The following is a 56,112-nucleotide window of genomic DNA, read 5'->3' on the forward strand; positions in this document are numbered from 1 at the left end:
TCAGGGAAGCGAATTTTCTTCACGCCCATCTCTTCGCGCAGGAATTTAATCACTTTTTCTGCGTCAGCAGAGTCCGCTTTCCATTCGATACCCGCGTAGATGTCTTCTGAGTTTTCGCGGAAGATAACCATATCGGTCAGTTCCGGGTGCTTAACCGGGCTAGGGGTGCCCTGATAGTAACGAACCGGACGCAGACACACGTACAGGTCCAGCTCCTGACGCAGTGCCACGTTCAGGGAACGGATACCGCCGCCAACTGGCGTCGTCAGTGGGCCTTTAATAGCAACGCGGTAGTCGCGGATCAGGTCCAGCGTTTCTGCTGGCAGCCAGACGTCCTGGCCATAAACTTGAGTAGATTTCTCACCGGTGTAAATTTCCATCCAGGAAATTTTACGCTCGCCTTTGTAGGCTTTCTCAACAGCGGCATCAACCACTTTCAGCATCGCCGGGGTAACGTCTACACCGATACCGTCACCTTCGATGAACGGGATAATCGGATTGTGAGGAACGTTAATCTTGCCGTTTTGCAGGGTGATCTTTTTACCTTCCGCCGGAACAACTACTTTGCTTTCCATTAACCTCTCCTTCGAGCGCTTCTGGTTGTTACTGATCTTATGTTAATAAATTGTAATGAGCCCTTCGATAGTACCTGATTGTCCTGCGCCATGAAAGGTCTTCGTTATTAGGCTATAATGCGGCAATTGATAACGCCTGAAAATACCATGAAGAAAACTTCTTTTACAAAACACCGGGTTGAGCGATTCAGCTCGCGACAAGCCGCCAGAAGACCGCAGGAAACCCAGCCGAAGCGGGTCATTTTGTTCAATAAACCCTACGATGTTTTGCCGCAGTTTACCGATGAAGCCGGGCGCAGCACGCTGAAGGACTACATCCCCGTTCAGGGCGTCTACGCAGCCGGGCGTCTGGACCGCGACAGCGAAGGCCTTCTGGTCTTAACCAACGACGGCGCTTTACAGGCGAAGCTCACGCAGCCCGGAAAACGCACCGGTAAAATTTACTTCGTACAGGTGGAAGGCGAGCCGGATGACGCGACGCTGGCAGCGCTACGCAGCGGCGTGACGTTGAACGACGGCCCAACCCTGCCAGCAGGTATTGAACGCGTGAATGAACCGGAGTGGCTGTGGCCGCGCAATCCGCCGATTCGCGAACGCAAATCCATTCCGACAAGCTGGCTCAAAATTACCCTTTATGAAGGCCGCAACCGCCAGGTTCGCCGCATGACCGCGCACGTCGGCTTCCCTACCCTGCGTCTGATTCGCTACGCCATGGGCAGCTACACCCTGGAAACGCTGGCAAACGGCGAATGGCGCGACGTTACCCCTTAAGGAGTCCCTATGTTTAAACCTCATGTCACGGTTGCCTGCGTGGTCCACGCCCGGGGTAAATTCCTTGTAGTCGAAGAGAGCATTAACGGCAAAGCGCTGTGGAACCAGCCTGCCGGACACCTTGAAGCCAATGAGACCCTGCTGCAGGCAGCGAAACGCGAGCTGTGGGAAGAGACTGGCATCCACGCTGAACCCCAGCACTTCATCCGTATGCACCAGTGGATCGCGCCGGATCACACCCCGTTTCTGCGCTTTTTATTTGCCGTTGAGCTTAGCGAAACGTGCGCCACAGAGCCGCAGGATGACGATATCGACCGCTGTCTGTGGGTCACTGCCGACGAGATCCTAAACGCGCCAAACCTGCGCTCGCCGCTGGTTGCGGAAAGCATTCGCTGCTGGCAGTCTGCCGGTCGCTTACCGCTGGATGTTATCGGCGCATTTAACTGGCCGTTTACAGAGGGTGTCAATGGTGGGGGGGCGTGATAGAATACGCCGCCTTGAAGTTCAATGTCGTGAGTATTCCATGTCAGATAACAGCCAGAAAAAAGTGATCGTCGGCATGTCCGGCGGTGTCGATTCCTCCGTTTCCGCCTACCTGTTGCAGCAACAGGGCTATAAGGTGGAGGGCCTGTTCATGAAGAACTGGGAGGAAGATGACGGCGAGGAATACTGCACCGCCGCTGCGGATCTCGCCGACGCGCAGGCCGTATGCGATAAGCTCGGCATTGAACTGCACACCGTTAACTTTGCCGCAGAATACTGGGACAACGTTTTTGAACTGTTCCTGGAAGAGTACAAAGCCGGCCGCACGCCAAACCCGGATATTCTGTGCAACAAAGAGATCAAATTTAAAGCCTTCCTGGAATTCGCCGCGGAAGATCTGGGCGCAGACTACATCGCGACCGGTCACTACGTGCGTCGTGCAGACGTGAATGGCAAAAGCCAGCTGCTGCGCGGTCTGGACGGCAACAAAGATCAGAGCTATTTCCTCTATACGCTGAGCCACGAGCAAATCGCCCAGAGCCTGTTCCCGGTCGGCGAGCTGGAAAAGCCGCAGGTGCGTAAAATCGCCGAAGAGCTGGACCTGATCACCGCGAAGAAAAAAGACTCTACCGGTATCTGCTTCATCGGCGAGCGCAAATTCCGCGATTTTCTGGGTCGTTACCTGCCTGCACAGCCGGGTAAAATTGTCACCGTCGACGGTGAAGAGATTGGCCAGCATCAGGGGCTGATGTACCACACCTTAGGCCAACGTAAAGGGCTGGGTATCGGCGGGACCAAAGAAGGTAGTGAAGATCCATGGTACGTCGTCGACAAAGACGTCGAAAACAATATTCTGGTTGTTGCCCAGGGTCACGATCATCCGCGTCTGATGTCCGTTGGCCTTATCGCGCAGCAGCTGCACTGGGTCGATCGTGAGCCGCTGAAAGGCACGCTGCGCTGCACGGTGAAAACCCGCTACCGTCAAACCGATATTCCTTGCACTATTACCGCGCTTGATGACGATCGCATTGACGTGCGTTTCGACGAGCCGGTCGCCGCCGTCACTCCGGGTCAGTCCGCTGTCTTCTACAGCGGTGAGATCTGCCTGGGCGGCGGGATCATTGAACAGCGCCTGCCGCTGCCTGCTGTTTAATACGATTGCACACATAAAGGAGACCGTGTGGCGAAGAACTACTATGACATCACCCTGGCGCTGGCGGGAATTTGCCAGTCAGCCCGTCTGGTGCAACAGCTGGCGCATCAGGGTCATTGCGACGCTGATGCCCTGCACGTTTCACTGAACAGCGTTATCGATCTCAACCCCGGCTCGACCCTGGGCGTGTTCGGTGGCAGTGAAACCAATCTTCGCCTCGGTCTTGAAACCCTGCTTGGCGTGCTTAACGCCAGCAGCCGTCAGGGATTAAACGCGGAGCTGACCCGCTACACGTTGAGCCTGATGGTGCTGGAGCGTAAGCTGAGCGCAGCAAAAGGCGCGCTCAATACTCTGGGCGATCGTATTGCCGGGTTACAGCGTCAGCTCGACCATTTTGACCTGCAGTCCGAAACGCTGCTCAGCGCCATGGCCGGCATTTATGTCGACGTCATCAGCCCGCTGGGCCCGCGTATTCAGGTCACCGGATCCCCTGCCGTGCTGCAAAGTCCGCAGGTACAGGCAAAAGTGCGCGCGTCCCTGCTGGCAGGGATCCGCGCCGCCGTGCTGTGGCACCAGGTTGGCGGTGGCCGCCTGCAGTTAATGTTTTCTCGTAATCGCCTGACCACTCAGGCAAAACAAATTCTTGCTCATTGTTAACCTCCCGGAGTTGCGAATTATGGAATTATCCTCACTGACCGCCGTATCCCCTGTAGATGGACGCTACGGCGATAAAGTCAGCGCGCTGCGCGGGATCTTCAGCGAATATGGTTTGCTGAAGTTCCGTGTTCAGGTTGAAGTACGCTGGCTGCAAAAGCTGGCCGCCCAGGCAGCAATCAAGGAAGTTCCTGCTTTTGACGAAAAGGCAAACGATTACCTTGATAAAATCGTTGCTGAGTTTAGCGAACAAGACGCCGCGCGCATTAAGACCATTGAACGCACCACCAACCACGACGTGAAAGCGGTTGAGTATTTTCTGAAAGAGAGAGTGGAAAGCGTCCCTGCGCTGCATGCCGTGTCTGAGTTCATTCACTTCGCCTGTACCTCTGAAGACATTAACAACCTGTCACATGCGCTGATGCTCTCCACCGCGCGCAAAGAGGTGGTGCTGCCCTACTGGCGTAAAATCATCGACGCGGTAAAAGCGCTGTCCGTGGAATACCGCGACCTTCCGCTGCTCTCCCGTACCCACGGCCAGCCAGCCACCCCATCCACGATGGGTAAAGAGATGGCGAACGTCGCGTACCGTATGGAGCGCCAGTACCGTCAGCTTGAGCAGGTTGAGATCCTCGGCAAAATCAACGGCGCGGTCGGTAACTATAACGCCCACATCGCCGCTTATCCGGAAGTGGACTGGCACCAGTTCAGCGAAGAGTTCGTGACCTCTCTGGGCATTCAGTGGAACCCGTACACCACGCAGATTGAGCCGCACGACTATATCGCCGAGCTGTTTGACTGCATCGCGCGCTTCAACACCATCCTGATCGACTTCGATCGTGACGTGTGGGGCTACATCGCCCTGAACCACTTCAAGCAGAAAACCATCGCCGGTGAAATCGGCTCTTCCACCATGCCGCACAAAGTAAACCCAATCGACTTCGAAAACTCCGAAGGCAACCTGGGCCTGGCGAACGCCGTGCTGCAGCATATGGCGAGCAAACTGCCGGTATCCCGCTGGCAGCGCGACCTGACCGACTCCACCGTACTGCGTAACCTGGGCGTGGGCATTGGCTACGCGCTGATCGCGTATCAGTCCACCCTGAAAGGCGTGAGCAAACTGGAAGTAAACCGTGACCGTCTGCTGGACGAGCTGGATCACAACTGGGAAGTGCTGGCGGAGCCAATCCAGACCGTGATGCGCCGTTACGGCATCGAAAAACCGTACGAGAAGCTGAAAGAGCTGACCCGCGGCAAACGCGTTGACGCCGAAGGTATGAAGCAGTTTATCGACGGTCTGGCGCTGCCGGAAGAAGAGAAAACGCGCCTGAAGGCGATGACCCCGGCGAACTACATTGGCCGCGCCATCACCATGGTCGACGAGCTGAAGTAACGCCCCTCTCCCCCTTTTCGCCCGAAAAGGGGGATGCTTTTCCCCGGTTTACTCAATGTTTATCCCCACAACAACATAATCAGCGTTAGACTGTTTGGTAGAAATCACACTCACCATGAAATCAGTAACTTAATTATTATTCAGCGACTTACAAAAACCACTGTGTGGACTTTATCGGACAATATAGGTCGTTTTAACGCCCCAAATCATGCCCCCGGCTCAATTTTGCCCCCAAATTTGCCCCAAAATTCACCCTTTTGCGTAGCTCCTTCCAGTTTCACAACGTATCGCTTTATGCCTCTCTTACTGATCAGCATAATGGCCTCGAATCCGTTTGTAAGATTTAACCAGCGCGCGCTACTTTTTCTCCCTGCCCTATACTTTCAGTCTGACTGACTGGAGATTTCTATGTGTGGACGTTTTGCACAAGCCCAAACCCGTGAAGAATATCTGGCTTACCTGGCCGATGAAGCAGATCGTGACATAGCCTATGACCCGGAACCTATTGGCCGGTACAACGTGGCGCCAGGTACTAAAGTCCTGCTGCTGAGCGAACGCGACGAGCAATTACACCTCGATCCGGTATTCTGGGGCTATGCGCCCGGGTGGTGGGATAAGCCGCCACTGATTAACGCGCGCGTCGAAACTGCGGCCACGAGTCGAATGTTTAAATCTTTGTGGCAGCATGGCCGGGCGATCTGCTTTGCAGATGGGTGGTTCGAATGGAAGAAGGAAGGCGACAAGAAACAGCCCTACTTTATTCACCGCGCTGACGGTCAGCCCATTTTTATGGCAGCGATCGGCAGCACGCCGTTCGAGCGTGGAGATGAAGCAGAAGGTTTTCTAATAGTGACGTCTGAAGCTGATAAAGGTATGGTCGACATCCACGACCGCTGGCCGCTTGTTCTGTCACCAGAAGCCGCCAGGGAATGGATGCGTCAGGATATAGGCGGGAAAGAAGCTGAAGAGATTGCAGCTGACGGTGCAGTGCAAGCAGACAAGTTTATCTGGCACGCGGTATCGCGCGCTGTGGGTAATGTTAAAAATCAGAGGCCGGAGTTAATCGAGGCAATAAATGCAATATAATCGAACGAAAAAAGAAATAAAATGATTTTATGCTCAAATCCATAAATCTCCATTGACATTATACACCACGTCACGTTACATATATTGAGCATTCCTTATAAATTACAACAGCAATGACATAACCACCCAAAACACAGGGAAGCCAGAACATATTTTCTACTGAATACAATAAAGCCAATATAAACACCTGAGAAAATATTAACTTTTTTAGTTTATTCATCATAGCTAAAGCGCGCCCCCACTTCACCACTCCCAACGTAAGAATTCGCAAGACATTAATATCATTGATATTGGTATTTTAGAATGATATTCCCCTAATTATTCCTATTGATCGACATCACCTAACCAATAACGATTAGTCAAGAATTATTAACTTTTACCCCCCCTCAAAAATAAAGAAAATAGTCCAGCAGTCATTATAACTATATTGTTCTTCATTTGGGGGCGATGTCCCCCTTTTTTAGTTTACATTGAGCTTGCAGTAACATAATGATCACAAAACCATAAAGAAGGCACAAATAATCATTGATAAAATAGAATGTGGTGCCGGGTGCCTCCCGGTGTTTCTCTTCCAGTCTCAAGAAACGCGAGCATACTGCAAAATCTGACTGTTCGCCCCTCCGCTTAGGGGGATTCACCACATATTTAAACTATTAGATTTACGAAATCTAGTCAAAAAAAATAAGCATTATGCCTTCAGTCTCAATCATACATAATTATCTTCCGGGCTAAACATGCAATTTTTGGCAGTTTAAGTATACGATGAAAAAAACCCGCCATTACAAGGCGGGGTACTGAAGGTTCAGAAAGGTTGTGTACCATAGCATTGCTTAGATTCAAGCATTTTGAGGCTAGTATAATTTTTTATTCTTTGCCAGGACTTAAAATTTTTGTATCGCTACTAAACGATTGCAATTATCTAACTACTGGCAGATCTGTTAGTCGAGTCGTATATCGAGGAGATAACATTTCACGCTTCATCTGCCACTGCTGCTGTATTCCCTGCCCGGCAAAGTAGAGAGTTCCTTTACCCTCTTTCGCGTTCAGGTGATCGAGCACCTCCATCAACCTTTCACTACCGGACCGCGGCGCGTTATCGTCAAAAAGGTTGAGCTGTGCCACGCCCAGGCTGAAGAAGTCACCTAGCATGATTCCGGCCTTCTGGTAACGGTGTCCGTCTTTCCAGATTTTGTCCAGGCACTTTACCGCGGCGTTGATGATGTCGCGGGAATCATGTGTTGGAGTGAGAAGCTTCATTGACGCACTGTTGCCGTAATATGGCTCATTCAGGGCAAAAGGTGACGTCTTCACGAACGCCGAGATAAAACGGCAATACTGATGCTCACCGCGTAGCTTTTCTGCACCTCGGGCCGCATAACTGCAAATCGCCTGGCGCATCTGCTCGTATTCTGTAATGCGTTCGCCAAAAGACCGGGAACAGACAATCTCCTGTTTTGCAGGTGCGAACTCCTCCAGATCCAGACATGGTTCGCCACGCAGCTCCCGGACAGTTCGCTCCAGGACGACGTTAAAATGCTTTCGAATAATCCACATACTCTGCTCAGAGAGGTCCAGAGCCGTTTTGATGCCCATGGCGTTCAGCTTCTTGCTGATGCGCCTACCGACGCCCCATACATCCTCTACAGGTACCAGGGCAAGGAGTCTTCGCTGGCGATCGATATTGGACAGGTCCACTACCCCGCCCGTTTGCCGCTGCCATTTCTTCGCGGCGTGGTTCGCCAGCTTCGCCAGTGTCTTCGTCTGGGCAATGCCTACCCCGACCGTCAGATGCGTCCGCTTCAGAACCGTAGCGCGGATCTCTTTGCCGAACTCCGTCAGGTTCCGGCAGTTGCGAACACCTGTCAGGTCGCAAAAAGCTTCATCGATACTGTAAATTTCAACGCGGGGGCTCATTTCCTCAAGCGTCGTCATTACCCGATTAGACATGTCAGCATAGAGCTCATAGTTGCTGCTTAAGCAAACAACCCCAGCGCGCCGAAATAAGTCCTTTTGCTTGAAGAAAGGCTCTCCCATTGTAATTCCAGCGGCCTTGGCCTCGGCGCTGCGTGCGATTACACAGCCATCGTTATTCGAGAGAACGACAACCGGGCGCCCTCTCAGGTCAGGCCTGAATACGGTCTCGCATGATGCGTAGAAAGAATTCACATCACAGAGCGCATACATATTCAGCTCGCCGATTTTACGATGAAAGTAACAACGCCAAACACGTCCAGCGTGTCTTCACTGCCAACAACAATCGGACTATAGGCGCTATTCATAGGATTGAGCTGCACAGTCGGTCGAAGCTGCAGGCGTTTAACAGTGAATTCCCCTTCTACTGCGGCGATGACAATGTCACCGTGCTCAGCCGTGCGCGAACTATCCACCACCAGCAGATCGCCGTCACTGATCCCGGCCTCAATCATTGAGTCGCCTGCAGCTTTAACGAAATATGTCGAGCTCGGGTGAGCAACAAGTAACTCATTGAGATCGATGCGCTGTTCAACGTAATCAGCAGCGGGGCTCGGGAAACCACACTGAACTAAGTCTCTGAAAAGCGGGAGAGCGATAATTTCTCGCAGTTCTGTTGGCCTGATGAATTCCATTGCACATACCTCGAATGCTGTTTTTATATACAGTAGTTTTATTTGTAAGTGTCCGCAAGATACAGGCCCAACCGTCACTGCTTAAAGCTTCGCCGTTTCGTTTCTAAGTTTCTCTCTCGTTTCGAATTATGAGTTTTGTAAATTTTTTACTCGTAACCATTCCTGAACAGATTTAAACCAGTATTTTTTCGGTCCCTTATTCACCTTCATCTGCAGTCATGGCCAACTCCGCCGCGGTCATTCTTTGGTTGTACAGAGAGTCGACAGGCATTTCGACACGGACGGACAAAAACTGGTCGCGGGGAATATCGACCGGCTCCCCCTCGCTAATACCCTGTATTTCGTTCCTGGCGAATGCAGGCGCGCCGGGATGTGTTCGATGATAGGTTTTCACCAGGATAGAACCATCCGCGTTAACCTCATAATCCAGCCAGATAAGCGGCTGCTTGTTGCGGTCGGTGGGGATATCAAAACCGCCATCAATGCCACCCCAGGCGGCATCAGAATTCAGCCCCTCACACCCTTCAACAAGATATTTTCCTGTAGCCAGACGGGTTACAGTGCAGCCATCTGATTCATCATTAGTCTGGTATGATCCATCCGAAAACACTTTAACCACAGGCGATGCTGCTTTGAGCGTGCCATCGCTGGCTCTGGTGGTATTGCCCGTGGTGTAAGCCTCATGATATGACCAGGACGAGCCACTGTAATATGAGAACCAGGTTCTCCTGAGTGAATACGACTGGTGAATACGGGTTGGCCTGTTCCCCCTGTTAATGGTCAAAGTTGTCAGATCCGCTGAAACACCAATTTCAGAGTACCCATCCCCTGCAGAACCATAAAATCCTGATGGGGTACTGCCATCTTGTAAGCGGATACTTGCTCCGCTAGGAAATACAGCCCCCACACCAAAATCACCAACGGAAAGCATATCTCCGGAGGTACTGTAGGCGTTCCTCGTGGCGCTACTTCCCAAACCGAGTTTTGTGCGAGCGTCTTCCACCTCCGTTGCGCCAGTACCGCCCTGGTTAACCGGCAAAGCTCCGTTGCTCCCCTTCTGCAGTAATTTCCCAATTGCCGGGATTGATAAACTGGTGCCATTGATCGTGACGGTGATGCTCTGGTTTGCTGAGGTAGTGGCGAACGTCTCCCATGCGCCAATATTCTCGTCATACTCTTTGATGAGCTGCGACATCGCCTGCGCCAGCCCATCAACCGAGATAATGTCAGATACAAGAATTCCATACTTCTGGCCGCTCAGCGCAGGGGAAGCAGCAGGCGTAACCGTCATTGACGTGGCGCTGTTCACGGATGAGATCTGGAACAACTGCACCGGGTTAGACATCACGATAATCGTTTGGCCAGCGCGAACCTGGCTGGCGGGTGCCGTCCAGTTTGTGCTGGTGCCGGTTGCAGTATTTCCGTTAATAGCGATGGTGCCGGTGTTATAAAGCATGAACTACCTCACGATAATAACGATCGTTAAAAACGATCAATCGTGAAAAATTGATCGCCCATATCAATCTGACTATTTTTTAAACTCAAATAAAATGGAGGTTCCCGCATAAACAGGAATGTTGAAATGAAATTTTTATTTGCTGCAGCACTTTTGCTGTTGGCTGGATGTACGAACAAACACACAGATAACGCATTCCAGATGGACTATCCCATTGATGCCGCTCGTTTATCGCTGGGTGGTGATATTCACGTTAATATTGACTGCGCCACCAGAGAGGTGGAAGTTATTTCAGACAGCAGCAACGGGATATTCAGCCGACATATTAATAAACGATTAAATAATATTTGTTATAAAAAAACGGATAAGCTGGATGTGGTTTATCGCTTCAATTCAGCAAAAGGCGTAAAACAAGATATGATCGCGACTCATTACCCGCGCGTTCCTCCCGTATCAAATGCCAACAAACTGAGCGATGGGGATTCTTAGGCCCCGCCCCTGAAACGTCTGGCTCCAGCTGCGCTGGTTATTTGAAATGTATCTGCCCTGCAGCTGAGAGCCAGTCCATTTGATCACCACACCTGAATACCCGACAACCGTACCATCATCGCTGAGGTTTCCCGGGCAGTTGTTTACCAGAATCCAGGGGTTGAAGTTTAAACTGACTGAAAAGGTATTGTTCTGCAGGTCATAGTTCGCTGGTACGTCAAAGAACCCAACGACTCTCGGCATCTTAGAGGCTGATGCTGCGCTCCAGATAAGGCTGCCAGCACTGTCAAACACATCGAGATAACCACTCTGCAAGCCAATATTTCGCGCAGTTCGGATCATGCTACCAGCATTATCTTCAAGCATATCAGCACCAGGAAACCCGTATTTGTTCGTGCCAAGCTGCAGCCACCTTAAACGGCCGTCATTCCAGAATGACTGCTGCGTAAAGCCGAGAGTACTACCATCACCAAACGGGCTGTTAACGCGGTAGGCGCCTTTATCGGTGACGGCGCCCAGCGTGCGCTGATCATAAAACAGGGTCGATCTGTTTTGTGAATCCACCAGCAGTTTTCCGTCGCTGTTGTAAACTTCGAATCCGCTCATTGAAAGTTATAAACCTCTACATTGAGAGTGATTGCGGCACTTCCACCCGTGGGGAGATAGTAGAGAGTAAAGCCGCCGTTATAAGCGCGGCAAAAATACTCGTTTACAGTCGCGCCAGTGGAAACGATGGTGACAAACGTCCCGTCCTGCGTTGCGCCAGAAAAGGCGACATTTTTTGACGTCTCTCCTGAAGCAAGCGAAACCGTTGCGCTGCCCATGTAACGGATCGCGTAATCGCTTAAATCCACTGCAACCCGACCTGCACTGTCCCAGCACTGCAAACCCTGTGGCATTACCATAACCCCATTCTGACGCGCAGCACGTTGTTGCTGTCATAGATACGAATGAGAGTGCTCGATATCAGCATCCTCCCGCCCCCGGCCACGCCGTTGATTTCGAACGTTCCCTCTTTATCAAGCTTCCAGCCAGCAGATCCAGCCACATAGTTATTCGACTGGATATAGTTGCCGATTTTGGCGTTCTCAATGGTGCCGTCCTGGATGAAGCTGGCCCGGATGAATGTCTGCCCGTTCTGGATCACGAACGGCAAAGCCACGCTATTTCCGGCTGCCGTGGTGACGGCGAAGCGATCAGCCAGGAAGATAACCTGCGACTGCATGCCGGATGGCGTATTCTCAACACCGATCCCCATCCCCGCGGCGTAATACTGCCCATTGCTGGAGACACCAACCTTGATGTTGTACATCGCACTTAGGTTACCGTTTACATCTGCGATAGCCTGTGCGTTGACGTTTATCGCGGCACTGTTTTCGCCAGATTTAACAGTCAGGGTGTTAATTTTTGTCGCCGATGCCTGTGTGAAATCAGCAAGTGTTTCTGTCAGGTCTGTTGAGTTAGAAATATTGCCACCAGCTTCTGCATCCAGCGTGACCAGTGCGCGTGCTACCGCCTGGCTGGCATCGGCAATGGTAGTATCAACACGGTCTATACTGGCGCTATTCCCAGCGTTGGTTGCTGTCTGGGAACGACGACTGACAACCTGCGCCAGCCCATTCTGGATAATCGCGATTGCCGAGTTCTTCACGCCTCCCGTCATGTCGTCCATAGACACAGAAATCTCGTCTATCTTCACTTCGGCCTGCGCCACCCCGTCAGCGTTCTCCTGGATGTCTTTCGCCTGCTGCTCGAGTACGTCGGCATGGTTTTTGATTTCGTCAGCCATGCCAGCAATTTTTTCGTTGCTGTCCACCGCGTTCTCGAGAAGGTCTTTGAACGTGTCGGAATCTTTCATGTCCTCCAGAATGTCATTCGTTATTTCACTAACGTCTATCGAGGACGTGCCCATGATCCAGTCGGTCCAGTCCCCGGCATTACCGATACGGTCAATCAGGCGCGCGCGGTACCACTGGCGAACGCCGGCAGGCATGGGGCCATGCTGATAATCTGCCGCCGGGTACGGCACCAGGACCAGCAGTTCAGGATTGGCGTAGTCGGCAGTTGTGGCGCGCTGAATCTCCGTATAGGCCGTGTCGCCTGAGCCATCCGGAAATTTCCAGGTCAGGTCGATATGCCAGACCACATCTTCGGTCGCCAGGAAGTTGAGCGGAGTACCCGGTTTTCCCGTTTTACCGGAGAGATAAGTTGTTTCACCGTATCCCCATGGTGACGACGTATCCTGCGCATTCAGCGCCCGGACGCGCACGTCATAGCCGCCCGAATAAATGCCCTGAACCGAGAAACCCTGCGCGCTGGTAACCGGAACGTTTATCCAGTCCCCGTTGTCCTTACGCCACTGGGCTACATACCGGATTGCGCCCTCTACCTTATCCCATGACACGTCCAGGCTTGCTACCGTCAGCCCCTGAGACACATGATCGCTCTCAGTCACCACGATATTCTTCGGAGCAGGCAGGACGCTTATCGGCGTGACGGTGATCGGGGGCGACTCGACCCGAACGCCGTCATCGATGTAACGATATTTGTTTGGATCGTGCTGAACGGCCGTAATAGTGAAACCGCCTGTGCTGTCGTCGTTAGCCGCGATTGAGGTGACCCTGAAGTACTGTATTGCGAGGTTATCACTGTCTATTGCCCAGACAGCGCCCGCCACAGGAACCTGACTGAATGCCGTAGCCACCGTCACCGTTTTTTTATCGGCGCTCACCGCGCTGATTGTCCGCGTCTGGGCTTTTCCGTCGGGAAGGTTAACCACCAGCCGGTCTTTCGCCGCGTAGTCTATTTCTCGATCAAGGGTAATCTGGCGGCCGTTGACCGCGCTTATGCGGCCCCCATTCTCCTTACCGGAACGGAAAGGATCGGCGACACCGATAATTTCAGCTGGCAAAGGGATATAACCGTCCAGCCCCACGCCAAACGATACGGTCCCGTCTTTGGCATTGGAGAGCAATACCCAGCGACCGCGTCGGTGCGCTTCACTTTGCGAGGTACAGCCGATTGCGGTCAGGGACGTCTGCCGGACGTCGTAACGTTCTACAAGCGCCGAATCATAGACCCCCTCAACGGTATCGCTGTAATGGTTCTGCGGATCGGACCAGGACACCAGGCAGGAGCTGTAGCGATTTTTGTATGAGCCACCCGCATAAGTAAACAGCCCATCGATAACGTTTGAAACGTTATAAACCCAGTCAACATCGTCCTGCGGGACGTCTGCCTGGACATAAATCTGATCGTTGCCCCAGAACGTTATTCCACGAAATACCGCGGCGAGATCGTTAAGTACCTGCCAGGCATCCTCCTGGCTCTGAATGAAAACGTTGCAGGTGAAACGCGGTTCGGTGCCACCGGCCCCGTCGGAAACCATTTCGTCACAGTACTGGGCGATTGAATACAGCGCCCACTTATCCACCATGGACGCATCCACGCGCGTGCCCATGCCGTAAATTTCATCCAGAACCAGATCGTAAAAGATCCAGGCGGGGTTATTGGACCAGGCCATTTTGAAACCGCCGGACCATGAGCCAGAATAGGTTCGGGTTATCGGATCGTAATTATCCGGAACCTTTATCAGCTTGCCCTTTATCTTACAGGTCACCTTCGGCGCGCTGCCGTTGAACTGGCTGCTGTCCACTTCGACATACAGTAGCGCGGTCAGAGGATAACGAAGCTTGCTGTCGATGACTTCCGCATACGAAAACACCTTGAAGGCGTTAACCAGTTTCGAATTGGATCCGCTGGCATCAGCCGTAATACGCCTGACCCTGACAGACCAGCCGGACGTGGATTTTGGCAGATCGATACGGTGGTCACGCTGATATTCCGTCGTGGTCTTTCCGTCAAACTTGCCGTTTACAACCGTTTTCCAGGCGCCGCCATCCGTTGATAAATCGATCGCATACTCGGTGGCCGTGCCCACCATATCGCCGTTATCTTTATAGAGATACTGGACCGGAAGGCTGAGCTTGATGCGGATGGCATCCAGGAAAAGATTGGTAAACTGGCGTGTCCATGGCGCGTTGGTGGTGACAGTTGTGCCCACCGCCAGCTCGTTATCGACCTGGGGCATCCCGGCAATATAGGTCTGGTCCTGTGTGCCCTTCCGGAACTCCCATTTCACGCCGCTGAAGTTGTATTCCCCGCTGTCGTTTGCCAGCGGCGTATCGTTGAGAAAAATATTCTGAGCGGTCAGGTCGCCCTGTATTTCCCCCTCAGAAACGGCAATGAGCATTTTTAATTTTGCGACCGACAGCAGATCGTCAGGTTGCTCAACCGGAGTATGGGCGCTCCCACCGCCACCTTTCGCACCCTGTATGATGGTTTCTTGTTTAAGAAGCTGCATTTTTTTACCCATAAAAAAGGTGCCGAAGCACCTTTAAGTTAGTGGCCGCTGGCCTACTGCTGATCGCTCGAGTACATACCGGCGCTGACTATCGCTCCCCCTGCCTCGATCAGACCGTAGGCCAGGGGGACAGGATGCCCCATAGCGACCGTATTAACCGGCGCCCCGAAGGCGTAGTTAGGCGTGTTGTCCGTGCTGGAGGATTTACCCGCGCCGAAGGATGGCTGGGGCGTGAGCATCTGGACAACGCCGCCCAGCATCATTGATACCCCAACCCCGGTCAAAATTGACGTGGCGCTGATGGCTGTTGCACTCATCGCCGCCCCCCAGGCAGCCATACTCGCACCCGCGGTAAAGAATGCAGCGACCAGCGCAACGGCACCGACAACTATCTGCAGGACGCCCGAACTTTTGGCCCCCTCATAAATGGGCACGATCCGGTACACGCTTCCACCGCGTGTCATATCAAACTCTTCCAGCCCGATATTGTTGTCACCGTTAAAAAAGGCGAAACGGATCCCCTTCATATGAGCTTCCGACATATATTTTTTGAATCCGGGAACCTGCGAACACATGGCCCTGAGCATTTCGCGCAGATCGGCAACATCAAACTGAACGCGTTTACCGAATTTTTTAGCCATTTTCCCTTCGAGAATAAGCGTCTTAACCATGCATTCTGTCCTTATGCCTGACCACCCGGACCGTTCTGTCGCGATAATATTTTCCATAAGGCGTGCGCGAAGAAAGATGTCCGAACAGATGATGGAGAATGATGTTGTCACCCACATATACCGCGGCGTGATTAGTCACCGATGCCTGCACACTCATCATGATGATGTCACCGGGCTGCATTGCACCGGCGGCAATCTCAACAAATCCCTCACGCTCCCAGTTGTCGTCGTAGAGCCGCTCCTTGCCGCTCTCCCACCATTCGTAAGGTACCGAATAGTTCCCGAGTCCAATGCCATATTCGCGCAGATAAAATTCACGGATAAGCGACCAGCAGTCCGCGTAACCCAGTACCCACTGCCGCCCGGCATAATCCCGGTCTTCACGCGGGGAAATCGTACAAAAATCCCCGTCCGGCCAGGACATGATCCCCCACTCAATACCCGACCAGTCGCACTGGATCCGGTCCAGCTCCGAGGGCACCAGCCGAACCACATCCGGATGGGAATGAATGAGCATGATGATCTCACCGCGCGCGCGTGCTGCGAGTTGGTCTTCCGGGGAGAGCGTGAATGTCTCCTCAGGTTTATCGGCAATGTTGCGGCAGGGAATAAAGATTTGCTGCTGGCCTGACTGAACAATCAGACCGCAGGCTTCTTTGGGGTATTCAGCAGCGACGTGCTGACGGATATCATCCAGCAATTTTTCACGCATCTTTATTTCCCCTGCAGGTTGGCGGCCGGAAAACCGCCGAACGGCAGCGGCGCGTCCGGGCCGTGACGATCCTGACAATCCTGCCGGCGGCCGCCACAAACATCTTTCGACGGGTCATCGGTCGGTGTACCGTCTTTGGTAAAGTATTTCGTGCCGTTGTAATCGCATCCGGTCCCGCTTCGGTACCAGCCCCTCATACACCAGGTGCAGACAGGCGTAATCTGCCGTGTCGGCAGCTGCAGGCTCTGAATATCGAAAGGAGAACACAGCTCGAAATCAACCTGTACCCGCGTCTCTGCGGTTTTAGCATTGACGTAAAAGAGCTGAACGCGCTCATCGGCCGGGCTGGCACCCGGATTACCGTTTTTCCAGTTGGCAGCATCGAGATACTTCGAAAGCGTGGTATGGATTTTGACCTTAGCCCTGACCATATCGTCATATTCAAGACACAGCGCGGTGACATAGTTTCCGACGTTCCCGACGGACAGCGTGGGCGTTGGCTGGGAACCTGTACTCGATAACTCCATCCCCTTCAGTTCATAGGGATGGGGATCGTACTGGTTTCCCTGCCAGATAATGGCGGGCAGATTTTCTGCGGCGAAGGCTGCCCACCCCTCTTCCTGAATATTGTGCGCATGAAAACGCAGCACCTGATCCATTCCGAATTCAGTGCCGTCGATCTCAATCAGCTGAATAACGCTGCCGGGCTCAAGCTGTTGGATGTCTGCCGTAAAACTCATACTCCCCCCATAAAAAAAGCCGCCCGGAGGCAGCTTTCAGTGTTTGTCGAGAAAATCAGGGCGCGAACGCCTGTTCAAAAGTGAAGGCCACAGTGGCTTTTTTCCCGGTAGGGAAAGAAACGCTGAACGAATCGGCCTTCATTCTGAACAGCTTTTTTTCACCCCATGGAGTGGTCCACCAGAACGATTTAGTAACGTGAGACATCAGAAAAGCGCGCAGCGCAGCCGCCTCCTGTCTGGTGCCCGTCCAGTCCAGGTTCCACGTTTCCTGTTTGTCGTTGATCCCCATCCCTGCTATCTGTTTGTAGCCATCCCCGAACTGGGCCTGCAGCGTTCGGGCTGTTTCAGTTCCCTGCGCTGTTTTTCTGGTGCGCCAGGTAAACGTGTCTGTCACGGTGTCCTCCTCGAATAAAGCACGCCGCCTGCGGACATTTCTTTTTTCAGTCGCTCGGTGATTGTCTGCTGAACAATCGCCTGCAGCTGTTTCGCCGTCCCCGTGGCGTTCGCCTGATTTATGCTCCCGTCACTCCCCTGCTGGCTGATGCTGACTGGGGCATAAACACTGATCCCGCCCATGCCAGCACCGGCTGCGCTATCGCCGCCGACCAGACCACCCGAGGCATACCCGCGCATCAGGCGATAGAGATTAGCCACGCCGATGCGGCTGGTTGATTCTTTGGTGAAGACGAATTCCCCGCGGTGAACGATACCGGCTGGCTCGTACTTGCCGCCGTGCCCGGTAAAACCGCCCACGTCAAAACCCTGTGGCCGGTATGACGGGACCGCGAATGACTGACCTGCAGAGGAGGTTTTCGCCCCGCCGCTAACCCAGCCCATTGCGCTCTGGATGGTGTAAGCCACCAGCAGCTGGTTGATAACGGACACTATCATTTTTAGGATCGAGCTGGTGAAGTCCCTGAAGCTCGCCTTCCCGGTTGTCGTCAGGCTGGTAAGCTGGCCCGCCAGCCCGCTGAACGTAGCCTGCGAAATCTGCTGAACAGAGCTGAAAACGTTTGTCGCTGAATCCTGATATTCAGCCCAGCCCTGTTTTGCTCCGGCCAGCCAGTTCGCGCGCAGCGCATCTTCAGCCTCAAACGTCGCCCTTTGCTCTTCCAGAACCTTTTGCTGCGCCTGAGGGTTGTACGAATAGCTCTCGCTGAGACGCTGAATCGTAGTTTGTCGCCCGGCTTCCCGGGTGGATACCCCCTCAGACTGAGCCTGCAGGCCCGCCCTGGCGGCTTTTTGCTGCTGCTCAAACTTCACGGCCTGATCGGCCAGCTGGTTGAGCTTTTGCTGGCTGGCAACCTTATCGCCCAGATCGGCCAGCTGCCGCTTGTACTCGAGCGTTTCTTCCTTGTGCGCCAGCAGGGATTTTTCCTGCGCCGTAAGCTGACGACGCCCCGCGGCCTCTTGCAGAACGGTGAACTGATTTTCAGTCTGCCAGAGATCCTGACGCTGTTTGCTTATGACGTCGTTCACGCTGGTATGCTGCTCAAGCGTTTTAAGCTGGGCCTGAAGGGTGAGAAGTTCGGCCTGCGCCTTTTCCTCGGCTTTATCCCCGGCGGGCGTTGAGTAGCTTTTGCCTTTCGGCGTTTTTGGATCCTTCCACTGCTTTTCAATCCCGGCGCGGGCAGCGGCAATGTCCTTTTCAGTCCACAGCGTGGCGACACCGTCTTTCGCATCCTGGCGGTTTTTCTCAATAAGCTGACTGAGCTTTTTCTCTGCTGAAGCCCGCTTTTCTGCCGCCGTCGCGCCGGACTCCACCAGCTGGTTAAACTGCTGCTGGTTGCGGATTGCCTGAGCCTGCTGGTCCGTCCGCATTTTTTCCCGCGCGGCTGCCAGCCCTTCCTGGGCATATTGCTGATCGGCAAGATCGTAAGCCTGCTTTTTCAGCTCCACCTGCTGGCGCGCGTTTCTCAGCCTTTCCGCATCCGCTTTCTGCAGAACGTTGTTACCGGCATAATCCGGGTCAACTTTAAGATTGCTGGACAGCGCGCGGTACTCTTTCTCTGCTGCCTGCCATTCAGCAAAAGAGTCCTGGCGCTTAATCGCGGAGTCAGGATTACGCCCTATGCCAAGCATCGCATCCCATGCGCCGGAGGCGGCATTCTTCACCCAGTTCCAGGCTTTTTCGAGGGAGCCAAGATTATCCTCGACCGCCCCGGCGCGCTGAATGACCGCGTCGGAATATGCCCGTATGGCCAGCTCGGCAGCTTTCTGCGAATCCCCCAGCGCCTGAGCAGAAGCTATCTGTTCATACTGGGTGGCCGTCAGAAAGTGAAGGGAATCGTTGAGCGTAGCGACCGCGTTAACCGGATCATCCTTCAGGCGTTTAAACTGATTTATGGTTTCGTCGACGGCCTGCCCGGTAGCCTGCTGCAGCCTGGCGGCAACATTGCTGACCATGCTGACGTCATTCCCGCTGAACGCACCGCTTCCAACGACCTGCGCCAGCACGCCTGCAGCGGCATGCTGCGTGATGCCATTACCGGCCAGCGAGCGGGCCAGCGCCTGAAGCTGCCCTGACGTTTTCCCCGCGTAGTTCCCGGTCAGGATCAGCTGCCTGTTAAATTCCTCAGACTCTTTGCTGCCGTCATACCAGGCCTTACCCAGCCCGAATACCGCCGCGGCAATCCCACCAACCAAGCCGGCGATCCCCAGGCCGCGCAGCGACAGCAGCTGGTCTATCCATCCTGCCCGGTTCGCCAGCGTGATCCCGGAGCCGCGCAGCGCACCGAAGTTACCGCGCATGACCTCGCCGATAAGTACCCCCAGTTCCTGCCGGGCAGCAGCACTTTGCAGCCCCAGACCGTGCGTGGCCACTTTGGCAGCTTCAAGTTTGCGGATATAGACCTCAGCCGCATCGCTGGCACCGACCTGCGCCGCCTTCATGCGCAGCAGCTCGGTACCGGAGAGCTTTTGCTCTGCAACCTGTTGCTTCAGCTGGCTGAGGAATCGCGTGCGCGCTACGGCCGATTTTTCCTCCACGATCTGCAGTTCTTTTTGCCGGGCCGTGGTGCGGGAAATAAGGGCGAGATAATCCTGCTGGGTTATGTTGCCCTGTGCCCTCGCTGCGCGAAAGCGCGCCTGCACGTTCGCAAGCGACTGTGTTTCACCATTGAGCTGGCGAACGCCGTCAATCTGGCGGAAAAATGATGCCGCCAGTTCATCCTGTCGACGGGCAAGCGCTGCGGCCTGCCCGTCATTCTCACGCATGCGCTGATTAAGTTCGGTCACGCGGCGGTGAGTTTCATCAACGGACCTGGAAACGTTCTGCCAGTCTTTGGTCAGCCCTTCCGTTGCGGCCGACTGGCGGGATTTCATATCTGCGGCAGCCGCCGCGCCAGCGTCGCCCACGGTTTTAAACGCAGCCGCCTGCCGCTCGGAAGCGCGCTGCATTCGCGTCTGGACTTTTTCAGAGTCCTCAGCCATCCCGGTTAGCTGGCCCTTTATGCGGGCAACCTGCTCACTAAACGTGGCGCTGTCGACGTCAAGGTTGATGACCAGATCGCTAATCTGCTGGGCCATATCGGATACCTCCTGTTATCCCCTCAGCAGCGGCCATCAGCGCATCATCATCCGGCTCGTCATCGCTGATGACGATACCGGAAGGAGAAAGCAGGCTGAAATGTGCGGGGGTAAGTTCCGGGTCGCGGAAGAAAAGAGTGGAGATGGAATAAAGCAGCTCTGAGAAATGCGCATCGAGCTGCGCGTCCTGAAAATAATGCTCCAGGTAGAACTGGTGCCAGTCGCCCAGCTCACTGGAAGTCATTCCAGCCAGCATGGCGCGCCAGTCGGGTCGCCCGAACTCGCGCGCCAGATTCAGGACAAACTTCAGCTCGCTGGCAAGGGCTTTTCCGCCGTAACGGGTTCAGCGCTTTCGGCCTCCGCAGAGGCATCCGGATCGGCAACGTTGTCATCCTCAACCGGAACGAGCATGCCGGAGAGCAGCTTTATTTCCATTTCTGCTTTACCGATCGCCTCTGGCGGCCAGCCGCTAAGCACCTGCTGATAAAGCGTTTCCACATCCGTGCCAGCCGGATCGTTATGCCACAAAGACATCGCGATCAAACGCGCACCGCAGCGAATATTTGAGCCTATCAGCCTGGCCGTCATTTCCTGATCGCTGATGCCGTCGCTGTCAGCGCTGACGGCCTTTTCCTCTGCGGCCATAAACGTGATGTACTCAATACGCTGCAGCGCCGACAGCTCGAAGATGGTCAGGGATTCTGTTTGCCAGGTGAACTTCTCTTTTTTCAGAAACATGCGTCCTTCCTTACGCTGCAGTTACGGTAACTTTGCAGACCGCAACTAAATTACCGTCGCTGGTCATAACAATAACGTCAGCGGTGCCTGCCGCCACGCCGGTGACGGTGATCGCGTTGCCGCTAACGGTGACCGTTGCTTTTGCCCCGTCGGAGGTTGCCACGCGGAACGAGGTATCTGAGGCACTGGCAGGGTTAACCGCCACATTGAGCGTTGTGGTTGCGCCGACGACCACGCTTGCCGTGGCTTTATCGAGCGTAACGCCGGTCACGGGGATATTCGGGGTCCCGCTTTCTTCTGCCAGTTCCGGCTTGCCGGTATTGGTGATTTTCGCTGTACGGGTAATGACCTCTTTTGCCGGAATGGCTTTACCCAGGCTGCTGCACCAGCCGCGGAAAACGTCGACGGTACCGTTCGGGTATTTAATTTTGTAATAGCGTACTGAGCCATCAATAAACCATGCGACAAGGTCTTTTTGCCCTTCTTCGCCCGGCTTCCAGGCGAGGGTGAACGAGGTATCGCCAGCAGATTTTGCCCCCTGGGCCGTCGCGTTCCAGTCGGCATCCTCGTCGTCGAGGTAAGTGTCGTCATACGATTCGGCGGTCATTTCGCCCGGCGTCAGCTCTTTAATTTTCGCCAGGCGGTTCCAGTCGATATCCGAGAGTGGGTTAGCGAAAGCGTTGCCCGTTCCGGTGTAAAGCCAGAGGGTGGTACCGGCACCTTTCACGGGGGCCAGCGGGTTTGGAGTAGGCATAAGTACCTCTTAAATTGAATAGATGATTAAGTACGTGAAATCGACTGAACCCCAGGTGGCCATTTCATCATCCCGCTGATAGTCATAACCCTGCGGGGTGAACGTCTCGACCAGTTCGGTCAGACCCGGGATGAAGGCCATTGCCGGATACACTTTCTCTTCCATCCAGGAATCAAGCGCGCTGTCGGGGCTGGAGGCTTTAAGAAATACCTCGATGTGAACAACCGCCTGCCACGAATCTTCGTCAAGCGAATCGCCGGTGTACTCCGCGTCAGAAAGGTATACAGCCACGGCAGGGAGATCCTGCTCTTCAAGAAAAACAGGGCGCCCGTCAAACCAGGTGACCGTGTCGGTGATCTCGGCTTTCAGTTTTGCCAGAATGGCTGCTCGAATTGCGCTGTGTCTGTTCATCGCTTCAGGTGGATCCTCAGTTGGTTTTTCAGTGCTGCGGAAAGTTCTTTGGGCATATCGCTTTCAATAAGGCGCTTTGAAATAGCGGTGAAGGCCACGGTGAGCGGTGTCTCAAGAGGAACTTTGACCACATCAATCGGATAACGGGCCTGACCTACGCGCCGCATGACCTGCCAGCGCCCGTTCGAAAGCTGTTGGATAAAAGCGTTACGAAAGGTATAGGGCCCGATTTTTAGGACGCTGCCCGCTCCGTTTCTGGCCCCTTTTTTACGCGAGAGCCGGACGCGCGCCGTGCCGAGCTTTATCGCAGGAAGATTACCGCGGTTGATTTTTATCGACGCGACCGGGCGATCGTGACGGGCCTTGCGCAGACGGGAACGCTGGCGGACCAGACGAACCGGAAGCCCCTTTTTCCGGTTATCATCAACTGTTGCTTCTTTCGCTACAGCTTTGCTCCCCTGGCTTATCGTTCTGCTGGCCACCCGGTTAAGTGCTTTTGCGGTTGCCTCAGGAACGATTAACCGGCTGAGGCTGTTCAGGTTCTGAATAGCCCTTTCCAGTCCTTTCACAGACATAGCGCCCCCTCATTCGAGATGGATGCGGGGTTTTCCGTTGAACATGTCATAGCGGGTAACGGTCAGGTTCTTACCGTCGTAATCGACATTGTCGTTTCGGCGTGGCTGGTAAAGCTCAGAGAAAACCACCAGCGAAGTACCCGTTCCCGACAATGGCCCCATTTCCTCGAGCTGCTCGGCGGGAACAACGTCATAGCTGCTGCCATTTATGATCGCTGTCTTTCCCATCTTTTTTATGGTGGCCGCGTCCATGCGCGCCGCCATCCGGTCAAAGGGGTTAGGCATTGATCTTAACTTCAACAACGGTGGTGTTTGCCCCTGCATCTTCCCAGGCGATGCCCGCGGCAACGGCGTCCGTTTCTTCGATCGTGATTTTGCCGCCCTTCAGATACACCTGCACCCCGGCAGTAACCGCATCTGCGGAAACTTTTGGCAGGAGGAAAACCCCCTCAGTAAAACCGTCCCCGGTATCGCCAGCCGGGATATCGGTAATTGCCACCGCGATAAGTTTTCCAACAACAACCGGGTCGCCGCTGTGAACATCGGTTGCACCACCGTTTACCAGAGGGATCGTCTTCCCGTCCTGCGCATAGTTCTTAGCCATAATTTCTCCATTCAGTCCCTTGCGGGGCTGGTTTCAGGTATAAAAAAAGCCCTTACGGGCGTCTGTTTGTCAGGACTGTTTTTTACTGACCAGTGGATTTGGTCATGCCGCGATAGTCCAGCGGTGCAACACCGGCATCAATGCGCACTTTCGTGGCGATACCATCAGTGGTGAAGCCCTCCTGCTGATCGATGTACGGCGTGTCGACGCCGTTGAGATAAGCGACTTCAATAGTGTCGGTGCCCTTCGCGGCAGCCAGATACCAGGCTTTCGCATCAGCTTCATCCAGGCGTGGTTCGGCAATGACCTCTGCAAAGTTCTGGATAGGGTTAACGATCCCGGCATTGATGTCTGCACCTTTAACACTGGCCGACTTGATAGTCTGATTTGCCAGAGTTTCCAGGGCGACGGGCACCAGCATGTAGGCCGGACGGATATTCAGGGTTCGCTCCCCCTCCTTCTGCAGACGCATCAGCTTGCGCGATTCGTCCAGGCTGGCCACAGAAATTGCGCCCGCGCTCAGGTTCTTGTGATCGGCATGGAACAGCGCCTTTCCGTCTGAGAGTTTCGGGTTTTTAGTCAAAATGGCGTAAACCAGATCGCCAATCGTTGCTTTCGCCGCGCGCCCCATCTTCATCGGTACGTCGGTAAGCTGGTTCAGATCGTCGTTGATGATCGCCTGGCGGGTTACTGAGAAGATTTCACCATACGTGGCAAGCGCGATGGTTTCGCCTTTGTCACTGGTAGTGATGTACTTGTACTCAGCCCCTTCGCGAACTTTTCGCAGAGAAGGGAAACCACCCATACCGACACGATGCGCCGTTTTGAAGTCCGACAGCTGGCCTTTTTTGGTCCACTGCTCGAAGGTTTCCTGCGCCTCGTCCCAGCCCTGAATCAGCGCTTTGTTCGCAACATCAAGCAGAATGTTGCCAAAGTCAGAGGTGCTGTGGGTCAGCGCCAGGCCAACCATCTGCATCGGGTTGTAGCTGGCCACGCCGATACCTTTTTCAGTCAGGGCCATACGCGCATACTCGCGCAGCGTCATACCGTTATAGACGTTATCCCGCTCCTGACCTTCGAACCCGGCACGCGCCATCAGTGCCTGGCGAATACCATCCGCGACGAAGTTACCATTGCCCGCATGAATATGCGGCTGGGTGGTTTTATTGGACGGCGTGGCCGTTTTACCGAGTTCTGCCAGCAGCAAATCTTTCGCCTTATCGACGGAACAATCAGGGTCGGCCACACACTGATTCTGCAGTTCCATGTGCTTATTGCCGAACATGGCAAAGAGATCGCCGATAGCGTTAACACGGGCTTTCTGCTCAGCCAACACCTGCGCGCGGATCGCATTTTCATCCGGTGCCGGGTCAGTTTTTGCCTGCGGTGCCTGAGGCTGGGTAATAACCGGGTCACGCTGGGTAGTGTTGCGCGGCGGGGTGATCATGTTGCGAATGCTTTTTGGCATTTTTTCAAATTCCTCAATACGTTTTGAATGAATACAGGCCATAGCCTGAAGGGATGGTGTCACCTGGTCGGCAAAACCCAGTTCAAGGCACTCGCTGCCGTTCATCCAGGTTTCGTCCTCCAGCATTGCCGCAATTTCTTCGGTGGATTTTCCGGTTTTCTGCGCATAAGCCGGGATAAGAACGGATTCAACTTTGTCGAGCAGATCCGCATAGTCGCGCATATCGCTCGCGTCACCACCAGCAAACCCCCAGGGCTTATGGATCATCATCATCGTGTTTTCAGGCATGATGACCGGATTGCCTACCATCGCAATCACCGAGGCCATGGAGGCCGCCAGACCGTCGATATGCACGGTAATCGCCGCGCCGTGGTGCTTCAGCGCGTTATAAATAGCAATACCGTCGAAGACATCACCACCGGGCGAGTTGATATAAAGGTTGATGTGGGTGACGTCCCCAAGTGCCCGGAGATCATTGACGAACTGTTTCGCCGTTACGCCCCAGTACCCGATTTCGTCATAAATAAAAATGTCGGCCTCGCTGTTATTGCTGGCCTGCATGCGGAACCACGAATTACTTTTTGCGCTGGCTTTCGGACGGTGGCGCGCCCGGTTCTTTGGCTTCGGCACTGGTGCCTCCTTTATCATTGGCGGGGTCGGTGTCAAACACCAGGCCCTGTTCACGGTTCTCGTCAACCTCCGCTTTACGGCGTGACTTAACATCATCCGGGTTGCGACCGCTGGCACGTATCCAGTCGGATTCAGTAGCAGCACCGCCGCGGATCTGCGTTTTCCAGGCATTCGCTTCTTTAACGGGATCAATCCACGGCATAACGGGCCCCGAATAAACCGCGTTATAAAGCGAGTCCATATCGATGCCTCTCGGCAGCTTGATTTCTCCGGCAGCAATAGCCATCTTCAGCCAGGCCCGGTACATGGGCCGGGTCACTGAACCGATGAACCAGTCCTGAAGAATCAGATATCCGTCGGTTGACTCGACAAGCTCCTGCCGCTGGGCACTGTACGTTCCGTTGTAGTTTCTGGATGTGCTGGAAAAGCTGAGGCGACTGCCGGCGGACACGGCACGCAGCTGTCCGTTACGAAACGACTCGAGGTTAGGGTTCGGGCGATCGGATTTAATCATCCCGATTTCTTCCCCGGCCTGCAGTTCGTCATAGAGCATACCGGGCTGGATCATCAGCTCGCGGTCATCGCTGCCGGAATCAGAATCGAAGCTCTGTCCGTCGCCTTTTTTGATATACATGCCGAGTGCCGCAGCAATTCTGGCAGCGGTAAGCTCCGAGTCCTCGTACTCTTTCAGCGCGCTCAGACGCATCAGAACACCTGACAATAGAGACGTTCCGCGGGTCTGGTGCAGGCGTCGTGTGAATTTGAGATGAAGCATGTTTTCTGCATCTATCTCTTTGGTATCGAACTGACGCCCGGATACTGGCAGGCTTTTATAGACCTGATATTTTTTCGGGCGCCCCCAGTTATCGACAAAAACGCCCTGATTGAGCTGGGTGGCGGCATCGCTGTTCATCGGCACGAAGTCCGGCTCCAGCGCTTCCAGCCAGAACGGCACGCCAGCAACCGGCTGAAGACCATTTCCGGTACCGCGAACCAGCTGAGCAAATACCTCACCGTCCCGGAGCCACGTTCGCAGCATCATCCGCTCCAGCATGGGGCGGGTAAACTGGGTTGTAACATCGGGTCTTACGGACCATTCGCCCCACTTTCTGCGGATATCAGTGGCCAGCTTTTTAGCTATCTTCCCGTTAGTCAGCATCGGATGCGGTTCAACTATGATGCCCTTCGCACCCACCACCCTTTCTTCCAGCTTGTCGAAAACGCCAATCACCAGATCGTGGTTGTTGTCCAGCCAGCGCGCCTGCTGCCTCAGTGAAACCGCCCCCATCTGGCTGAGCTGATCGGCTGAACGATTTTCCTTCTGGGCTTTGTGGGTACGCGTTTGCTTTACCGCCTCATACGCCTTAATAACCGCGCGGGCACGCAGGCGTGAGGCTTTCCAGCCTGGTGAAAACAGGCCTATCGCATCATCTAAAAAACTCATCCAAACCTCGCCAGCCTGTAGCCGGGTCGCCCGCGGCGTTTGTTATTGAGCGTAGCCAGTCGTCGCTCCCATTCCTGACGGCCTTTTCTGATTTCCGACAGGTTTTCGAGCGTCATCTGCTGCCCGTTGAAAGTGATTGATTTCCCCTCCAGAACAGACAGCTCGGCTGCAGCGTAGCGGTCGATCATGTTTTGAATATCTGCTGGATTCACACCCAACCTCCTGACGAAGACCACGGATTAGCCTGCTCGGTTACGGGCTTCTCACGTTTTGCTTTTGATTTAGATTTCGGCGCAGGCGGCGGGGATGGCATTTCGCCAGTTTCCGTCTGCGTGTCCTCGATCCACGTTTCCCGCCGTGCCCACTCAGGAGCTGACGGCCATTTGATTTTTTCGTAACCACTAAGGATGGCGAGCGCGTCGGCATAAACGAGCAGGTCAAATGCTTCGTTTGCGCCCCGGCCGGGCTTACTCCATTTCCCTTCATTCGAGCGTTCCTCATACGTCAGTTCGTCATAGAACCAGCTGCCCAGCCAGGCGGGGAAATGCACATAGCCAGGGCCGGGTGAATCACGCCACAGCGCATTATTCACCCGGTCTTTAAGGGCATCGGTCTGGAGAAGATAAAGAGGCACATCACCCGTCGCCTGTGCGCGGCGCGTTGATCTGCCCGTGTTGTCGGGAAACGTTCGCTGGATAAGTTTGCTGCGCCTGACGCTGTCCCCCTTGAAGAGATAGATACGCTTACCCAGCCCCTCACGGCGACATCTGCGCCAGAATTTGTAGGCATTATCCGTCACGCCATCTTCACCCCCTGAGTCCACGGCCATCGACATCAGCCGCATGCCCTTTGAAGGGTCAGCTGCGAGTGGCCACGTTTTATCAAAGACGTCGGTGAGTAAAAGATCCCAGTCCTCCGGATAGCTCGCCGGATCCACCTGAATGCTTTCCCCGTTGCCGTCGCAGCGCAGCGAATGCCGGATGTTGTAACGGTCAACTATCCAGCGCTCCCCCATACTTCCATAACCCGTAATCTGCACAACAAAGCGCCGGTTGCGCCCGGCCTGCACGTCCACGGTCGCAGTGAGAAACTGCACGCCATCGGGTACCGAACGTTTTGGGACTTCTTCGGCACGCTGCTCGAGCAATTCACTTTTACGCTGCTCCATGCTGGCCCGCGGCAAATAGGGCCTGCCGAAATCGGTGTTGATCACCGTCTTCAGGGTTTCTTCGCTGCGCGTGGATTCATATTCCTGCTCGGCGGTCAGGAACTTATAAATAAGCTGCGCCCAGGTCTGGTAAGCAGCTGCCGGACCTTCCATCCAGAAGGAGGCAATACGGGAACGACGGCCATCACCGCTAACCTGGCCTTTACTGTCGATGGTTTGCCCGTCCCGGAGCCAGACACATTTCATGTTCAGCGCACGCTTCATGTCCGGTGTGATCCTGCCTTTACAGGCAGGGCACTGAAGAAACGCCGCTTCGCTGGCAAGCACAGGATCGCTGCTGTCGCGGTATCCGGTCATATTGTCCATTTCCGGCTGGAAATATTCGCCGCAATGCGGACATGGCCAGTAAAGACGACGGCGGTCACCACGGTTATAGAGCGATAAAATTCCGGTGGTCGGAGGGGCTTCATGGGGCGTGGAGCGCCGCCATTTTGTGTCTCTGATATCCCTCCCGGGTGAGCTCTCAACCAGCGTCATCCCGGAGGACATGAATGTCGTGGTTCGTTTCGATGCCAGTGAAAAAGCATCCCCCTCCCCGTCGATATCTTCCGGAAAGCGGTCATAATCCGTCAGCGCCACACTCTTATAGTCCGAGGACGACATGATATTGACGGATGGCCAGCCCAGCTTCAGATAGTTACCGGCGCGGAATGTACGGTCGTAGACGTTGTTATCGTTACGTCTTGGGCTTAGCCGGGTTTTAACTTCAGGGCTACAGCGAAAAGTACGGTCCAGGCGTTTTTTGGAATGCTCGCGGGCTTTTTCCTCAGAAACCTGAATCACAAGCATATCTGCCGGATCGCAGACAACGTTATAAACAATCCAGCCGTCAATCAGCCCGATGGTTTTACCCGTTCGCGCCGGGCCCACAAACACCACCGCATCGTATTCACGCGATGCCAGGCAGTTCATCGGCTCAATCACATAGGGTGCCAGATCCGGATCCCATGGAACTGAGTTTCCCGCCCCCATTGGCACGCGCATATAAGTACTGACCGCATCGGCCACCGGCATACGACGCGGGGCTCGTAAAATACCGGAAACATCGCGGCGGATGTCCCTGGCGGATGCCCGCTTTGCCATCAGTCCTCCTCAGGCTCTTCCTCCTCTTTTTCAGCGTCCTGCACCCTCTCCGCCATCTGGTCGCGCAGATCATCGATAACGCTTTGCACACGAACTACCGCAGCAGGCGTTAAAGCACAGTCGCGCTCGAGCACATCCGGGAGGGTTTCAAGTACCATGACGACGGCTTTCGCCATCAATGAGAATTCTCGCGCCACTTCATCTGCAGGTATTAACTGACCCGTATCCTGTTCGAACTTCAGCCTCTCGTTCTCTGCTTTCCAGTGGGACAGCCTGTCAGAGGGGGGCATATCATCGATATTGGCCGAAACGGTAGGGATCATCAGTTCTGTCAGAATGTCAGTCACCAGATAAAGCTTTAATTTGCTGTTGCTGCCAGGCGCAGGTTCGACATTTTTCAGCCTCGCGGCAACCGTCTGACGGTGTACGCCGGTTATCCCTGCCAGCTGATTGATATTGAGTTTTAAAGTGGCAATTTCCTGGTCCATGATGGTGAACACTTTTTGAACGATTCGACATCTTGCGAAAATGGCCTCTAATTAAATCAAAGACCTGCGCACATGATGATGATGACCCTGGATCCGAAAAACTAGCCGTTTCCCGCGAGCGCGCCGCCCCGTGGCAGGCCACCCCACCGGGAGGACCCATAAAAAGGCCTAAGTAAATTCTTAATTCTTTCCGCTTACGCTTGCTGATCTCTGGCTGGATGCCAAGATATTCAAGACTCTGATGCGGAGAATGCCAACTCCAGGGAAACATCCATAAAAAGAGCAAATGAAACTGAGACTCTGGTAGCCCTCTTCGTGAGGGCATTTTTTTACAATGCTGCGCTTCGCTTGTTAAATATCGAGTCTTTTCTACAATTTAATGGTGCTTTGCTATGTCAGGTGAAGCCGTCGTTCAGCAATACCCGTGTGCTCAAGGACGAGCCATCCTAGTTTTTTCTTTCTATCTCTAACTGCCTTATGCCAGCGAAGTGATTGTTACCCTTCTCGATGACGGCCAGCAGCGGTTTAATCCACAAAACAGCCTGGCAATACGTCATTGAGCGGGCGGCAGCGGTACTATCATCGGCTGCGTCAGTTCCGTCGGTATCGGCGTGCATTGCGCTGGAACGTAAACGGTACGCGTATTCGAGCAGCCCACCAGCAATGTCAGTAGGAACAGGCAGATCACAGGTTTTTTCACGGTGGAGAATCTCCCGGTATTCGATTACGGTATCTTCGGTGCTGGTGTCGATCAGGGAATTAAGCCTGTTGGCATGTTCTGCAACCTGATTGAATCGATTGAAGTTGAATGCTTGGGTGGCGATCACCTGTCCCTGCAAAGAGTTGTCACTTCGCAGAATGTCGTTATCGCTCTGAAGGCTACTGGCGTCGGAGCAACTCTTAACGAGAGCGACCGAAAGGCCAGCAATAACGACAACGCCGATAAGTCCCGGATTAATTTTCATTGGTCGAGCCCCCAGCACGTCAACGCACTTTCCTGTTCGCGCCGCTCAACCTGCCCATAACAGCCATTCTTTTGGCCTTTAGTCAGGCGGCAATCACGTCCACCGTCCTTAATCCACCAGCGGATTGCTTCGCATGCCCCTTTATGGTCCCCTGCATTGATCCGCTTATAGAAGGTCGAAGGGAAACATTTACCGGGCCCAATGTTGTAAGGGCAGAAAGATGCGATCCCGGCTTTCTGTGGTTCGGTAAGCGGTACCGTAATATTGCGGTCAACCCACGCCAGAGCCTTATCCCGTTCGATGGCATTTACCTGGTGGCATTTCCCCTGCGTCAGCTTCATGCCCTCCACAACCGGTTTACCATCAACCATCGTTGCGCCGCGGCAAATAGTCCAGATACCACCGCCATCTTTGTAGGCCGTGAGGCTGTTACCCTCTTTTTCATTCAGAAACTGATCGAGAATGACGGATGCTGGCGCACCAGCGAGTACCAGCCCCAAGACAGCAGCACTCAATTTTGCTCTGGTTCCCATCAGTCACCTTCCTTTTGTAATGCCTCGACAACCACGCTTGCCGCAGCCGGACGTTCGTGAAGAGGTTTGTCACCAACGCCTTTCAGGTAGTCATTGACCATTTTTGTTCGCTTCTCATCCTCTTTACGCCTGCGGTGTGCATCTACACGCCCGTTAATGTAGGAGGCAAGCGAGATAAGCAAACCAGCAGCGCCAAAGAACATGAACACAAGATCCTGAGTGGTAAATCCAATGGCAGAAGCCAGAGCTGCTACCCACGCGAAGAACTGCGTGAAGATATTCCCTGAATCATTCATTTTCATTGTCTCTCACCTCGCTGTGTGCGGGTGCTATGTGGCGGAAATAAAAAAAGGCCGCCAGTTGGCAGCCTTAAAAATGACAAAGCCTACCAATTTTGGCAGGCTTTCGATGATTTAGTGGTGTGTAGTGAATGCCACAATTAACAGCTTACAAAAGTTTTTGCGTACGCGTTAATTTTTTTGTATTTTCATAAATACACAGCTAGTAACCCCTAAGTAGAATAAAAAAATGACTGCAGAAATAGCCGTTTTCAATAAGACCGCTGTAGCCTTAGCAGCAGATTCAGCTGTAACGATTTCAGGCGGTGGTAAACATAAAATTTATAATGGTGCAGAAAAACTTTTCGCTTTGACTAAACATCATCCAGTAGGATTGATGGTGTATGGAAGCGGCGACCTATGTACTGCCCCATGGGAGCTTGTCATCAAGGCATACAGGAAAGAATTAGGTTCTAAATGCTTTGACACACTTGAGGAGTACGCTGAGGATTTCTTCAGTTACCTGCAGTCTGCAGAAGCTGTAATTACATCCGGTATGCGTGATGCGCACCTCTATCACTTCTTAAGTGAAACTGTTTTTGGAATGCTGGTTGATGCTTTCTCCGAAGATCTCGATCCTGCTTATCTAGTAAACTTCGATGAACTTCAATTTGTGACAGATTTCACAAATTACTGCGGACAGTTGCTGACAAGATTGGAAGAAGTTGATTATTTGGATGGATTTAGTTCAGATGACGAACAAACAGCACTTAAATACACCTTAGCAGTCTCACAGCGTATTATTAGCCAAAAATTTAATGATTTCGCTCCCGCATCCATAACACCACAACTTACCAAAGTGGTTAGTGACGTATTAGCGGCCATGATTTGTAAGCAAAGTGATATAGGTTCTATCTCAGGGATTGTAATCGCTGGCTATGGTGATAAAGACTATTATCCCAAGGTTCTATCCTATGAGGTATGTGGTTTCTTTAACAACAAAATCAGGAAGACCACAAACGCTGATAAGTGTTGCATAACTCCAAACTGCGGTGTCACCCCCTTTGCTCAAGAAGATGAGGTTTCTGCTTTTATGCAGGGGGCAAGCTCCCATCTCATACAAAACCTTCATAATGAGTATCAGAGTTCGATCATTAATCTGCTGGATGGTATAGATACAGTAATCACAGATATGGTTCCTGCGACAGATCTCGAAGGAGCCAAAGAGGCTATAGTTAACGTAGTTCGTGGGACAGTCGCCGAGTGTAAAGCCCGTATAGATAGCTTTGTACGCGAAAACTATGTTGACAAAGTTGTTAATATGATCGAGTTTTTACCAAAGCAAGATCTTGCCTACATGGCTGAATCATTAGTTAATTTAACTGCTTTCAAGCGCAAGGTCTCCGACGACACCGAAACAGTAGGCGGCCCAATAGACGTTGCGATTATTTCTAAAGCAGATGGTTTTATCTGGGTAAAAAGAAAGCACTACTTTGCAAAAGAACTGAACCATCACTACTTTTCGCGGTCATAGAGACAAATGGATAAGGGGAAAAAAATGTCACTTAAGCAAGCTTATGAAAGAACACAGCCTAAAAGCGTTAACGATTTTTTCCATGTAAACGCTTCAGGGAAAACCAAGCGTAATGCTACAGGCAACTCTAACTTTTTCACCAAATTATACAAAGAGTTACCAGCGCAAGCATAAGGTTAAAAAAAGCCACCACGGTGGCTTTTTTTTATCCTACTATAACGATACTCATAACACCTTCCACAAAACCCAGCGCTGTTTGTAGTTCTTTCCTTATTGTTCCATCAGAACACTTTCTTTTTTTAGCAATAGCTCGCAGCGAGATACCAATCACGAAGTGAGCTATGATCAGCTCATATTCTTCTGGCTTGTGCTGCTTGAGACGTGCGACACAACCATCAATCATGATCCCTTCATCATCATCACATTGCAGGCGCGATTTCTTACCGTGCTGCAGTAGACCTTTAAAACCAGCAGCGATAGGCTGCCAGTCGACTCCACTGCTATCAGATGCAGCCCAGGCTCCCCAGCGGTCCATAACCTCGTACATGTCAGGCATTTTTCTCTCCAATGTCTTCGATAAGTATCATTCCGATCTCGCCCCATACTTTTGATGTCCGGGCGTCCCAAATGTGGGAGTCATCCTCAAACAAGGCGTCCAACAGAGATTTTGTTAAGTTGTCCAGATCGGGCTTTTGCTGGTGGTGTCACCAACGGTGCAAAACTGATCCACCCCAGCGGTTGAAAATTGATCCAGGGGTTAATCTGCTCCTCTGAATACAGGGGAGCTTATGATCACTTTTGAGATTCGTATGGAAATTAAAGTCCTGCACAAGCGGGGAATGAGTATCCGGGCCATTGCCAGGGAGCTGGGTATTTCGCGCAATACTGTCCGCAGCCACCTGAAAGCTAAATCTGAAAAGCCGCAGTATTCACCACGCCCGGCACCATCATCACTGCTCGATGAATACCGTGATTACATCTCTAAGCGGATCAGCGATGCGCATCCCTACAAAATTCCGGCGACCGTTATTGCCAGGGAAATCATGGAGCTGGGCTATCGTGGAGGGCTTACTATCCTGAGAGAGTTCATCCGCAAACAGACCCTGCCAGCACAGGCAGAACCGGTCGTTCGCTTCGAAACCGAGCCCGGACGGCAGATGCAGGTTGACTGGGGGACCATGCGAAACGGCAAGTCACCCCTGCATGTGTTCGTTGCTGTTCTGGGATACAGCAGAATGCTTTACATCGAGTTCGCCGACAACATGCGCTACGACACGCTGGAAGCCTGTCACCGCAATGCGTTCAGCTTCTTCGGCGGTGTACCGCAGGAAGTCCTGTACGACAATATGAAAACGGTGGTGCTGCAGCGTGATGCTTACCAGACCGGGCAGCACCGGTTCCATCCTTCCCTGTGGCAGTTCGGTAAAGAGATGGGCTTCTCTCCCCGCCTGTGCCGTCCCTTCAGGGCGCAGACTAAAGGCAAGGTGGAGCGGATGGTGCAGTACACCCGAAACAGCTTCTATATCCCGTTAATGACGCGCCTGCGCCCGATGGGGATCACCCTCGATGTTGAAACCGCAAACCGTTACGGCCTGCGCTGGCTGTACGATGTGGCCAATCAACGTAAGCATGAAACTATCCAGACCCGCCCCTGTGATCGCTGGGTGGAGGAACAGCAATCCATGCTGGCACTGCCACCGGAGAAGAAACAGTATGACGTGCAGGTTGATGAAAGCCTGATGACCTTCGACAGGCAGCCGTTGCATCATCCACTCTCCATCTATGACACGTTCTGCAGAGGAGCCGCATGATGGTCGAACTGCAACATCAACGGCTGATGGTACTTGCTGAACAGCTGCAGCTGGACAGTCTTATCGGCGCAGCGCCGGCGCTGTCGCAACAGGCGGTGGATCAGGAATGGAGCTACATGGACTTCCTGGAGCACCTGTTACATGAGGAGAAACTGGCCCGGCATCAGCGTAAACAGGCGATGTACACGCGGATGGCAGCCTTCCCGGCGGTGAAGACGTTCGAGGAGTACGACTTCACCTTCGCCACCGGCGCTCCTCAGAAGCAAATCCAGTCGCTGCGATCCCTGAGCTTCATAGAGCGTAACGAAAACATCGTGTTGCTGGGGCCATCGGGCGTGGGAAAAACACATCTGGCGATAGCTATGGGCTACGAAGCAGTACGGGCGGGCATCAAGGTTCGCTTCACAACAGCAGCGGACCTGCTGCTACAGCTGTCCACTTCACAGCGTCAGGGCCGTTACAAAACGACTCTCAATCGTGGTGTCATGGCCCCGAAGCTGCTTATCATCGATGAAATAGGCTATCTGCCGTTCAGTCAGGAGGAAGCCAAGCTGTTCTTCCAGGTCATCGCCAAACGTTACGAGAAGAGCGCGATGATCCTGACCTCCAACCTGCCGTTCGGGCAGTGGGACCAGACGTTCGCAGGTGATGCGGCCCTGACATCGGCGATGCTGGATCGGATCTTACATCACTCACACGTAGTCCAGATAAAAGGAGAGAGCTATCGACTGAAGCAGAAACGAAAGGCCGGGGTTATAGCGGAAGCTAATCCTGAGTAAACAAGGTGGATCAATATTAAACCGTTGGTGGTGACGGTTAGTGGATCACTTTTTACCCGTTGTTGACAGGTGGGGCTGGCCGTCCATAGACGCGCGCTTTTTCATGCTCCAACTCTGCGGCATCGGCAAAACGAAGGTGATATGGGCGCTGTTCTCCGGCACTTGAATTCCATGCAGCCTGGCTTCATCGCAGAACATGCGATAGCGCATCACCGGCGGGCGCTGCTTCCACTTATCAGCGCGGGTCATGCGGGGTTTTCCGACAGGAGTGATGATGTATTTAGGCATAGCACACTCCCAGCTCTAACTGAACCTTCTCCAGCAGCTGCAGCTCGGTACCGAAGTTTTTCTCCCATTGCTTACGGCCAGCATGAATCGCCACACCATAACCGCCGTTGCGATGATGCATATGGCACAGGGGAATTGATTTTCGATGGTCAGCGCGCTGGCTTGTGCCCTGCCCGGCTCTGATGTGGTGGATTTCCGCAGGCGTTTCGCCCAGGTTCTGATTTCTGCACACGATGCAGCCCAGTGCGGCCACACGCGAAAGATGGAGGCTCTCTGCTTTCTTCATGCTGGACCACCAGCACAAGCAGAAACACCGCACTTAAATGTGCGATGAAAGATGTTTGGGGTAATGCTCTGCGCCATTTTGATTCCTCAGGTTGGCGCAGTAATCAGTGGGTGTTCAGCCCGTTTGATTATTATAAATCAACACTTACGGCTTGAGAACCTTAAGGTCATCTCGCAGGGAGTTTAGGTTTACAACCCGGTCTTCATCACCCAGACCCTGGGATGAAAGCCTATCACCTTCCCGACGAATCAGTGTGTGCAAGGCATTACTGATCACTAAATAATCGGTGATTTCACCATCGCTAAGACATAAAACAAGCAGTCCGTCTTTGGTGAGACCAGCTGCAAATTCATTCAATTTCATGGGCACATCCCTTAAATGGATTTCCCCTTGCGGGGGCGGTCCTTTTCTCCCTGCGAGCTGATTTCATTAAGGGTTCCGCTAACCAGACGTCTAATAGGTTAGAAAGAGCAATTCCGTTTAATTGTTCTGTCTAACCGATCGGCAATCAAACACAGGGATCAGACCAGGCTTCCTAAATAACCGGTAAATTATCAGTCTCTGAAACACGGTTTAGAAGGAATGTGGCAACCCCGATTACCTTCGCATCGTCCTGTGAATCACCTTCAATGGCCTCCCCCTCCTGTGTGATGAGTGCTTTTCCCTGAACTGTCACAAAGTCCATTTTTCCGCAGAACGAAATTAAGACCGAGTTAACCATAGAAGGTTTTTTGGCAACGTTAACGATCGCGTAACCAGTCGACGTTTCGCTTGTGTGGCAATTACCGTCATAGCCACAGATGCTGGTAATGCTAAGTGCCTGCTCTGTGTAATTTGCTGCTGGTGATGGAAAACCCATAAATTCTACTCCTCACACAATAACTGTACATACATACAGTACACTGATGGATAAGTTTGATCAACGTCATAACCGCACGAAATGCCAAATAGAAAAACTAACTGTTTAAAAAGAACTCAGACCGGGAGGTTCATGTATCATGCGAGATATTATAGAGTTAAGTCGATACGTAAAGCTGGATTAATATGACGTTTAGCTGGATGCTCACCGTCGATGGAGCGCAAGGTATGTGATTTCTTCACCCCAGAGCCGACAGAGAAATGTTCATAGGCTCCACTACTTCCTGAGCAAGCTGGATCTTTTCTGCGTCCAGTTAAATGCTTGGTAAGCTTTCTTACTGCAAAAAGGGAACGAAGGGGCTTGACTGAAGCACAAAATGCCCTGAGCATGGTTTCATCAAATCCTAAATTAAAAAGTGAGAAATAGTTATATATTCCATCAGAATAAAAAGTGAGGCGAATTCATTGCTCACTAAACCACCTCTAAATTAACTAAGTAGATGAATAAGCCCGTTAAAAAATATACACTCAAAACACTTACTCAGCACCTTCCGCCTTAAAGATATATCATATATATTCTTTGGTGATATGATTAAAGCTGAGTAATATTTCATTTTAAAGTGTATTTGATATCATTCATATACACATTGCATTACTAACTAACATCAGCCAGTATATTATCATAAGCTTTGGTTGTCGCCTCATAAAGTATCTTATAGAAACATGCGATTGAAGTTGCATTACTCATATCATCGGTCTTAGTTTTAGCCGATGCCAACCAATCTTCCGCATTTAATTGATTGTTTATAATTTTCATGAAATCACTCCCTATAGTCTGGCCTTTATCATGAAATAATAAAGGATCAGTATAATTCCATTTATTTCTGGTATCACTTAAATTAAGCCATTTATTTCCTTTATTATTATACCTTGAGCTCTTTATTATCTCTCTCATTGTCTTTAACTCATTCCAATTTTTATTTTTATAAGCAAGATTCAAAATTGTACTCTCAATTTGAAACCATGCGTATGCATGTGGTTTTTCATTATTAGAGCTCAAGGAGATAATATTATTTTTCTCATCCACCTCACCAAGAAAACCTCGCTGAGATGAAATTGTGCCGTCATTTTTTCTTGAACGCCTGTTTAGCTCATCAATTTGGTCTTTATCAAAGTTGATATTTATTTTGTTAAAAATCCTACCAATGTCAATCGCGCAAAAAAAAGCACAATAATATGCGGTAACAAGTGGCCAAACCGGATTGCAGTTTGGATTACCATTAATTAATTGGGAAAGATTTTCATTTTGTTTAGTACGCCTGTAATGACCCATAGCATAATCATAAAGCAATGCTTCATATACCGACTTACCAGTGGTGTCATTTATATATATCTTTTCAGAACTTATATTAACTTCAAGGGCTTGATCTCTGATAAGAGTCATTTTTAAACCATCATTGATAGATGGCGATTTAGTATTTATTCCATCTACATCAGCTTTTTTTAAAAGAAAAACCAAACGTTTTTCAATCTCACTAGCAATGAGTGCAGTCACTTTACCCATTAGAAAAGATCCCTCTTGGAAATTTTAAGTTTCACTTCAATATCCAATAGAGCTGAAACATCTTTTTCTAAAGCTGTAATCGCTTGGTCGTTAGTACCAGAATGCAATTCATAGTTGATTTTCTGAAGCACATTAAACAAGGATGTAAAGGTTTCTTTTTTATAATTCGAGCCAACTGTCATTGCTACAGAACATGCCTGTTCAAAAACTCTGAATATAGCTTGAAAGAAGGTTGCTTGGAATAACTTGTCTTGATTCCCAACTTCAACAAGATTCTCTTTAACACCATATAAATAATTTTTAATAAGCACGAGTTTATCATCATATGGCAAATCTTTTAGAGGCGAAATTTGCAGCACCCTATCTAATGCAGTCTGGAAAGGAACATGAGTAATATACCCTCTGCCTTTTTGTGAAGCACTCAATCTTCCTAAAAGAGGGGAGTCTGGATGGTCACTCAAATCTTCAAATAATTTCAATCTAATACCTTCAAGCGACCCCTCTTCCACAAGATATTTTGTTAATTCAATCCTTAATGTTTTAGGAACGCCTTTTTGATTAGAGTTAATATCTATAAAATATTCGATTTCCTCTTGACGATTTAAACCTGACAGGATACATACAGGAATTCTAGTTTTATTGTCATTCTCATATGCCATATAACTACCATAAAGCCTATGTTGACCATCAATAACCATGAACAGCCCAGCAGAACCTTCGATAATTAATCTTTGGTTTTTTTCATCATAGCTTATATCATCATCTTTTTGACAGGATAAAATTAATGCCCCTGGGATAACCTTTCCATCTTTGAGATATTTTGCTATTTTACTGGCTCGAGCCGTGTCCAGCGTCCTTTGAAATCCCTGCTCAGTTTTTTCATTGACACGAGAGATTTTACATGTACTCATTAATTCATTTGTAGTTAATGAGGTTAAAAAGAATTTAATATTTCCTTTAGAAAGATCAATAGCTGTGGTTACAATTTTGCTCATACTGCCCCCTTTTGCATATGATTGCTGTAGTCAACTCATTTCATTATCATATCTCATTACTACATTCAGTATCTACTAACTCAACACATTTAAAGATGAATTTGACATAAGTAATATTTCAAAGCGTCAGAAGGGATGAGTTAGCATTACTGGATGACTGTAACCATATGCTGTTGTACGTTGCAAGTGGGACATTACGCTCACACCTTTTGGTGTGATTCCCACCTGACCATAATCCAGTGCGATAATTCTATTGAACATCCACGTTTACTTCTCTTAAGTTATCCTTTTTAAACCAAAACAAGACTTTCTCAACACACTTTCGCCATTGTATTCAAGTGCAATTAGAGATTTAGCTTCACCACCAGGGGAAAGAAAAATTAGCCCACAAACCAAGACACCTGTATAGCAACGAATTTTGGCCCCCCTCAAATTCATACCGCGACTTTGGACGGTTTTGAATGAAAACTGTCCGCAGTCAGGGCATTTTGCTAATTCACATGTTGCTCAACTCCGCCAATAGATGTTTGTGGCGGCGCAGTTCCCGAACGGCCCCCTGCAGACGCTGCAGGTTTGACAGCTTCGCTTTCGTGCGGCGGATTTCAGTCGAGATATAACGCGATGACGGAATAATCAGATCATCCGGACGGCTGGCGAAAGCCGGGATATCTCCAATAATTTCTTCCAGCGTTTTGCTCTCCTGAGCCGGTGTAGACTCGGCTTCCGCTGCTGCCGGCTCCTGCTGCTCTGGCTGTATTGCCGGTTCACCCGTCAGGCTCCAGGTGATGTTTTTACCGTCCACATGGCGCAGAACCAGACCGTCCTTGCACATTGCACCTAACGAGGCATTCAGGGCTCGCGAACCTTTACCCAGCTTTTCTGCGACCTGATTAGCGCTCATAGCTCCCTGCCCCCGCATTGCTGCCAATACCCTCTCTACCAGCGGCGATGTCTGCTTGGGTCTGATACGCTTCGGCTTATGCTCCTTCGCGGTACCGACCGACCATGATCCATCGAAGAAATCGCACAACCCCTCTTCCTTCTGCTCGCGAAGCATTTTCAGTGCCTCTACGGGCTCGATATCCAGGCGGGCTGCTACATCAAGGTAGGTTGCTTTACCCATTGCTTTCAGTGCGTCGATTACTGATTCCATAATTTTCTCCTCAAAATTTACTTAACAGGTCTCAGGTGGCTAACGTTTCCGCGATAGCTCTCCCAGTCAAAGTTCACCCAAATGCCGTTATCCATGCGCAGGCGGTCAATAACCCTTTCACCCAGGGTTTCTACCAGCGCGTCGTAATTCAGGTTGGTCAGAACGCCAACCGGGCGCATTGCGGCCAGGCGGCGATCGATAATCTGGTTCAACAAAACTTTCTCGCCGCGACTGTCGCGCTGAATGCCTACTTCGTCGAGTACCAGCAAATCCACTTTGCAGAGGTCATCCAGCAGCGCGGCTTCAGAACGCCCTTCGTCATAACAGGCCCTGGCGCGCAGGGTCAGGTCCGGCACGGTCACAATCAGAACCGTTCGCCCCTGTTTCAGCAGATAATTTCCGATCGCCGCTGAGAGGTGGTTTTTCCCCGTGCCGGGCTTTCCGGTGAAAACGAAGCTCGCAAAGCCAGTTCCAAAATTTTGCGCATAACTCTTTGCCATACTCAGGGCATGGCGCTGTCCATCGCCGTTCACCGTGTAATTCGCGAAACTGCAGCTGCGGTGCAGGTTCTGGATCCCGGATCGCCCGAAAATTTTCTCTGCTCGTGCCTGCTGGTTGAGTTTGTCCACTTCAGCCGCACGTTTCTGCCCTTCCTCACGCTGCCAGTCCATCAGTTCTGCGGCGTTCTTGAATTTGGGTTCTACGCCTTGCGTAATTAGGCGGCGAAGGCGATCGAGAATGGAACCTGCGTTTTGCATGCTTACCCCCTGAATCCTAGCGGAACGGTGTTATCTGGACGGGGGATCTGATTGATATCCCGTCCACCAGCCTGGTAATGCCCTGTGCCCGGTGCCGACAGGCGAATAATCAGGTCATCCCATTTTTCGCGGAGTTTGGCCGGGCATTTCACCTGGCGAACCCAAAACGTATCGCTCTGAACTCGCTTGAACATTTCACAAATTTGCTTGTGGCTACGGCCGTCAAGGGTGCGCATCAGACGAACGTCATTCGCCCAGACCGTCCAGTTCGGCTCTTTCGGACGAACGATCTCGCCGTCAAAGGTTGCGGCCTCCTCGTAGAGTTTCAGCACGCGCTTCCAGATCCATTGCGCACAGGTCAAATCTTCCTGGCTACCCCACTGGCGTTTCGCAGGGCTACAAACCACTGCTTCCGGGTGACGATTTAAAAATTCTGCTTTTGAAATCTTCCCGTCGGACTGCGAAGCATCCGGACGAGAATTATTTTCTGGTTCTTTGACTGGTTCAGAAGAGTGACTGATTCTGGGTGAATCTCCTTCACTATCCCCTGGTGAACGTGCTGCACCATCTGGTGAATTTCCTGCACCAGCCCCTGGTGAATTTGCTTCACCATCCTGGTGAATCTCCTGCACTACCCTCGCACTGGTATTTGCACCGCTCAGGGTTAGTCGGTAGAAATTGCTGCCATTGCCTTTCGGCCCCGATCTAGTCTCTTTTCGCATCAGTCCAGACTCGCAAAGCGCGGCAACATGATTCATGACGGAACGACGGCTGATCTCACACTGATCAGCGATATGCTGATAGCTCGGCCAGCATTCGCCCTGGTCACTTGCGTTATCGGCCAGCTTAAGCAGGACCAGCTTACGAAGCGGGTTTCCTACCTTGACCTTCATCGCCTGAACCATCAGTTCCATGCTCATAGAACACCTCGATACAGCTGAACTAGGCTACGTTTGAACAAGTTGAAACCAGCTTCACTTTGACGCCGACCATCTGCGCCAGCGCGTCGATAGCTTCCAGGGTCTCGCGGCGGATTACCGGTTGCGGTTTGCCGGTGAACACCGCATTGGTGGCTTCGATACACTCTTTGTTAACCCTTGCCGCCCGGTAGTGCATGCAGTCCTTCTTCGCCAGTTCGTTATCAATGGCGGTACGGATGGCATAGCTCAGGGCTTCAGCCTGTTTCAGGTAGTTAGGTGTATCGTTGCGGAATGCACGCTGAATAATCTGCTTGTTGTTGTGCAGCCGGCGCGCGTACTCGTCCGGATCCGAAACGTCATCCAGTGACTGAAGCAGATCGCCAAAGTGATGCGGGGTTATCAGCTGCGTGACTGTCTTCCAGCCCTTTTCCTGCGCCCAGGACTCCAGCTCACATGCCAACTTTTTGATTTCCATTAGTCAGTATCCTCCTGAGCTGTTGTGTTATTTTTTGGCTTGTAATCAGGCCAAATTTCAGCCCAATCGCTTGGCCGCATGTCAGAACGAGAAACCTTTCCATCGGTAAAGGTTTCGATAACGATGCATCGACTCGGCGAAATAGCAGCCCGCCCCGTTGCAAGTTGGGAGAGGTAAGATTTCGATATCCCAAGGTGTTGCTCCAGCGCCTTGCGGATCTTTGGCCCACCGGCTTTCAAAAAGTCATTGAGTTGCATAATTGCTCCTGTGTGTTGAATTGTAAGTTTATAAACCACTAAACATTAATGTCAAGTTTTTGCTTGTTTAGAAATTACTAATCAAAATGACTGCATGGACACAAAAGAAATCAGGCGTAAGCGCCTAGCGGCATGGTTTTCCAGCAGAACCCTGCCGGAGAAAGAGAAGAGCTACCTTTCACAGCTGATCAACGGCAAAGCGTCGTTCGGCGAGAGAGCTGCGCGCCGTATTGAACGAGATTACGGCATGGCTCCTGGTTATCTTGATGAAGAACCTATGGGTGAAGAGTTAAGATCCCCTCGCCCATTTGACGCGCGCCATGAAGAACTGCTAGACCTTTTCGACAGCCTTGCTGAATGGGAAAAGGAGCAGCACATGGTAAACCTCAGGGCGCAAGTTAACTCCATAGACAATGAGCTCAAGGCAAGGCTTAAAGGCAAGAGTAAACAAGAAATCCTTCAGATGCTCAAAGACCTCGAAATAGACTAACTCCCCTAAAGACTGCTTGTTGCGGTCTTTTTTTTCTCCAAATTCAACCACATCAAATTTTTCACGCCTTTTTGTTTACCATTAACTTTACATGTTGGTTTAATTGTATATAAACTTAGACCAACAAAACACGCAGTAATCAGTAAACGTTCCGCCTACCCGGCGATAAGGGTGAAAAAAAGCGAACAGGCAGGATGCCCACGAAGTAGCTGCCCGGAAAATATGAAGACTGGGATGATTCGCCAGTGTGAAGTGGAGAACACCAATGGATAAGAAGTTAGAAGCGCTTTTCGAAAAGATTGCGCGTCTGGAGCTGGCAGCCAAACGAGGGTTGCAGAACAACGAAGAGATTAAGCCTCATTTAACACAAGGCCAAGTTATCTCCGTCGAATACTGCAACGGAACGCTGAAAAGTTGCGCTCTATTTCGCAAATGGATCAACGAGTATTTCGGATCATCTGAATCGACTGCTGCTCAGACATGCCGTGATTCTGAACAATGACATCGAGCTCTTCACACTCCGTTTCATTGTAAAAAGTTTCACCGCCAAGACTGTGGAGATTACCGGATATTACGTGTCCCTTCTCGACGTCATAACCACCGAGCAGTTCGGCGACCGTGAATTCTCCGATTGGGTCACGGATAACGATGTAACCAATGCGGTGCTCATGATGTACGACGACTCCGCGCATGCAAGTTTCCTTCTGGCTGTGTGAGAGCAACCAGAATACCACCGAGCCTGAAGTGGTGAAAAGACAGGCGCACAACATGGAAGCACATTCCACCCTTTCACTAATGGGGATTGGTTTGTTAGCTGGCGGAGTGTGCTTCCAGTTGTGGGCAATCGAAATTGTAGATGGCTGTTAATAACCTTAATAGGGGATTCATTATGACAGACTTTAATCGTCAACCATCACGGCAACAGGCAGTCCGCCTTAACTGGTTTGAAATAAAACTGCGAAAACTTTGTTATTTGCTTGCTCAAAAAGGCAACCCTGAACTCTGAAGGCTAATAGCGTCAATAAAACGCAATAACCTAACTGTCATTTAATTATACACAATTAAAAACCATGCCTTAAACGGCAGGGATTCTCTCAACCTAAAACAAGGTGTCTGAAATGAAATTAGAAGTAACAACCATCGAAATGGGTCTGGCAATAGTAAACAAAGAAATTGCGACATTTAATATTAACGGGATTATTTCTGGCGTGGTTCATTTACCATCCTCTGGCCCTGTAACCGTTGTGCTTGATGGTGGCTATGTGCTGGGCGAGTTTCATTGCCCGGTTTGCGCTGTTAAGCACATTAGCTTGCTGTCTGTGAAGTTCGCCGAAGCACAGAACGCCTGCGGCATGTCCTATTACTATCACAAACGCCAACTACTTAACTGATATGGATGACATCATTTGTCATTGCGCTGTTTGCTGCCGCGAATATAAAAAATCGGAAATGCACGAAAGGAAAACAGACATATACCCCTTTAAGCGCACGATTTATTTATGCGAACAATGCAATGAAAAAAGAGAAAAACGTGACGTTTTAAGAAAGATAAAACGCAGCATCCGGAAGCCATTTCATTCAACATCATTTTTCAAATATTAAACGAGGTCATTATGTCTGTTGAGTTAAAAGTATTTGGTGGGGCTTATTTCCCAAAAGATAAAGCATTAAAAAAACACCCAGATTTAAAACCGCTTGCAACCGCAGTTAATGCGGCCACAAAAGCCATCGCCGAGGCCGTTATTTTCGGCAAGCTGGCGGCTGAGTACCCTGAACATATTGATGATTATTTTAAAGTGAAAATCTGGGAGCACCGTGATGGTTTGCCGTGCCCTGAACTTGATGTTTTCTCACCTGAGTTTTTCAATACCGTGGCTATCTGGAATGTGAATGCAGGTGAACCAGCTGCGGCGCCACAGCCTGAATCTGAAGAAAAGACGGAATGGGACGACAACAAGGCACAGGAAGAAATTAAAATCGTTGCGCAGCTCGACCAGGCATCCCGGGCAGCTTGTCTGGCACTGTTCGGCCCGGTCCCTGGAATCACTTCAGCGCAGTACGGCCAGATCGTCGATCTGAAGAATGATGATGAACCCAGCTTTGCCCGCGAGCTGGCCGAAGCACTATCCAAAGAAACACGATCGCTGGCCCTGGCACCGGAACGGCAGGAGCAATTACTCGCCTGGGTACGTGAGAACACAAAAGACTCTGCACAGTGGCCGGACATTAAAAAGCAGATCGCCAAATGGATCGATACGCCGATTGAAAAGCGACCTCAGGCTGTTAGCACTACAACCGAAGAAAACCGCACGGACACTGGCTCCACTTTGGGCGGAGGAAACAAGACAGACCGCAGCCCGGATCTGGCACACAACCTGTCTACGCTCAAGATAGAGGTTGCTGTTGCGATTCTGGGCATGTACGACGAGATCGACATTTACGGGATCCCGAATAGATTATTTATTCCGGCGAAAGCCATGGCCGAAGCAGAACAGGACCCCCGCTTTACTGCATGGTGGAAAAAACTGCGCGGTACCCCCGGCATTCTGGATTATTCCCGCGCAGCCATCATCGCCTTGATTAAATCAGCTCCGGAAGAACTCTGGTTAGATCCTGTCGCATTGCGTGAGTACATCAATCGCGAGTTGGTTGAATGTGACCACGCGCACCCAGATCAGAAAACGGTTGATACAGCTTGCCGCCCAAAATCTCGTGCCAACCCTGAGGGAAACGAACATGATGAAGCCAAACCGCCTGTACTTGGCGAAACTCAGCCACCAGCAGTTTGTCCTGCCAAAGCTGCGCAGCTCGACAAAGAACTCAATGAGGCATTCGCTCAGAGCTCCGCGCCAGTGCAGCAGCCCACGGACCAGCCGAAGGTGGAGAACCTGGGCGGAGGCGTCTTCTCTGTCGATGCACTGATAAATACCCCCCCCTCAAATGAAGTCAAAAAACAGCAAGTACCACCAGCACCAGGCGAACGCGAAATTTCAATTTTGCATGCACTGAATGACCTGATTTCTGGCCGCACCGACATCATGGGGAAAGAAGAGGCAGAGGGAGTGGTGGCATGCACCGGCCAGTTCGTTTCCGATGTTATCCCGCTACTGATGGAAGATATCACCGCCACAGAATTTTGCTTGTCTCCTGATTTCACCGACGAGGAGATCCACGACGTGGCCACCAACATGCTGGATAGCTGGTCCGATGAAATTAGCGTTCGTCAGAAAATCGTTCTTGATGCGATCGTGGAATACCGACGACCGAAACCACCAAAATCTGTCGTGCTCGATCCGCCGGCAGTTACTGCAAAGCCGAAAGCAGAGTCCGAACCAGCACCTGAAACAAACGCTCCGCTTTCTTCTGTTACCTACCTGCAGCAGCTGACCATTGCAGCGCTGCAGGGCTTATGTTCCAACCCGGCATATTGCATTCAGTATGAGGAATTACCGGCTATGGCCGCCGGGCTTGCACACAGCGTTATCAACCATCAGGAAGGCTCCTGTGCGTCTGATTAACCGTAGCAAGGGAGACAGCATCGGCGGGCCAGCATGCGCCGCCGCGCTCAAATGCCATTTTGAGAAATATGGCGAGCATGGCCGCAGTGACAAACAGACTTTTTACACCATCAAGATCCAAGGGAGAAAAATTACGGTCGAGGTTATTAACAGGCCACGCAGCTATGTGGCCACGGCAATGACCAGGGCCAGACATCTGCAATGCCTCCCTGGGCTTGGTCGGTGATTTTTGACAATCAATATACTATCTGCCGCTGCGGTATCGTGGCGGCGTCATGGAGTTAAGCATGGCGCAAATCATTTTCGATGAAGAGTGGATGGTGGCGGGAAAGCTAACTGAGAAAACGGGGCTGGATGACAGGCAAATAAAAGCTTATCGCCTCGGATGCTGGATCGAAGGGGTTCATTTTAAGCGAGTACCCGCGGTACCCGGTGGAGAAAGCAAACGGGCTTTGGTCTGGTACAACTTTCCGCTGATTAATAGATTTATTCAGGAAGCATGATGAACTTTCCAACCGGCGTTGAACTTCATAACGGAAAAATCAGGATCACATTTACCTATCGCGGCATTCGCTGCCGCGAAGTTCTGCGTGGCTGGGTGGTTAACAGCAGCAACATCAAGAAGGCGGGAAATCTTCGCGCGGTCATCGTGAGTGAAATTCAGTTCGGTCAGTTCGACTACGCGGCGCGCTTCCCTGAATCGAAGGCTCTTAAAAAATTCTCATCAACTAAGCGAATCACGACATTTAACGAGCTGAGCAATTTTTTCCTTGATACAAAAGCGCTGGAGGTGTCAGGGGCAACGCTGCATTCTCTTACATCTGCAGTTAACACCCTGAAGCGTGTTGTGGGAGAAAACACTCCCCTGGCTGATATTCAGCATGCCGATATTCTGAATTACCGTAAAGAGTTGCTGACCGGCAGCGTATTAAACCCTTCAATGCCTAACCTGGTTAAAAAGGGACGCGCGCCCTCAACAGTCAATAAACAGATGGCGGTTTTATCAGAAATGCTGAAGCTTGCGAATCGAAGTCAGTTTATATTACACGCTCCTTATGAGGGCGTATCCAGGCTCAAGCTATCTAAGGCAGACCCCGATCCGCTTCTACTTCATGAGTACCAGGCACTGATTGCCGCCCTTCCCCGAAAACTGGCTTTGATCATCATAGTAGCCGTCCATACGGGAATGAGGCCCGGCGAGATTTGTGCTCTGGCGTGGGAGGATATCGATCTGAGAAAAGGTGAGATTCACGTATCAAGAAGCCTGACGAACAAGCGGGTGTTTGTGCCGCCGAAAACAGATGCTGGAATACGAACGATCACCCTGCTTAAGCCTGCACATGATGCGCTGCTGGAGCAGTTCGAAATCACAGGCAATAACCCAAGACAGCAGATCATTTTCCATCACCGTGAAATCGGCAAAACCGAGCCACAAAATCTGCGGTTTGTGTTTTCCCCGGAAAAGAAATCGTCAGTGAATGAGAGCTTTTTTTCCAAAAACTCGATTTCGTATGGATGGAAGCGGGGTACTAAACTTTCGGGAATACGTGAGAGAAATCCTTATCAGTCCCGACACACATACGCCTGCTGGACGCTTATGGCCGGTGCTAACCCTTCCTTTATCGCCAGCCAGATGGGCCATGAGGATGCGCGCATGGTGTATGAGGTTTATTCAAAGTGGATCGGCGATATGAACCAGGACCAGGTCAACATGCTGAACAACCAGATGCCGACAGCTGTGCCCCCAGGACGCCCCCAAGGTATTGGGAGTATTAAAAAAGTCATTTAATTTCATGACGCTGGTTTCAAACTCCATAATCAGCGTTAAACTATTCATACCAATTATTTAGGGAGAAGAGATGATGCGCGTACTGGTTGTTGAGGATAACGCATTGCTACGTCATCACCTGAAGGTTCAGCTTCAGGAGATGGGACATCAGGTGGACGATGCTGAAGATGCAAAAGAAGCCGATTATTATCTCAATGAACACCTGCCGGATATCGCCATTGTCGATTTAGGGTTGCCTGACGAAGACGGTCTGTCGTTAATTCGCCGCTGGCGCAGCCACGATGTCTCCCTCCCGGTTCTGGTTCTCACCGCTCGTGAAGGCTGGCAGGATAAGGTTGAAGTGCTCAGCGCGGGTGCGGATGATTACGTCACCAAGCCGTTTCATATTGAAGAGGTGGCGGCGCGCATGCAGGCGCTGTTACGCCGTAACAGCGGGCTGGCTTCACAGGTTATTTCCATCCCGCCTTTCCAGGTCGATCTCTCCCGCCGGGAATTAGCGATCAATGATGAAGTGATCAAGCTCACCGCCTTCGAATACACCATCATGGAAACGCTGATCCGTAACAATGGCAAAGTGGTGAGCAAAGATTCCCTCATGCTCCAGCTCTATCCTGATGCTGAACTGCGCGAGAGCCATACCATTGACGTGCTGATGGGACGTTTGCGTAAGAAAATCCAGGCGCAGTATCCACAGGATGTGATTACCACCGTCCGCGGTCAGGGCTACCTGTTCGAATTACGCTAAATGAGACGGATTTTACGCCACATTCTGCCCCTCTCGCTGCGGGTTCGTTTCTTACTGGCAACAGCCGCGGTCGTGCTGGTGCTGTCGCTCTCCTACGGCATGGTCGCCCTGGTGGGCTACAGCGTCAGCTTTGATAAAACCACCTTTCGTCTGCTGCGTGGCGAAAGCAACCTGTTTTATACCCTGGCGAAGTGGGAAAACAACCGAATCACCGTCGAAATGCCGGAAAACCTCAACCAGCAGAGCCCGACGCTGGCCCTGATTTATGACGAAAAGGGAAAGTTACTGTGGGCGCAACGTGACATCCCCTGGCTGGTCAAAAGCATTCGTCCCGACTGGCTCAAAACCAACGGATTTCATGAAATTGAGGCCGATCTCAACACCACCAGCTCGCTACTCCGTGAAGATCGCTCCCTGCAGCAAAAGCTGAACGAGATCCGCGCTGATGATGCCGAAACGGAGATGACGCACTCCGTTGCGATTAACCTCTATCCGGCGACGCTGAATATGCCGCAGCTGACCATCGTGGTGATCGATACCATTCCGGTCGAGCTGAAGCGTTCGTATATGGTCTGGAGCTGGTTCATCTACGTTCTGGCTGCGAATCTCCTGCTGGTGATCCCGCTGCTGTGGGTGGCGGCGTGGTGGAGCTTGCGCCCCATTGAATCACTGGCGAAAGAAGTTCGTGAACTGGAAGAACATCATCGCGAAAAGCTGAACCCGGAAACGACCCGTGAACTCACCAGCCTGGTGCGTAACCTCAACCGCCTGCTGAAAAGTGAACGCGAACGCTACGATAAATACCGTACCACCCTTACGGACCTGACCCACAGCCTGAAAACTCCGCTGGCCGTCATGCAAAGTACCCTGCGTTCAATGCGCAGTTCGAAGCTGAGCGTCGATGATGCCGAGCCGGTGATGCTGGAGCAGATCAGCCGTATTTCACAGCAAATTGGCTATTACTTACACCGCGCCAGCATGCGTTCCGGCAGCGCCCTGCTGAGCCGTGAACTGCACCCGGTAGCCCCGCTTCTGGATAACCTCACGTCCGCCCTCAACAAGGTGTATCAACGTAAAGGGGTGAACATCAGCCTCGATATCTCGCCAGAGATAAGCTTTGTGGGTGAAAAAAATGACTTCATGGAAGTGATGGGTAACCTGCTGGATAACGCCTGCAAATACTGCCTGGAGTTTGTGGAAGTGTCTGCGCGTCAGACGGAAAATGAGCTGCATATTATCGTTGAGGATGATGGCCCGGGGATCCCGCGCAATAAACGTGATGTGGTGTTCGATCGCGGTCAGCGCGCCGATACGCTACGTCCTGGCCAGGGCGTAGGATTAGCCGTCGCGCGCGAGATTGTCGATCAGTACGACGGAAAAATCGAAACCAGCGAAAGCCTGCTGGGCGGCGCCAGAATGGAGGTCATTTTTGGTCGCCAGCAGCCCACATCGAACGATAGTTAACCCGTTATGTGAAAAATGCGAGGATCTCGCAGCCGGGGGGCTGAGCTTCCGTTATAATCCGAGTCAGTAAGAGCCTGCGGAATAAAAAAATTATGGATTATCACTTAACACTTAACTGGCCCGAGTTTATTGAACGTTACTGGCAAAAACGCCCGGTGGTTCTGAAGCGCGGGTTCAGCAATTTTGTCGACCCCATCTCGCCTGACGAACTGGCCGGTCTGGCCATGGAAAACGAAGTCGACAGCCGTCTGGTCAGCCACCAGGAAGGGAAATGGCAGGTCAGCCACGGTCCTTTCGAAAGCTACGATCACCTCGGTGAAAACAACTGGTCGCTGCTGGTGCAGGCGGTTAACCACTGGCACGAGCCAACTTCCGCATTAATGCGTCCGTTCCGCGCCCTGCCCGACTGGCGCATGGACGATCTGATGATCTCCTTCTCCGTACCTGGCGGCGGCGTGGGTCCGCATCTGGACCAGTACGACGTGTTTATCATTCAGGGTACGGGCCGCCGCCGCTGGCGCGTGGGCGAAAAAGTACCAATGAAGCAGCACTGCCCGCATCCGGACCTGCTTCAGGTTGACCCGTTTGAAGGGATTATCGACGAAGAGCTGGAGCCGGGTGACATTCTCTACATTCCACCGGGATTCCCTCACGAAGGCTACTCTCTGGAAAACTCACTCAACTACTCCGTAGGGTTCCGCGCGCCGAGCGGCCGCGAGATGATCAGCGGATTTGCCGACTATGTTCTGCAGCGCGAACTGGGCAGCTATCGCTACAGCGATCCTGATGTGCCTGCACGCGAGCATCCGGCGGATATTCTGCCAGAAGAACTCGATAAGCTGCGCGGCATGATGCTGGATCTGATTAACGAGCCGGAGCACTTCAAACAGTGGTTTGGTGAGTTTATCAGCCAGTCTCGTCATGAGCTGGACGTTGCGCCGCCGGAGCCGCCTTATCAGGCTGACGAGATTTATGATGCGCTCCAGCAGGGCGACAGGCTGGCGCGTCTGGGCGGGTTGCGCGTGCTGCGCATTGGTGAGGAGGTCTTCGTCAACGGCGAGAAGCTGGATTCCCCACACCGTCCGGCGCTGGAAGCCATTGCCAGCCATCTGGTGTTGACTGCCGACACCTTTGGCGATGCGCTGGAAGACCCGTCCTTCCTCGCGATGCTGGCCGCGCTGGTCAACAGCGGATACTGGTTCTTTGAGGACTGAGTCGCTGTAATGCCCGGTGGCGCTACGCTTACCGGGCCTACATTCGGATCGTAGGCCGGGTAAGGCGTAGCCGCCACCCGGCTTTTTACTTCCGCTCACCCGCCGCAAAATCCTCTATCTCTCCCGCCCAATCCGCCGGATATAACCCTTCCCGTACATCGCGATGAAACGTTGAATACGGCCAGTCGATGACTTTGCTGACATAGCCATGCTTCAGCGGATTGATGTAGACGTAATCCATATGCCGCCGGTAGTCCTCTTCGTTACGGACGGTGTGCTCCCAGAAGCGTGGCTGCCAGATATAGCGCATTTCGATGTTGCGGCTAAATGTCTTTTTGATATCCCGCCAGCGTGCCGAAAAGTCACTGTCGCCTTCCGGTAAGGTCCAGATACAGTGCATATGTTCAGGAAGGATTACCCATGCGTTGATAGCGAATGGCTTTGCGTGCTTAACCATTGAGGTGGCAGCACGCAGGCTGTCGATATGACGGGTAAGCAAATCGCTCTGGCGGTTTTGCAGGTTGACGGTGAAAAACCAGGTTCCACCCGGGACGTAGTGGCGGCGATAGTTTGACATGGCACTCCTTGCCTTTCTGCCCGGTGGCGCTGCGCTTACCGGGCCTACAATCCGAACGTAGGCCGGGTAAGGCGCAGCCGCCACCCGGCTTAAAGCAGCTACCGCTTCGCGGTCAACTCCGCTATCCGCACTATCACTTTCACCGCTTTTTCCATCCCTTCCAGCGTCACAAACTCATGCTTGCCATGATAGTTGTAGCCACCGGTAAAGAGGTTCGGGCACGGCAGCCCCATAAACGACAGCTGAGAACCGTCGGTGCCGCCGCGAATCGGCTTCAGCTGGGGTTCAATATCGCAGTCGCGCATCGCCTGCTGGGCGATATCGAGAATATGCGGATGCGCCATCACCTTCTCGCGCATATTGTAATAGCTGTCTTCAATGATCAGCTCAATATAGCAATCAGGGTGTAATCCTTTACCGACCTTCTTGGCGATCTCCATCATCTTACGCTTGCGCGCCTCAAAGGCTTTGCGGTCAAAATCGCGGATGATGTAGTGCATCTGCGCGCTGTCCACGGTGCCTTTGATGCTGGTCAGGTGATAGAACCCTTCATACCCTTCGGTCTGTTCAGGGCTCTCTTCCGCCGGGACTTCCGCATGAATACGCGACGCCAGCGACAGCGCGTTCACCATGACCCCTTTCGCCGAACCGGGGTGAACGTTGTTGCCGACAATTTTGATCGTGACGGACGCGGCGTTGAAGTTTTCATACTCCAGTTCACCGACGCCGCCGCCGTCAACGGTATAGGCCCACTGCGCGTTAAAGGCTTCCACGTCGAAGTGCTTCGCGCCCTTGCCGACCTCTTCGTCCGGCGTAAAGGCCACGCGGATATCCCCGTGCGGGATATTTTTCTCTTTCAGCACCGCCAGCGCGGTCATGATCTCCGCAATGCCCGCCTTGTCATCCGCCCCCAGCAGCGTTTTGCCGTCGGTGGTGATCAGCGTCTGGCCCAGCAGCTGGTGCAGCACCGGGAACATCACGGGCGAGAGCACTTCGTCGCCAATACCCAGCGCAATGTCGCCGCCGCGGTAGTTTTCCACAATCTGCGGGTTCACATGTTTACCGCTAAAATCCGGAGAGGTGTCGACATGGGAGATAAAGCCAATCGCCGGAATATCACCCTGGACATTCGCCGGCAGCGTTCCCATCACAGTGCCTTTCTCGCTTAACGTGACGTTGACCAGCCCCATGGCGTCAAGCTGCTCTTTAAGCAGGTTTAACAACTTCCACTGGCCTTCGGTGCTTGGCACCTGGCGAACACCCGGCTTAGATTGGGTATCCAGCGAAACGTACTGTAAAAAACGCTCAAGTAATTTATCCATGCAGTCACCCTCACTTTTTGTGACAACATTATCAATAAGCATCAAAACGCAAATATTGCGTCAGGTCACTTTTATCCCGCAAACGAGAATATTTTCCGTTTATATCGTTATGCGTTAATAAATGTAGCTTATGAATCAGTGACAAGGATTGGCGATTGGAGGGTATTGCCGTAGAATGTCCGCCCTCATTACGAGTCACCAAGGTGGTTACACACAAACCCCGCTTCAGTCTGCTGCCTGAGGCGTCTATATGGGACAGCGCAAAAATTGAATACACAATCCCGTTCACGTTCACCGCTGGTGCAACTGGAACGAATTCGTAAAAGTTTTGATGGCAAAGACGTTATTTCCGACCTCACGCTCACCATCAATGACGGTGAGTTTCTGACGCTGCTTGGCCCCTCTGGCTGCGGCAAAACAACCGTACTGCGCCTTATCGCCGGGCTGGAAAGCGTCGATAACGGCCATATCCATCTTGAAAACCAGGACATCACCCGGCTTCCCGCCGAAGATCGCCACGTCAATACCGTCTTTCAGAGCTATGCCCTGTTCCCGCACATGACCGTGTTTGAAAACGTGGCGTTTGGCCTGCGGATGCAAAAAACCCCGGCGAGCGAGATCGAACCTCGCGTCACCGATGCCCTGCGCATGGTGCAGCTTGAGACGTTTGCCCAGCGTAAACCCCATCAGCTTTCCGGCGGCCAGCAGCAGCGCGTGGCCATCGCCCGCGCCGTCGTCAACAAGCCTCGCCTGCTCCTGCTGGATGAATCCCTCTCGGCGCTGGATTACAAGCTGCGCAAGCAGATGCAGAACGAGCTCAAAGCCCTGCAGCGCAAGCTCGGCATTACCTTTGTCTTCGTCACCCACGATCAGGAAGAGGCCCTGACCATTTCCGACCGCATCGTGGTGATGCGCGACGGCAAAATAGAGCAGGACGGCACGCCGCGCGAGATCTACGAAGAGCCGAAGAATCTGTTTGTTGCCAGCTTCATTGGCGAGATCAATATCTTCGACGCCACGGTGATTGAGCGTCTGGACGACCAGCGCGTGCGCGCCAGCGTCGAAGGACGCGAGTGCAATATCACGGTGAACTTCCCCGTCGAAAAGGGACAAAAGCTCAACGTTCTGCTGCGTCCGGAAGATCTGCGCGTCGATGAAATTCACGGCAATACCGAGGCCGAAGGGCTAATCGGCTATATCCGCGAGCGCAACTACAAAGGGATGACGCTGGAGTCTGTCGTCGAGCTGGAGAACGGCAAAATGGTGATGGTCAGCGAATTCTTTAACGAAGACGACCCTGACTTCGACCACTCTCTCGATCAGAAAATGGTTATCAACTGGGTAGAAAGCTGGGAGGTTGTGCTGGCTGATGAAGAACACAAGTAAATTCCAGAATGTGGTGATCGCCACGATCGTCGGTTGGCTTGTGCTGTTTG

At 52.0% G+C, this 56,112-nt stretch carries 63 protein-coding genes and 2 pseudogenes (2 of these 65 cut by a window edge); 23 read left to right on the top strand and 42 right to left on the bottom strand.

Features of this window, described 5'->3' with window-relative positions; translation table 11 throughout:
• Nucleotides 1-575: the 5' end (the start) of an NADP-dependent isocitrate dehydrogenase gene (gene icd / locus V4835_RS14425; protein WP_131634330.1), read on the bottom strand. Its footprint begins 676 nt before the window's first position; the window shows 575 of its 1,251 coding nt (coding positions 1-575); it begins with the start codon at nt 573-575; its stop codon lies beyond the left edge, outside the window.
• Nucleotides 576-692: 117 nt separating this feature from the next.
• Here icd and rluE point away from each other — a divergent pair, with 117 nt between their 5' ends.
• From rluE to V4835_RS14455, 6 genes are all read left to right on the top strand, one after another.
• The gene (gene rluE, locus V4835_RS14430) at nt 693-1,346 is read left to right on the top strand and encodes a 23S rRNA pseudouridine(2457) synthase RluE (RefSeq protein ID WP_023311239.1); all 654 of its coding nucleotides are present in this window, start codon (nt 693-695) and stop codon (nt 1,344-1,346) included.
• Between the two features lie 9 nt (nt 1,347-1,355).
• Nucleotides 1,356-1,829 (top strand): NUDIX hydrolase, encoded by a 474-nt coding sequence (locus tag V4835_RS14435; RefSeq protein WP_033145233.1) that lies wholly within the window; start codon nt 1,356-1,358, stop codon nt 1,827-1,829.
• Between the two features lie 40 nt (nt 1,830-1,869).
• Entirely contained in the window at nt 1,870-2,982 is a 1,113-nt protein-coding gene (gene mnmA, locus V4835_RS14440) for a tRNA 2-thiouridine(34) synthase MnmA (protein ID WP_032657963.1), read from the top strand.
• 27 nt (nt 2,983-3,009) lie between these two features.
• Nucleotides 3,010-3,639 carry a high frequency lysogenization protein HflD gene (hflD, locus tag V4835_RS14445; RefSeq protein ID WP_013097081.1) on the top strand — a complete coding sequence of 210 codons (630 nt, stop codon included), beginning with the start codon at nt 3,010-3,012 and terminating at the stop codon, nt 3,637-3,639.
• 19 nt (nt 3,640-3,658) lie between these two features.
• Complete coding sequence (gene purB, locus V4835_RS14450) at nt 3,659-5,029, top strand: adenylosuccinate lyase (RefSeq protein WP_331412562.1); 1,371 nt, start codon at nt 3,659-3,661, stop codon at nt 5,027-5,029.
• A 408-nt stretch (nt 5,030-5,437) separates the two neighbouring features.
• Nucleotides 5,438-6,115 carry an SOS response-associated peptidase gene (locus V4835_RS14455; protein WP_331412563.1) on the top strand — a complete coding sequence of 226 codons (678 nt, stop codon included), beginning with the start codon at nt 5,438-5,440 and terminating at the stop codon, nt 6,113-6,115.
• A gap of 915 nt (nt 6,116-7,030) precedes the next feature.
• On the opposite strand, the gene V4835_RS14460 is transcribed toward V4835_RS14455, so the two are convergent.
• The 3 genes from V4835_RS14460 to V4835_RS14470 all read right to left on the bottom strand — a co-directional run bounded on the left by V4835_RS14460 (nt 7,031) and on the right by V4835_RS14470 (nt 10,177).
• Complete coding sequence (locus V4835_RS14460) at nt 7,031-8,299, bottom strand: Y-family DNA polymerase (protein WP_331412564.1); 1,269 nt, start codon at nt 8,297-8,299, stop codon at nt 7,031-7,033.
• A 2-nt stretch (nt 8,300-8,301) separates the two neighbouring features.
• Nucleotides 8,302-8,721, bottom strand: a complete 420-nt coding sequence (locus V4835_RS14465; RefSeq protein WP_331412565.1) for a translesion error-prone DNA polymerase V autoproteolytic subunit — start codon at nt 8,719-8,721, stop codon at nt 8,302-8,304.
• Nucleotides 8,722-8,917: 196 nt separating this feature from the next.
• A complete protein-coding gene (locus V4835_RS14470) occupies nt 8,918-10,177 on the bottom strand; it encodes a phage tail fiber protein (RefSeq protein WP_331412566.1) in 1,260 nt (419 codons plus the stop codon).
• A gap of 126 nt (nt 10,178-10,303) precedes the next feature.
• On the opposite strand from V4835_RS14470, the gene V4835_RS14475 reads away from it, so the two are divergent.
• Complete coding sequence (locus V4835_RS14475; RefSeq protein ID WP_331412567.1) at nt 10,304-10,666, top strand: hypothetical protein; 363 nt, start codon at nt 10,304-10,306, stop codon at nt 10,664-10,666.
• On the opposite strand, the gene V4835_RS14480 is transcribed toward V4835_RS14475, so the two are convergent.
• From V4835_RS14480 to V4835_RS14590, 23 genes are all read right to left on the bottom strand, one after another.
• Nucleotides 10,631-11,272, bottom strand: coding sequence for a hypothetical protein (locus V4835_RS14480; RefSeq protein ID WP_331412568.1), 642 nt, complete (start codon nt 11,270-11,272; stop codon nt 10,631-10,633). The two genes, V4835_RS14475 and V4835_RS14480, sit on opposite strands and share 36 nt — an antisense overlap.
• On the bottom strand, nt 11,269-11,571 hold the full coding sequence (locus V4835_RS14485) for a hypothetical protein (protein ID WP_064503110.1): 303 nt from the start codon (nt 11,569-11,571) through the stop codon (nt 11,269-11,271). The genes V4835_RS14480 and V4835_RS14485 overlap by 4 nt, the downstream gene beginning before the upstream one ends.
• Nucleotides 11,565-15,041 carry a host specificity protein J gene (locus tag V4835_RS14490; protein ID WP_331412569.1) on the bottom strand — a complete coding sequence of 1,159 codons (3,477 nt, stop codon included), beginning with the start codon at nt 15,039-15,041 and terminating at the stop codon, nt 11,565-11,567. Before V4835_RS14490 ends, V4835_RS14485 begins: the two co-directional genes overlap by 7 nt.
• A 41-nt stretch (nt 15,042-15,082) precedes the next feature.
• Entirely contained in the window at nt 15,083-15,700 is a 618-nt protein-coding gene (locus V4835_RS14495; RefSeq protein WP_202075534.1) for a tail assembly protein, read from the bottom strand.
• A complete protein-coding gene (locus V4835_RS14500; protein WP_331412570.1) occupies nt 15,693-16,412 on the bottom strand; it encodes a C40 family peptidase in 720 nt (239 codons plus the stop codon). Before V4835_RS14500 ends, V4835_RS14495 begins: the two co-directional genes overlap by 8 nt.
• Before the next feature lie 2 nt (nt 16,413-16,414).
• Nucleotides 16,415-17,152, bottom strand: coding sequence for a phage minor tail protein L (locus tag V4835_RS14505; protein ID WP_016063063.1), 738 nt, complete (start codon nt 17,150-17,152; stop codon nt 16,415-16,417).
• A 55-nt stretch (nt 17,153-17,207) separates the two neighbouring features.
• Nucleotides 17,208-17,546, bottom strand: a complete 339-nt coding sequence (locus tag V4835_RS14510; protein ID WP_001704112.1) for a phage tail protein — start codon at nt 17,544-17,546, stop codon at nt 17,208-17,210.
• The gene (locus V4835_RS14515) at nt 17,543-20,680 is read right to left on the bottom strand and encodes a phage tail tape measure protein (RefSeq protein ID WP_079231971.1); all 3,138 of its coding nucleotides are present in this window, start codon (nt 20,678-20,680) and stop codon (nt 17,543-17,545) included. Before V4835_RS14515 ends, V4835_RS14510 begins: the two co-directional genes overlap by 4 nt.
• A complete protein-coding gene (locus V4835_RS14520) occupies nt 20,664-20,936 on the bottom strand; it encodes a phage tail assembly protein T (protein ID WP_237772133.1) in 273 nt (90 codons plus the stop codon). Before V4835_RS14520 ends, V4835_RS14515 begins: the two co-directional genes overlap by 17 nt.
• Before the next feature lie 50 nt (nt 20,937-20,986).
• On the bottom strand, nt 20,987-21,418 hold the full coding sequence (gpG, locus tag V4835_RS14525; protein WP_032638505.1) for a phage tail assembly chaperone G: 432 nt from the start codon (nt 21,416-21,418) through the stop codon (nt 20,987-20,989).
• A gap of 10 nt (nt 21,419-21,428) precedes the next feature.
• Nucleotides 21,429-22,172, bottom strand: coding sequence for a phage tail protein (locus V4835_RS14530; RefSeq protein WP_331412572.1), 744 nt, complete (start codon nt 22,170-22,172; stop codon nt 21,429-21,431).
• Between the two features lie 9 nt (nt 22,173-22,181).
• Complete coding sequence (locus V4835_RS14535) at nt 22,182-22,583, bottom strand: phage minor tail U family protein (protein WP_331412574.1); 402 nt, start codon at nt 22,581-22,583, stop codon at nt 22,182-22,184.
• The gene (locus V4835_RS14540) at nt 22,580-23,158 is read right to left on the bottom strand and encodes a phage tail protein (protein WP_032623278.1); all 579 of its coding nucleotides are present in this window, start codon (nt 23,156-23,158) and stop codon (nt 22,580-22,582) included. The genes V4835_RS14535 and V4835_RS14540 overlap by 4 nt, the downstream gene beginning before the upstream one ends.
• Nucleotides 23,159-23,167: 9 nt before the next feature.
• Nucleotides 23,168-23,410, bottom strand: coding sequence for a DNA breaking-rejoining protein (locus V4835_RS14545; protein ID WP_331414134.1), 243 nt, complete (start codon nt 23,408-23,410; stop codon nt 23,168-23,170).
• A 25-nt stretch (nt 23,411-23,435) separates the two neighbouring features.
• Nucleotides 23,436-23,762 (bottom strand): DUF2190 family protein, encoded by a 327-nt coding sequence (locus V4835_RS14550; protein WP_079231968.1) that lies wholly within the window; start codon nt 23,760-23,762, stop codon nt 23,436-23,438.
• A gap of 82 nt (nt 23,763-23,844) precedes the next feature.
• On the bottom strand, nt 23,845-25,860 hold the full coding sequence (locus V4835_RS14555; protein WP_020690717.1) for a ClpP-like prohead protease/major capsid protein fusion protein: 2,016 nt from the start codon (nt 25,858-25,860) through the stop codon (nt 23,845-23,847).
• Nucleotides 25,805-27,304 carry a phage portal protein gene (locus V4835_RS14560; protein WP_331412579.1) on the bottom strand — a complete coding sequence of 500 codons (1,500 nt, stop codon included), beginning with the start codon at nt 27,302-27,304 and terminating at the stop codon, nt 25,805-25,807. The genes V4835_RS14555 and V4835_RS14560 overlap by 56 nt, the downstream gene beginning before the upstream one ends.
• Nucleotides 27,301-27,516 carry a hypothetical protein gene (locus V4835_RS14565; RefSeq protein ID WP_001704123.1) on the bottom strand — a complete coding sequence of 72 codons (216 nt, stop codon included), beginning with the start codon at nt 27,514-27,516 and terminating at the stop codon, nt 27,301-27,303. The genes V4835_RS14560 and V4835_RS14565 overlap by 4 nt, the downstream gene beginning before the upstream one ends.
• Nucleotides 27,513-29,615 carry a phage terminase large subunit family protein gene (locus tag V4835_RS14570; RefSeq protein WP_331412580.1) on the bottom strand — a complete coding sequence of 701 codons (2,103 nt, stop codon included), beginning with the start codon at nt 29,613-29,615 and terminating at the stop codon, nt 27,513-27,515. The genes V4835_RS14565 and V4835_RS14570 overlap by 4 nt, the downstream gene beginning before the upstream one ends.
• On the bottom strand, nt 29,615-30,103 hold the full coding sequence (locus tag V4835_RS14575; RefSeq protein WP_020884621.1) for a DUF1441 family protein: 489 nt from the start codon (nt 30,101-30,103) through the stop codon (nt 29,615-29,617). The genes V4835_RS14570 and V4835_RS14575 overlap by 1 nt, the downstream gene beginning before the upstream one ends.
• A 446-nt stretch (nt 30,104-30,549) precedes the next feature.
• On the bottom strand, nt 30,550-31,068 hold the full coding sequence (locus V4835_RS14580) for a hypothetical protein (RefSeq protein ID WP_079231965.1): 519 nt from the start codon (nt 31,066-31,068) through the stop codon (nt 30,550-30,552).
• Nucleotides 31,065-31,601 carry a lysozyme gene (locus V4835_RS14585; protein WP_079231964.1) on the bottom strand — a complete coding sequence of 179 codons (537 nt, stop codon included), beginning with the start codon at nt 31,599-31,601 and terminating at the stop codon, nt 31,065-31,067. The genes V4835_RS14580 and V4835_RS14585 overlap by 4 nt, the downstream gene beginning before the upstream one ends.
• On the bottom strand, nt 31,601-31,903 hold the full coding sequence (locus V4835_RS14590; RefSeq protein ID WP_052119548.1) for a hypothetical protein: 303 nt from the start codon (nt 31,901-31,903) through the stop codon (nt 31,601-31,603). Before V4835_RS14590 ends, V4835_RS14585 begins: the two co-directional genes overlap by 1 nt.
• Before the next feature lie 226 nt (nt 31,904-32,129).
• On the opposite strand from V4835_RS14590, the gene V4835_RS14595 reads away from it, so the two are divergent.
• Together V4835_RS14595 and V4835_RS14600 are read left to right on the top strand one after the other, a co-directional pair.
• Nucleotides 32,130-33,413 carry a hypothetical protein gene (locus V4835_RS14595; RefSeq protein ID WP_198887363.1) on the top strand — a complete coding sequence of 428 codons (1,284 nt, stop codon included), beginning with the start codon at nt 32,130-32,132 and terminating at the stop codon, nt 33,411-33,413.
• Nucleotides 33,414-33,437: 24 nt separating this feature from the next.
• Complete coding sequence (locus tag V4835_RS14600) at nt 33,438-33,587, top strand: hypothetical protein (RefSeq protein WP_198887364.1); 150 nt, start codon at nt 33,438-33,440, stop codon at nt 33,585-33,587.
• 31 nt (nt 33,588-33,618) lie between these two features.
• On the opposite strand, the gene V4835_RS14605 is transcribed toward V4835_RS14600, so the two are convergent.
• Together V4835_RS14605 and V4835_RS14610 are read right to left on the bottom strand one after the other, a co-directional pair.
• On the bottom strand, nt 33,619-33,969 hold the full coding sequence (locus V4835_RS14605) for an antiterminator Q family protein (protein ID WP_331412581.1): 351 nt from the start codon (nt 33,967-33,969) through the stop codon (nt 33,619-33,621).
• Nucleotides 33,962-34,099 (bottom strand): annotated as a pseudogene (locus V4835_RS14610) (RusA family crossover junction endodeoxyribonuclease); the annotation flags it as partial. The gene V4835_RS14605 and the pseudogene V4835_RS14610, both read right to left, overlap by 8 nt.
• A 102-nt stretch (nt 34,100-34,201) precedes the next feature.
• On the opposite strand from V4835_RS14610, the gene istA reads away from it, so the two are divergent.
• Complete coding sequence (gene istA / locus V4835_RS14615; RefSeq protein WP_279750628.1) at nt 34,202-35,224, top strand: IS21-like element ISSen3 family transposase; 1,023 nt, start codon at nt 34,202-34,204, stop codon at nt 35,222-35,224.
• Nucleotides 35,221-36,003 carry an IS21-like element ISSen3 family helper ATPase IstB gene (gene istB / locus V4835_RS14620; protein WP_001531258.1) on the top strand — a complete coding sequence of 261 codons (783 nt, stop codon included), beginning with the start codon at nt 35,221-35,223 and terminating at the stop codon, nt 36,001-36,003. Before istA ends, istB begins: the two co-directional genes overlap by 4 nt.
• Nucleotides 36,004-36,072: 69 nt before the next feature.
• Here the strand turns inward: istB and V4835_RS14625 are convergent.
• From V4835_RS14625 to V4835_RS14675, 11 genes and pseudogenes are all read right to left on the bottom strand, one after another.
• Nucleotides 36,073-36,291 (bottom strand): annotated as a pseudogene (locus tag V4835_RS14625) (RusA family crossover junction endodeoxyribonuclease); the annotation flags it as partial.
• Complete coding sequence (locus V4835_RS14630; protein ID WP_331412583.1) at nt 36,284-36,577, bottom strand: Ref family recombination enhancement nuclease; 294 nt, start codon at nt 36,575-36,577, stop codon at nt 36,284-36,286. The pseudogene V4835_RS14625 and the gene V4835_RS14630, both read right to left, overlap by 8 nt.
• 144 nt (nt 36,578-36,721) lie before the next feature.
• Nucleotides 36,722-36,940, bottom strand: coding sequence for a hypothetical protein (locus V4835_RS14635; RefSeq protein WP_331412584.1), 219 nt, complete (start codon nt 36,938-36,940; stop codon nt 36,722-36,724).
• A 172-nt stretch (nt 36,941-37,112) separates the two neighbouring features.
• Nucleotides 37,113-37,436 carry a hypothetical protein gene (locus V4835_RS14640; RefSeq protein WP_331412586.1) on the bottom strand — a complete coding sequence of 108 codons (324 nt, stop codon included), beginning with the start codon at nt 37,434-37,436 and terminating at the stop codon, nt 37,113-37,115.
• A 654-nt stretch (nt 37,437-38,090) separates the two neighbouring features.
• A complete protein-coding gene (locus tag V4835_RS14645) occupies nt 38,091-38,999 on the bottom strand; it encodes a hypothetical protein (RefSeq protein WP_331412587.1) in 909 nt (302 codons plus the stop codon).
• A complete protein-coding gene (locus V4835_RS14650; protein WP_331412588.1) occupies nt 38,999-39,994 on the bottom strand; it encodes a DGQHR domain-containing protein in 996 nt (331 codons plus the stop codon). The genes V4835_RS14645 and V4835_RS14650 overlap by 1 nt, the downstream gene beginning before the upstream one ends.
• 496 nt (nt 39,995-40,490) lie before the next feature.
• Entirely contained in the window at nt 40,491-41,147 is a 657-nt protein-coding gene (locus V4835_RS14655) for a DUF1627 domain-containing protein (protein WP_331412589.1), read from the bottom strand.
• Nucleotides 41,148-41,164: 17 nt separating this feature from the next.
• Nucleotides 41,165-41,905, bottom strand: coding sequence for an ATP-binding protein (locus V4835_RS14660; protein WP_331412590.1), 741 nt, complete (start codon nt 41,903-41,905; stop codon nt 41,165-41,167).
• Nucleotides 41,906-41,907: 2 nt separating this feature from the next.
• A complete protein-coding gene (locus tag V4835_RS14665; RefSeq protein ID WP_331412592.1) occupies nt 41,908-42,825 on the bottom strand; it encodes a helix-turn-helix domain-containing protein in 918 nt (305 codons plus the stop codon).
• Nucleotides 42,826-42,847: 22 nt separating this feature from the next.
• Nucleotides 42,848-43,300 carry a hypothetical protein gene (locus tag V4835_RS14670; protein WP_331412593.1) on the bottom strand — a complete coding sequence of 151 codons (453 nt, stop codon included), beginning with the start codon at nt 43,298-43,300 and terminating at the stop codon, nt 42,848-42,850.
• Nucleotides 43,300-43,557: a transcriptional regulator gene (locus tag V4835_RS14675; RefSeq protein ID WP_023311189.1), complete on the bottom strand. Its 258-nt coding sequence runs from the start codon at nt 43,555-43,557 to the stop codon at nt 43,300-43,302. Before V4835_RS14675 ends, V4835_RS14670 begins: the two co-directional genes overlap by 1 nt.
• A 94-nt stretch (nt 43,558-43,651) precedes the next feature.
• Between V4835_RS14675 and V4835_RS14680 the strand changes: the two genes are divergently transcribed.
• From V4835_RS14680 to V4835_RS14730, 10 genes are all read left to right on the top strand, one after another.
• Nucleotides 43,652-44,047, top strand: coding sequence for a hypothetical protein (locus tag V4835_RS14680; RefSeq protein WP_331412596.1), 396 nt, complete (start codon nt 43,652-43,654; stop codon nt 44,045-44,047).
• Between the two features lie 265 nt (nt 44,048-44,312).
• The gene (locus V4835_RS14685) at nt 44,313-44,549 is read left to right on the top strand and encodes a hypothetical protein (protein WP_331414172.1); all 237 of its coding nucleotides are present in this window, start codon (nt 44,313-44,315) and stop codon (nt 44,547-44,549) included.
• 616 nt (nt 44,550-45,165) lie between these two features.
• Nucleotides 45,166-45,438, top strand: a complete 273-nt coding sequence (locus V4835_RS14695) for a hypothetical protein (RefSeq protein ID WP_331412599.1) — start codon at nt 45,166-45,168, stop codon at nt 45,436-45,438.
• Nucleotides 45,439-45,660: 222 nt separating this feature from the next.
• Nucleotides 45,661-47,565 (top strand): exodeoxyribonuclease VIII, encoded by a 1,905-nt coding sequence (locus V4835_RS14700; protein WP_331412600.1) that lies wholly within the window; start codon nt 45,661-45,663, stop codon nt 47,563-47,565.
• Nucleotides 47,552-47,791, top strand: coding sequence for a DUF4060 family protein (locus V4835_RS14705; protein WP_331412601.1), 240 nt, complete (start codon nt 47,552-47,554; stop codon nt 47,789-47,791). The genes V4835_RS14700 and V4835_RS14705 overlap by 14 nt, the downstream gene beginning before the upstream one ends.
• 61 nt (nt 47,792-47,852) lie before the next feature.
• Nucleotides 47,853-48,068 carry an excisionase family protein gene (xisR, locus tag V4835_RS14710; RefSeq protein ID WP_010429804.1) on the top strand — a complete coding sequence of 72 codons (216 nt, stop codon included), beginning with the start codon at nt 47,853-47,855 and terminating at the stop codon, nt 48,066-48,068.
• Nucleotides 48,068-49,354: a site-specific integrase gene (locus V4835_RS14715; RefSeq protein ID WP_331412604.1), complete on the top strand. Its 1,287-nt coding sequence runs from the start codon at nt 48,068-48,070 to the stop codon at nt 49,352-49,354. The genes xisR and V4835_RS14715 overlap by 1 nt, the downstream gene beginning before the upstream one ends.
• A 73-nt stretch (nt 49,355-49,427) precedes the next feature.
• Entirely contained in the window at nt 49,428-50,099 is a 672-nt protein-coding gene (gene phoP, locus V4835_RS14720; RefSeq protein ID WP_028019015.1) for a two-component system response regulator PhoP, read from the top strand.
• Nucleotides 50,100-51,563 (top strand): two-component system sensor histidine kinase PhoQ, encoded by a 1,464-nt coding sequence (phoQ, locus tag V4835_RS14725; RefSeq protein ID WP_063145804.1) that lies wholly within the window; start codon nt 50,100-50,102, stop codon nt 51,561-51,563.
• Between the two features lie 92 nt (nt 51,564-51,655).
• Entirely contained in the window at nt 51,656-52,777 is a 1,122-nt protein-coding gene (locus V4835_RS14730) for a ribosomal protein uL16 3-hydroxylase (protein ID WP_331412606.1), read from the top strand.
• Between the two features lie 85 nt (nt 52,778-52,862).
• Here the strand turns inward: V4835_RS14730 and V4835_RS14735 are convergent, their stop codons facing one another.
• Together V4835_RS14735 and pepT are read right to left on the bottom strand one after the other, a co-directional pair.
• Entirely contained in the window at nt 52,863-53,354 is a 492-nt protein-coding gene (locus tag V4835_RS14735) for an REP-associated tyrosine transposase (RefSeq protein WP_331412609.1), read from the bottom strand.
• 98 nt (nt 53,355-53,452) lie between these two features.
• Nucleotides 53,453-54,676, bottom strand: a complete 1,224-nt coding sequence (gene pepT, locus V4835_RS14740) for a peptidase T (protein ID WP_121931268.1) — start codon at nt 54,674-54,676, stop codon at nt 53,453-53,455.
• 237 nt (nt 54,677-54,913) lie between these two features.
• On the opposite strand from pepT, the gene potA reads away from it, so the two are divergent.
• Nucleotides 54,914-56,062 (top strand): spermidine/putrescine ABC transporter ATP-binding protein PotA, encoded by a 1,149-nt coding sequence (gene potA / locus V4835_RS14745; protein ID WP_331414135.1) that lies wholly within the window; start codon nt 54,914-54,916, stop codon nt 56,060-56,062.
• On the top strand, nt 56,046-56,112 hold the 5' end (the start) of the coding sequence (potB, locus tag V4835_RS14750) for a spermidine/putrescine ABC transporter permease PotB (protein WP_331412610.1). Its footprint extends 791 nt past the window's final position; the window shows 67 of its 858 coding nt (coding positions 1-67); its start codon is at nt 56,046-56,048; the stop codon falls past the right edge of the window. Before potA ends, potB begins: the two co-directional genes overlap by 17 nt.

Origin of the sequence: Enterobacter cloacae complex sp. CARB60, assembly GCF_036487345.1 — a bacterium.
GTDB classification, from domain to species: Bacteria; Pseudomonadota; Gammaproteobacteria; order Enterobacterales; family Enterobacteriaceae; genus Enterobacter; species Enterobacter asburiae_D.

Coding starts and splice junctions, on each gene's coding strand:
- V4835_RS14535 (WP_331412574.1), bottom strand. CDS start 22,583: ATGAACAGACACAGCGCAATTCGAGCAGCCATTCTGGCAAAACTGAAA.
- V4835_RS14515 (WP_079231971.1), bottom strand. CDS start 20,680: ATGGCCCAGCAGATTAGCGATCTGGTCATCAACCTTGACGTCGACAGC.
- V4835_RS14580 (WP_079231965.1), bottom strand. CDS start 31,068: ATGAAAATTAATCCGGGACTTATCGGCGTTGTCGTTATTGCTGGCCTT.
- V4835_RS14675 (WP_023311189.1), bottom strand. CDS start 43,557: ATGCAACTCAATGACTTTTTGAAAGCCGGTGGGCCAAAGATCCGCAAG.
- V4835_RS14470 (WP_331412566.1), bottom strand. CDS start 10,177: ATGCTTTATAACACCGGCACCATCGCTATTAACGGAAATACTGCAACC.
- V4835_RS14605 (WP_331412581.1), bottom strand. CDS start 33,969: ATGCCTGACATGTACGAGGTTATGGACCGCTGGGGAGCCTGGGCTGCA.
- V4835_RS14435 (WP_033145233.1), top strand. CDS start 1,356: ATGTTTAAACCTCATGTCACGGTTGCCTGCGTGGTCCACGCCCGGGGT.
- V4835_RS14570 (WP_331412580.1), bottom strand. CDS start 29,615: ATGGCAAAGCGGGCATCCGCCAGGGACATCCGCCGCGATGTTTCCGGT.
- rluE (WP_023311239.1), top strand. CDS start 693: ATGCGGCAATTGATAACGCCTGAAAATACCATGAAGAAAACTTCTTTT.
- V4835_RS14665 (WP_331412592.1), bottom strand. CDS start 42,825: ATGAGCATGGAACTGATGGTTCAGGCGATGAAGGTCAAGGTAGGAAAC.
- V4835_RS14660 (WP_331412590.1), bottom strand. CDS start 41,905: ATGCAAAACGCAGGTTCCATTCTCGATCGCCTTCGCCGCCTAATTACG.
- V4835_RS14575 (WP_020884621.1), bottom strand. CDS start 30,103: ATGGACCAGGAAATTGCCACTTTAAAACTCAATATCAATCAGCTGGCA.
- V4835_RS14730 (WP_331412606.1), top strand. CDS start 51,656: ATGGATTATCACTTAACACTTAACTGGCCCGAGTTTATTGAACGTTAC.
- istA (WP_279750628.1), top strand. CDS start 34,202: ATGATCACTTTTGAGATTCGTATGGAAATTAAAGTCCTGCACAAGCGG.
- V4835_RS14490 (WP_331412569.1), bottom strand. CDS start 15,041: ATGGGTAAAAAAATGCAGCTTCTTAAACAAGAAACCATCATACAGGGT.
- V4835_RS14460 (WP_331412564.1), bottom strand. CDS start 8,299: ATGTATGCGCTCTGTGATGTGAATTCTTTCTACGCATCATGCGAGACC.
- V4835_RS14685 (WP_331414172.1), top strand. CDS start 44,313: ATGGATAAGAAGTTAGAAGCGCTTTTCGAAAAGATTGCGCGTCTGGAG.
- V4835_RS14645 (WP_331412587.1), bottom strand. CDS start 38,999: ATGGGTAAAGTGACTGCACTCATTGCTAGTGAGATTGAAAAACGTTTG.
- V4835_RS14465 (WP_331412565.1), bottom strand. CDS start 8,721: ATGGAATTCATCAGGCCAACAGAACTGCGAGAAATTATCGCTCTCCCG.
- V4835_RS14540 (WP_032623278.1), bottom strand. CDS start 23,158: ATGTCTGTGAAAGGACTGGAAAGGGCTATTCAGAACCTGAACAGCCTC.
- gpG (WP_032638505.1), bottom strand. CDS start 21,418: ATGTTTCTGAAAAAAGAGAAGTTCACCTGGCAAACAGAATCCCTGACC.
- V4835_RS14550 (WP_079231968.1), bottom strand. CDS start 23,762: ATGGCTAAGAACTATGCGCAGGACGGGAAGACGATCCCTCTGGTAAAC.
- V4835_RS14585 (WP_079231964.1), bottom strand. CDS start 31,601: ATGGGAACCAGAGCAAAATTGAGTGCTGCTGTCTTGGGGCTGGTACTC.
- V4835_RS14480 (WP_331412568.1), bottom strand. CDS start 11,272: ATGAGCGGATTCGAAGTTTACAACAGCGACGGAAAACTGCTGGTGGAT.
- V4835_RS14560 (WP_331412579.1), bottom strand. CDS start 27,304: ATGAGTTTTTTAGATGATGCGATAGGCCTGTTTTCACCAGGCTGGAAA.
- istB (WP_001531258.1), top strand. CDS start 35,221: ATGATGGTCGAACTGCAACATCAACGGCTGATGGTACTTGCTGAACAG.
- V4835_RS14695 (WP_331412599.1), top strand. CDS start 45,166: ATGAAATTAGAAGTAACAACCATCGAAATGGGTCTGGCAATAGTAAAC.
- V4835_RS14670 (WP_331412593.1), bottom strand. CDS start 43,300: ATGGAAATCAAAAAGTTGGCATGTGAGCTGGAGTCCTGGGCGCAGGAA.
- V4835_RS14590 (WP_052119548.1), bottom strand. CDS start 31,903: ATGAAAATGAATGATTCAGGGAATATCTTCACGCAGTTCTTCGCGTGG.
- V4835_RS14715 (WP_331412604.1), top strand. CDS start 48,068: ATGAACTTTCCAACCGGCGTTGAACTTCATAACGGAAAAATCAGGATC.
- purB (WP_331412562.1), top strand. CDS start 3,659: ATGGAATTATCCTCACTGACCGCCGTATCCCCTGTAGATGGACGCTAC.
- V4835_RS14630 (WP_331412583.1), bottom strand. CDS start 36,577: ATGAAGAAAGCAGAGAGCCTCCATCTTTCGCGTGTGGCCGCACTGGGC.
- V4835_RS14680 (WP_331412596.1), top strand. CDS start 43,652: ATGGACACAAAAGAAATCAGGCGTAAGCGCCTAGCGGCATGGTTTTCC.
- phoP (WP_028019015.1), top strand. CDS start 49,428: ATGCGCGTACTGGTTGTTGAGGATAACGCATTGCTACGTCATCACCTG.
- xisR (WP_010429804.1), top strand. CDS start 47,853: ATGGCGCAAATCATTTTCGATGAAGAGTGGATGGTGGCGGGAAAGCTA.
- V4835_RS14530 (WP_331412572.1), bottom strand. CDS start 22,172: ATGCCTACTCCAAACCCGCTGGCCCCCGTGAAAGGTGCCGGTACCACC.
- pepT (WP_121931268.1), bottom strand. CDS start 54,676: ATGGATAAATTACTTGAGCGTTTTTTACAGTACGTTTCGCTGGATACC.
- V4835_RS14735 (WP_331412609.1), bottom strand. CDS start 53,354: ATGTCAAACTATCGCCGCCACTACGTCCCGGGTGGAACCTGGTTTTTC.
- phoQ (WP_063145804.1), top strand. CDS start 50,100: ATGAGACGGATTTTACGCCACATTCTGCCCCTCTCGCTGCGGGTTCGT.
- V4835_RS14455 (WP_331412563.1), top strand. CDS start 5,438: ATGTGTGGACGTTTTGCACAAGCCCAAACCCGTGAAGAATATCTGGCT.
- V4835_RS14545 (WP_331414134.1), bottom strand. CDS start 23,410: ATGGACGCGGCCACCATAAAAAAGATGGGAAAGACAGCGATCATAAAT.
- V4835_RS14650 (WP_331412588.1), bottom strand. CDS start 39,994: ATGAGCAAAATTGTAACCACAGCTATTGATCTTTCTAAAGGAAATATT.
- V4835_RS14495 (WP_202075534.1), bottom strand. CDS start 15,700: ATGGTTAAGACGCTTATTCTCGAAGGGAAAATGGCTAAAAAATTCGGT.
- V4835_RS14655 (WP_331412589.1), bottom strand. CDS start 41,147: ATGGAATCAGTAATCGACGCACTGAAAGCAATGGGTAAAGCAACCTAC.
- V4835_RS14475 (WP_331412567.1), top strand. CDS start 10,304: ATGAAATTTTTATTTGCTGCAGCACTTTTGCTGTTGGCTGGATGTACG.
- mnmA (WP_032657963.1), top strand. CDS start 1,870: ATGTCAGATAACAGCCAGAAAAAAGTGATCGTCGGCATGTCCGGCGGT.
- V4835_RS14500 (WP_331412570.1), bottom strand. CDS start 16,412: ATGCGTGAAAAATTGCTGGATGATATCCGTCAGCACGTCGCTGCTGAA.
- V4835_RS14700 (WP_331412600.1), top strand. CDS start 45,661: ATGTCTGTTGAGTTAAAAGTATTTGGTGGGGCTTATTTCCCAAAAGAT.
- V4835_RS14505 (WP_016063063.1), bottom strand. CDS start 17,152: ATGAGTTTTACGGCAGACATCCAACAGCTTGAGCCCGGCAGCGTTATT.
- V4835_RS14595 (WP_198887363.1), top strand. CDS start 32,130: ATGACTGCAGAAATAGCCGTTTTCAATAAGACCGCTGTAGCCTTAGCA.
- V4835_RS14520 (WP_237772133.1), bottom strand. CDS start 20,936: ATGCTGGCTGGAATGACTTCCAGTGAGCTGGGCGACTGGCACCAGTTC.
- V4835_RS14640 (WP_331412586.1), bottom strand. CDS start 37,436: ATGGGTTTTCCATCACCAGCAGCAAATTACACAGAGCAGGCACTTAGC.
- V4835_RS14600 (WP_198887364.1), top strand. CDS start 33,438: ATGTCACTTAAGCAAGCTTATGAAAGAACACAGCCTAAAAGCGTTAAC.
- V4835_RS14635 (WP_331412584.1), bottom strand. CDS start 36,940: ATGAAATTGAATGAATTTGCAGCTGGTCTCACCAAAGACGGACTGCTT.
- V4835_RS14485 (WP_064503110.1), bottom strand. CDS start 11,571: ATGGTAATGCCACAGGGTTTGCAGTGCTGGGACAGTGCAGGTCGGGTT.